48 protein-coding genes (2 of these 48 cut by a window edge) are annotated in these 57,671 nt (G+C 73.7%); 34 read left to right on the forward strand and 14 right to left on the reverse strand.

The genetic code is table 11. From position 1 onward, the window contains the following. The 4 genes from E0504_RS24125 to E0504_RS24140 form a co-directional block, all read left to right on the forward strand. Positions 1 to 211 carry the 3' portion of a hypothetical protein gene (locus E0504_RS24125; protein ID WP_131625916.1) on the forward strand. Its footprint begins 2,540 nt before the window's first position, so 211 of the gene's 2,751 nt are visible here — the last part of the coding sequence; its start codon lies beyond the left edge, outside the window; it ends in the stop codon at positions 209 to 211. Further along, positions 208 to 1,485 carry a hypothetical protein gene (locus E0504_RS24130; RefSeq protein WP_131625917.1) on the forward strand — a complete coding sequence of 426 codons (1,278 nt, stop codon included), beginning with the start codon at positions 208 to 210 and terminating at the stop codon, positions 1,483 to 1,485. Before E0504_RS24125 ends, E0504_RS24130 begins: the two co-directional genes overlap by 4 nt. 226 nt (positions 1,486 to 1,711) lie before the next feature. Further along, the gene (locus tag E0504_RS24135; RefSeq protein ID WP_112106407.1) at positions 1,712 to 2,848 is read left to right on the forward strand and encodes a hypothetical protein; all 1,137 of its coding nucleotides are present in this window, start codon (positions 1,712 to 1,714) and stop codon (positions 2,846 to 2,848) included. Between the two features lie 31 nt (positions 2,849 to 2,879). After that, positions 2,880 to 3,542, forward strand: coding sequence for a LytR C-terminal domain-containing protein (locus E0504_RS24140; RefSeq protein ID WP_112106406.1), 663 nt, complete (start codon positions 2,880 to 2,882; stop codon positions 3,540 to 3,542). A gap of 101 nt (positions 3,543 to 3,643) precedes the next feature. On the opposite strand, the gene E0504_RS24145 is transcribed toward E0504_RS24140, so the two are convergent. After that, entirely contained in the window at positions 3,644 to 5,908 is a 2,265-nt protein-coding gene (locus tag E0504_RS24145; RefSeq protein ID WP_243657601.1) for an MMPL family transporter, read from the reverse strand. Between the two features lie 224 nt (positions 5,909 to 6,132). Next, entirely contained in the window at positions 6,133 to 7,200 is a 1,068-nt protein-coding gene (locus tag E0504_RS51375; protein WP_235013997.1) for a class I SAM-dependent methyltransferase, read from the reverse strand. A 220-nt stretch (positions 7,201 to 7,420) separates the two neighbouring features. Here E0504_RS51375 and E0504_RS24155 point away from each other — a divergent pair, with 220 nt between their 5' ends. From E0504_RS24155 to E0504_RS24170, 4 genes are all read left to right on the forward strand, one after another. Continuing rightward, on the forward strand, positions 7,421 to 7,822 hold the full coding sequence (locus tag E0504_RS24155) for a hypothetical protein (protein WP_020462702.1): 402 nt from the start codon (positions 7,421 to 7,423) through the stop codon (positions 7,820 to 7,822). 231 nt (positions 7,823 to 8,053) lie between these two features. After that, on the forward strand, positions 8,054 to 8,740 hold the full coding sequence (locus E0504_RS24160) for a TetR/AcrR family transcriptional regulator (protein WP_071061768.1): 687 nt from the start codon (positions 8,054 to 8,056) through the stop codon (positions 8,738 to 8,740). Positions 8,741 to 8,785: 45 nt separating this feature from the next. Next, positions 8,786 to 9,892, forward strand: coding sequence for an NAD-dependent epimerase/dehydratase family protein (locus tag E0504_RS24165; protein WP_112106405.1), 1,107 nt, complete (start codon positions 8,786 to 8,788; stop codon positions 9,890 to 9,892). Between the two features lie 60 nt (positions 9,893 to 9,952). Continuing rightward, the gene (locus E0504_RS24170; protein WP_112106404.1) at positions 9,953 to 10,825 is read left to right on the forward strand and encodes an SDR family NAD(P)-dependent oxidoreductase; all 873 of its coding nucleotides are present in this window, start codon (positions 9,953 to 9,955) and stop codon (positions 10,823 to 10,825) included. 74 nt (positions 10,826 to 10,899) lie between these two features. On the opposite strand, the gene E0504_RS24175 is transcribed toward E0504_RS24170, so the two are convergent. Then, positions 10,900 to 11,562 carry a cadmium resistance transporter gene (locus tag E0504_RS24175; protein WP_112106403.1) on the reverse strand — a complete coding sequence of 221 codons (663 nt, stop codon included), beginning with the start codon at positions 11,560 to 11,562 and terminating at the stop codon, positions 10,900 to 10,902. Positions 11,563 to 11,959: 397 nt separating this feature from the next. Here E0504_RS24175 and E0504_RS24180 point away from each other — a divergent pair, with 397 nt between their 5' ends. The 5 genes from E0504_RS24180 (at position 11,960) to tyrS (ending at position 19,210) form a co-directional block, all read left to right on the forward strand. Further along, positions 11,960 to 14,563 carry a bifunctional SulP family inorganic anion transporter/carbonic anhydrase gene (locus tag E0504_RS24180; RefSeq protein WP_131625918.1) on the forward strand — a complete coding sequence of 868 codons (2,604 nt, stop codon included), beginning with the start codon at positions 11,960 to 11,962 and terminating at the stop codon, positions 14,561 to 14,563. A 206-nt stretch (positions 14,564 to 14,769) separates the two neighbouring features. Then, positions 14,770 to 15,366: a DinB family protein gene (locus E0504_RS24185; RefSeq protein ID WP_112108805.1), complete on the forward strand. Its 597-nt coding sequence runs from the start codon at positions 14,770 to 14,772 to the stop codon at positions 15,364 to 15,366. 268 nt (positions 15,367 to 15,634) lie between these two features. Further along, positions 15,635 to 16,258, forward strand: a complete 624-nt coding sequence (locus E0504_RS24190) for a helix-turn-helix domain-containing protein (protein ID WP_071061587.1) — start codon at positions 15,635 to 15,637, stop codon at positions 16,256 to 16,258. Positions 16,259 to 16,428: 170 nt separating this feature from the next. Continuing rightward, the gene (locus tag E0504_RS24195; protein WP_112108804.1) at positions 16,429 to 17,685 is read left to right on the forward strand and encodes a nucleotide disphospho-sugar-binding domain-containing protein; all 1,257 of its coding nucleotides are present in this window, start codon (positions 16,429 to 16,431) and stop codon (positions 17,683 to 17,685) included. A 127-nt stretch (positions 17,686 to 17,812) separates the two neighbouring features. Beyond that, positions 17,813 to 19,210 carry a tyrosine--tRNA ligase gene (gene tyrS / locus E0504_RS24200; protein WP_112108803.1) on the forward strand — a complete coding sequence of 466 codons (1,398 nt, stop codon included), beginning with the start codon at positions 17,813 to 17,815 and terminating at the stop codon, positions 19,208 to 19,210. A gap of 42 nt (positions 19,211 to 19,252) precedes the next feature. Here tyrS and E0504_RS24205 read toward each other — a convergent pair whose 3' ends face one another. Then, positions 19,253 to 21,397, reverse strand: a complete 2,145-nt coding sequence (locus tag E0504_RS24205; RefSeq protein WP_131625919.1) for a serine/threonine-protein kinase — start codon at positions 21,395 to 21,397, stop codon at positions 19,253 to 19,255. Between the two features lie 258 nt (positions 21,398 to 21,655). On the opposite strand from E0504_RS24205, the gene E0504_RS24210 reads away from it, so the two are divergent. Beyond that, positions 21,656 to 23,257: an MFS transporter gene (locus E0504_RS24210; protein ID WP_373693932.1), complete on the forward strand. Its 1,602-nt coding sequence runs from the start codon at positions 21,656 to 21,658 to the stop codon at positions 23,255 to 23,257. A gap of 60 nt (positions 23,258 to 23,317) precedes the next feature. Here the strand turns inward: E0504_RS24210 and E0504_RS24215 are convergent, their stop codons facing one another. Then, positions 23,318 to 24,001, reverse strand: a complete 684-nt coding sequence (locus E0504_RS24215) for a hypothetical protein (protein ID WP_243657602.1) — start codon at positions 23,999 to 24,001, stop codon at positions 23,318 to 23,320. 936 nt (positions 24,002 to 24,937) lie between these two features. Here E0504_RS24215 and E0504_RS24220 point away from each other — a divergent pair. The 6 genes from E0504_RS24220 to mnhG are packed head-to-tail and all read left to right on the forward strand — an operon-like array spanning position 24,938 to position 31,295. After that, entirely contained in the window at positions 24,938 to 27,928 is a 2,991-nt protein-coding gene (locus tag E0504_RS24220; protein ID WP_112106609.1) for a Na+/H+ antiporter subunit A, read from the forward strand. Next, positions 27,925 to 28,491: a Na(+)/H(+) antiporter subunit C gene (locus E0504_RS24225; RefSeq protein ID WP_112106608.1), complete on the forward strand. Its 567-nt coding sequence runs from the start codon at positions 27,925 to 27,927 to the stop codon at positions 28,489 to 28,491. The genes E0504_RS24220 and E0504_RS24225 overlap by 4 nt, the downstream gene beginning before the upstream one ends. Continuing rightward, a complete protein-coding gene (locus E0504_RS24230) occupies positions 28,488 to 30,059 on the forward strand; it encodes a Na+/H+ antiporter subunit D (RefSeq protein ID WP_112106607.1) in 1,572 nt (523 codons plus the stop codon). Before E0504_RS24225 ends, E0504_RS24230 begins: the two co-directional genes overlap by 4 nt. Further along, a complete protein-coding gene (locus E0504_RS24235) occupies positions 30,056 to 30,667 on the forward strand; it encodes a Na+/H+ antiporter subunit E (protein ID WP_112106606.1) in 612 nt (203 codons plus the stop codon). The genes E0504_RS24230 and E0504_RS24235 overlap by 4 nt, the downstream gene beginning before the upstream one ends. Then, complete coding sequence (locus E0504_RS24240) at positions 30,667 to 30,933, forward strand: monovalent cation/H+ antiporter complex subunit F (protein ID WP_020462681.1); 267 nt, start codon at positions 30,667 to 30,669, stop codon at positions 30,931 to 30,933. Before E0504_RS24235 ends, E0504_RS24240 begins: the two co-directional genes overlap by 1 nt. Beyond that, positions 30,933 to 31,295 carry a monovalent cation/H(+) antiporter subunit G gene (gene mnhG / locus E0504_RS24245; RefSeq protein ID WP_018500178.1) on the forward strand — a complete coding sequence of 121 codons (363 nt, stop codon included), beginning with the start codon at positions 30,933 to 30,935 and terminating at the stop codon, positions 31,293 to 31,295. Before E0504_RS24240 ends, mnhG begins: the two co-directional genes overlap by 1 nt. 51 nt (positions 31,296 to 31,346) lie before the next feature. Here mnhG and E0504_RS24250 read toward each other — a convergent pair whose 3' ends face one another. The 5 genes from E0504_RS24250 to E0504_RS24270 form a co-directional block, all read right to left on the reverse strand. Then, positions 31,347 to 32,270, reverse strand: coding sequence for a proteasome assembly chaperone family protein (locus E0504_RS24250; RefSeq protein ID WP_020462680.1), 924 nt, complete (start codon positions 32,268 to 32,270; stop codon positions 31,347 to 31,349). A gap of 225 nt (positions 32,271 to 32,495) precedes the next feature. Then, entirely contained in the window at positions 32,496 to 33,242 is a 747-nt protein-coding gene (locus E0504_RS24255; protein ID WP_243657603.1) for a DUF1707 domain-containing protein, read from the reverse strand. A 76-nt stretch (positions 33,243 to 33,318) separates the two neighbouring features. Further along, positions 33,319 to 34,131, reverse strand: a complete 813-nt coding sequence (locus E0504_RS24260; protein ID WP_131625921.1) for a polysaccharide deacetylase family protein — start codon at positions 34,129 to 34,131, stop codon at positions 33,319 to 33,321. A 365-nt stretch (positions 34,132 to 34,496) separates the two neighbouring features. Next, positions 34,497 to 36,113, reverse strand: a complete 1,617-nt coding sequence (locus E0504_RS24265) for an LCP family protein (protein WP_131625922.1) — start codon at positions 36,111 to 36,113, stop codon at positions 34,497 to 34,499. A gap of 289 nt (positions 36,114 to 36,402) precedes the next feature. Further along, entirely contained in the window at positions 36,403 to 37,314 is a 912-nt protein-coding gene (locus E0504_RS24270) for a class I SAM-dependent methyltransferase (RefSeq protein WP_131625923.1), read from the reverse strand. 377 nt (positions 37,315 to 37,691) lie between these two features. On the opposite strand from E0504_RS24270, the gene E0504_RS24275 reads away from it, so the two are divergent. Continuing rightward, entirely contained in the window at positions 37,692 to 38,216 is a 525-nt protein-coding gene (locus tag E0504_RS24275) for an NAD-dependent epimerase/dehydratase family protein (RefSeq protein WP_235014870.1), read from the forward strand. A gap of 95 nt (positions 38,217 to 38,311) precedes the next feature. Next, positions 38,312 to 40,336, forward strand: a complete 2,025-nt coding sequence (wecB, locus tag E0504_RS24280) for a non-hydrolyzing UDP-N-acetylglucosamine 2-epimerase (protein WP_243657604.1) — start codon at positions 38,312 to 38,314, stop codon at positions 40,334 to 40,336. An 86-nt stretch (positions 40,337 to 40,422) separates the two neighbouring features. Here wecB and E0504_RS24285 read toward each other — a convergent pair whose 3' ends face one another. Beyond that, the gene (locus tag E0504_RS24285; RefSeq protein ID WP_112108824.1) at positions 40,423 to 41,337 is read right to left on the reverse strand and encodes an inositol monophosphatase family protein; all 915 of its coding nucleotides are present in this window, start codon (positions 41,335 to 41,337) and stop codon (positions 40,423 to 40,425) included. Positions 41,338 to 41,433: 96 nt separating this feature from the next. On the opposite strand from E0504_RS24285, the gene valS reads away from it, so the two are divergent. The 3 genes from valS (at position 41,434) to E0504_RS24300 (ending at position 45,748) form a co-directional block, all read left to right on the forward strand. Then, positions 41,434 to 44,064, forward strand: coding sequence for a valine--tRNA ligase (gene valS, locus E0504_RS24290; protein ID WP_112108825.1), 2,631 nt, complete (start codon positions 41,434 to 41,436; stop codon positions 44,062 to 44,064). Between the two features lie 28 nt (positions 44,065 to 44,092). Next, positions 44,093 to 45,142, forward strand: a complete 1,050-nt coding sequence (locus E0504_RS24295; RefSeq protein WP_131625924.1) for a sigma-70 family RNA polymerase sigma factor — start codon at positions 44,093 to 44,095, stop codon at positions 45,140 to 45,142. A gap of 87 nt (positions 45,143 to 45,229) precedes the next feature. Beyond that, positions 45,230 to 45,748, forward strand: coding sequence for a gamma carbonic anhydrase family protein (locus tag E0504_RS24300; RefSeq protein ID WP_235014496.1), 519 nt, complete (start codon positions 45,230 to 45,232; stop codon positions 45,746 to 45,748). A gap of 111 nt (positions 45,749 to 45,859) precedes the next feature. Here the strand turns inward: E0504_RS24300 and E0504_RS24305 are convergent, their stop codons facing one another. Next, entirely contained in the window at positions 45,860 to 46,168 is a 309-nt protein-coding gene (locus E0504_RS24305; protein ID WP_112108141.1) for a DUF4235 domain-containing protein, read from the reverse strand. Between the two features lie 204 nt (positions 46,169 to 46,372). Here E0504_RS24305 and dut point away from each other — a divergent pair, with 204 nt between their 5' ends. From dut to E0504_RS24325, 4 genes are all read left to right on the forward strand, one after another. Then, positions 46,373 to 47,068, forward strand: coding sequence for a dUTP diphosphatase (dut, locus tag E0504_RS24310; protein ID WP_071061625.1), 696 nt, complete (start codon positions 46,373 to 46,375; stop codon positions 47,066 to 47,068). Next, entirely contained in the window at positions 47,049 to 47,738 is a 690-nt protein-coding gene (locus E0504_RS24315; protein ID WP_071061629.1) for a DUF3710 domain-containing protein, read from the forward strand. The genes dut and E0504_RS24315 overlap by 20 nt, the downstream gene beginning before the upstream one ends. A 281-nt stretch (positions 47,739 to 48,019) precedes the next feature. Continuing rightward, a complete protein-coding gene (locus tag E0504_RS24320) occupies positions 48,020 to 48,406 on the forward strand; it encodes an OB-fold nucleic acid binding domain-containing protein (protein ID WP_071061631.1) in 387 nt (128 codons plus the stop codon). A gap of 105 nt (positions 48,407 to 48,511) precedes the next feature. Then, positions 48,512 to 49,327, forward strand: coding sequence for a DUF3159 domain-containing protein (locus tag E0504_RS24325; RefSeq protein WP_112108148.1), 816 nt, complete (start codon positions 48,512 to 48,514; stop codon positions 49,325 to 49,327). A gap of 34 nt (positions 49,328 to 49,361) precedes the next feature. Here E0504_RS24325 and E0504_RS24330 read toward each other — a convergent pair whose 3' ends face one another. Beyond that, entirely contained in the window at positions 49,362 to 50,141 is a 780-nt protein-coding gene (locus E0504_RS24330; RefSeq protein ID WP_235014493.1) for a TrkA family potassium uptake protein, read from the reverse strand. Positions 50,142 to 50,199: 58 nt separating this feature from the next. Further along, complete coding sequence (locus tag E0504_RS24335) at positions 50,200 to 50,862, reverse strand: TrkA family potassium uptake protein (RefSeq protein ID WP_071061635.1); 663 nt, start codon at positions 50,860 to 50,862, stop codon at positions 50,200 to 50,202. Positions 50,863 to 51,017: 155 nt separating this feature from the next. Between E0504_RS24335 and E0504_RS24340 the strand changes: the two genes are divergently transcribed. From E0504_RS24340 to E0504_RS24360, 5 genes are all read left to right on the forward strand, one after another. Beyond that, positions 51,018 to 53,213: an APC family permease gene (locus tag E0504_RS24340; RefSeq protein ID WP_112108138.1), complete on the forward strand. Its 2,196-nt coding sequence runs from the start codon at positions 51,018 to 51,020 to the stop codon at positions 53,211 to 53,213. Then, positions 53,210 to 54,895 carry a class I SAM-dependent RNA methyltransferase gene (locus E0504_RS24345; protein ID WP_373693933.1) on the forward strand — a complete coding sequence of 562 codons (1,686 nt, stop codon included), beginning with the start codon at positions 53,210 to 53,212 and terminating at the stop codon, positions 54,893 to 54,895. The genes E0504_RS24340 and E0504_RS24345 overlap by 4 nt, the downstream gene beginning before the upstream one ends. Continuing rightward, a complete protein-coding gene (locus E0504_RS24350) occupies positions 54,892 to 56,097 on the forward strand; it encodes an ROK family transcriptional regulator (protein ID WP_207974589.1) in 1,206 nt (401 codons plus the stop codon). Before E0504_RS24345 ends, E0504_RS24350 begins: the two co-directional genes overlap by 4 nt. A 289-nt stretch (positions 56,098 to 56,386) precedes the next feature. Next, on the forward strand, positions 56,387 to 57,544 hold the full coding sequence (locus tag E0504_RS24355) for a sugar ABC transporter substrate-binding protein (protein ID WP_083390861.1): 1,158 nt from the start codon (positions 56,387 to 56,389) through the stop codon (positions 57,542 to 57,544). A 95-nt stretch (positions 57,545 to 57,639) separates the two neighbouring features. Next, positions 57,640 to 57,671, forward strand: the 5' portion of a protein-coding gene (locus tag E0504_RS24360) for an ATP-binding cassette domain-containing protein (RefSeq protein ID WP_071061785.1). Its footprint extends 751 nt past the window's final position; the window shows 32 of its 783 coding nt (coding positions 1–32); the start codon lies at positions 57,640 to 57,642; the stop codon falls past the right edge of the window.

A 57,671-nucleotide genomic window follows, 5' to 3' on the forward strand; every position in this document is an offset into this window, starting at 1 on the left:
CTCCGCCGGGCACTCCCTGAAGGTCGCGGGCCTGCTGGACCAGCGGATCGAGCTCACCTCCGGCGACGAAGCCGAATCCACCGGCTCCGACGAGGCTGACTCCTCCATCGGCGGTAGGTACGGCCTGCTCGGTGGCTGGCGCGAATACAGGTACGCCCTCGCCCTTCTGGCGGCTTGCCTGATCACCGGCCTGGCGGCGCTGTGGCGGTGACTGCGACCAAGCCCGCCCTCGACACCCGGTCCCGGGACGCCGGGAAACCGGCCCCCGACACGGAGCCCGAATCCGCCCGGTTCCCGCTGCCGTGGGTCGTGGCCGGAGCGGCCGTGCCGATGCTGCTCACCCTGTGGGACGTCCAGGCGCAGCACCACGACTTCGACGCCGGCTTCGGGCGCGGGCTCGCGGCGGTCGCCTTCGCCGGGCTGCTCGGCGCGCTGCTGGTGCTGACCGTGCACGAACTCAACCCCGACGAGCGGGCACTGGCCACCGGGGTGGCACTGGCCGCCGTCCTGACCGTGAGCTTCCTGAACCAGTCCCGGTTCCTGTGGGAGTCCCCGTCCCTGCTGTTCGGCGGGCTCGCCGTGGCGGCGATGGCGGTGGCCGGCCGCTGGGCCCGGCTGCACGGTGACGACCCCCGCGCGCTGGTCCCGCCGCCGAGGACGGCGCCTGTCCTGGCTACCGCGGTCGCCCTGCTGGCAGGTCTCATCGCCGGGTTCGGGCCCGTCGATGAGACGCTCGGTGCCCAACTGACCGAGCTCCTGCGCTACCTCCTGCTCGGGCTGGGAGCCGTGGTGCTGCTGGCCGGTGATCCGGCCGGGAACGACGGCGAGGTCACGTTGGACGAGCAGTTCCGGCGGTCGGTCCTGGCCGCGACCACCCCGATCGGCCTGCTGTTCGTGACCTGGGAGCCGGGCTCGGCCGCGATCCTGGCCGCCGGAGTCGTGGCGATGCTGGCGGCCCGGCGCTTCTGGTTCTCGGCGGGGCTCACCGCGGTGGTGGCCATGGCCGTGGGAACGGTGTGGTGCTGGCTTGCCGCCGGGAAGGCGGACAGGGCGTGGCGCGACAGCCACCTGGAGAAGCGGGCGGAACCCGTCTGGGACAGCAGGATCTGGGACAGTGCGTCACTCGGCAAGCACCGGAGCTGGGTCGACCAGGAGCTCCCGGTCGCGACGCTCGTTGGCCAGTACGGGCACTTCTTCGCCGTCCTGGGCTGCCTCCTCGTCGCCGCCTTCGGCTGGCTGCTGGTGCGGCTGGTGCTGGCGGCCCGTCCCTCCTCGGTCCAGGTGCTGGCGGCCGGACTGGTGGCCATGCTCGTCGCCGGGCTGGCCCTGCCCCTCGTGGCTCTGCTGACCAACCATCGGTTCGGCCTCACCGCGCCGTTGCTGTCGAGTGGCGTGACCTCGTTGATCCTCGCCCTCGCCTCGGTCGGCGTCGCGCTCGGCGCGGCAGCGGGCCCGCGGGTGAGCGGCGTCGGCGGGCGGAGGTAGTCCGCTGTCCAGCTCACCTGTCGATTCCGCGGGCTCCGCCGGCTTCGGTGCCGAAAGAGCGTTCGCCGGCGCCGCTTTCGAGGCCACCGGCTCCGACGACCCCGGCCAGCCCGACGACCTCGGCCGGGACGACGATCTGGGTGGGGACGACACCAGAGGCGCCCCGGGCCCCGGCCCACGCGGGCCCGGTCCGGCCGGTGCGGACCCGTGGTCGGCGGCCGAGGCGGTGTTCCGGCTCGCGGTCTGCGCCTTCGACGACCGGCCCGACCTGCCGGCCGAGACCCACACGCTGGACGCGCTGGTCTCGGCGATGAAGCGCCGCCAGTGGCTGTCCGCCGAGGAGAGCCTCGCGCTGCACGCCGTCCTGGTCACGATCTTCCCGAACCTGGCCGGCCGGGCGGTCTTCCAGCGCGGCGTCGCCGCGACGGTGGACCGGCCGGTACGCAAGCGGCCGCTGTGCGTGCCCGCGCTGCTCGAATGCCTGCCCACCGCCCGGACCAGGCCCGACCCGATCCTGGACGAGCTGACCGAGGCGCTCACCACCCCGGCCGGGGTGGCCACCGACCGGGCCGAGCTCCGCCGCGCGCTCGACAGCCTGGTCAGCCGAGCCTCCCGGCCGACGATGGACCTCCCGGCAAGCCTCCAGCAGTACGAGATCCATCTGATCAACTCGGTCTACGCCGCCCAGGGCCGGATCGCGGAGCTGGCCGAGACGGCGGCCGACCCGCCCGCCGGGGTGCTGTGGGCGCTGCTGGACGCCGTCCGTGACGGAGCATGGCGCGACGAATCCAGCCTGGCGAGCCTGCGCGGTTCGCTGTTCTCCCAGCTGAGGATGCCGATCCCGGGGTTCGCCGTCGGCCCGCCGATCGTCGCCCCGGATGTCGACCCGACAGTCCTGGAACGGATCGCCGTGGCGGCCGGCGAGGTTCTGGCGCGGCTGCGCGCGGAGCTCGCGGACGTCTGGGACGGCGACCGGGCGCGGGCGGCCGATCTCGTCGTCGACGCACTGTCCGCGCTGTCGACGGGTGTGCTCGGCGGCGGGCCGGGCGACATACGGGTGCAGCCCGCGGTCACCAGGCTGCGCACGCTGGTCACCCGCGCGATGGCGGCCGCCGGCCCGGTCGGCGGCGGGGCCTCGGCTGGCGGGGAAATGGACGGCGGGGGAGCGGAATCCCGGGCGGACCGGTCGGCCGCCGCCCAGGAGACCATTGACGGGCTGGCCTGGCGAGTTCGGACCCAGGTGGGCACGGCCGGGCTCACCGACCTGGTGGCGGAGGCCTTCGCCGAAATTCTCGAACGGCTCGACACCTCGGTCGACATCGACAATCTCAGCGCCGCGCTGCAGCTGCGCTGGGCCCAGTAGCCGGCACCGCCACCTGCAAAGGCAGGCAACCATGCGGAAATTCTCCTTCGGACGGCGCAACGGCCGTGGATTCGGCCTCGACAGCCACGACGTCGCGGTGTCGTCGGCGATCGTCGCCGTCACCCTGATCGCCGCGATTCTCATCGTCGCACTGGTGGACCACCAGGACCCCGGCAGCGGCCCAGCCGGCGGCGGCCCGGTCGCCGTTCCCAGCGCGCCGGACATCCCGACGCCCCCCCGAACCTCCGCACCTTCCACTCGGACGGCGACCGCCACGCCCTCCGCCTCGGCGAGCCCCACCTCGACCGATCCCGCCTCGCAGCCCCCCGCTGAGCCCGCGCGGACGGAGTCCGCCTCGCCAACCTCGTCGCCCAGCACTGCTCCGAACCTGCCGCTCCGCCCCGAGGTGACTATTCTCAACAATTCCCCGACGGACGATTTGGCGGCGAAATCGGCCCCTCTGGTTCAGGCGGCGAATTTCGTTGTGCGCAGGACGGGGAACTACAGGGCGGCGGTGGCATTCGGTCACACGGTTATTCTTTACGAGGAAGGTGGTGAAGGTTTTGCTCGGGAGCTGGAGGCGGCATTACGGAGTCATGATGAAAAGAATATCGAGGTCAGGTTCAACAGGGGTGACAATATTCCGCCGGACGGTACCTTGATTCTCGTTCTAACGAGGTATTTCAAGGCTTGACCGAGAACACCGCGCGGCTGATCTGTTGCCCGGCCCCGCACGCGGACCTGAGCACCACCGATCGGGCCCGGCGGTGCTCCGGTTCTGTGCCGGCTTCGGGATCAGCCCACGGACGCGGGCTTGTCGGAACCGCTTGTCTGGTCCGCCACGTCAGGCAGCACGTCGCCCGGCAGTCCCGCGTCGGCGGTCGGAACGGCCGATGGTTCGGCGGTCGGGGCGGTCGGGGCGGTCGGGATGGTGGCCGGTTCGGTGCCGTGGACGTCCACGTGGGGCATGATGCGGTCGAGCCAGCCGGGGAGCCACCAGTTCGCGCGGCCGAGCAGGCCCATGGTGGCGGGCACCAGGATCATGCGGATGATGGTCGCGTCGACCAGCACGGCGACGGCCATCCCGACGCCGACCATCTTCACCGTGACGTCCGGGTCGAGGGCGAAGCCGGCGAAGACCGCGATCATGATCAGGGCGGCGGAGCTGATGACCCGGCCGGTGGCGGCGAGGCCGCGCACGACGCTGCCGTGCGGGTCACCGGTGGCCAGGTAGTCCTCCCGGATGCGGGAGAGCAGAAAGACCTCGTAGTCCATGCTCAGCCCGAACAGCACGGTGAACATGAGCACGGGCAGCCAGCTCGACATCGGCACGCTGTGCGGCAGGCCGAGCAGCTCGGCGCCCCAGCCCCACTGGAACACGGCGGTCACCACGCCGTAGGCGGCGGCGATCGAGAGCATGTTCATGACCGCGGCCTTCAGCGCGACCACCGGTGAGCGGAACACGACCGTCAGCAGCAGCAGGGACACGCCGACGACGAAGCCGACCACCCACCACAGCCGGTCGGACAGCAGACCGGACAGGTCGGTGAAGACCGCGGTCATGCCGGTGATCTCGATGCCCGGTGGCAGGACGTCGGCGCGCAGGTGGCGGACCAGGTCGGCGGCACGCTTGTCGCTCGGTGCGACGGCGGGCGTCACGAAGACCACCGCGGCGTTCCCGCTCGGCGCGGTCACCGGCGGGGCGACGGCCGCGACGTCGGGCGTCGCCCTGATGCGGGTCACGAGCGCGGGGAGGTCGGCGGCGGGGACTCTGCGCAGGTCCACCGCGAGCATCAGCGGGCCGTTCGCGCCGGGGCCGTACTCGGCGGCGACCAGGTCGTAGGCGCGCCGCTGGTAGGTGGACTCCGGCTGACTGCCGGCGTCCTGCGGCCAGGTGCGCATCCCGAGGACGGGTGCCGCGAGCAGCAGCAGGAGCAGGAGAGCACCCAGCGCCCACGGGAGAGGCCGGCGTCCGATCCGGCCGGCCCAGGCGGCGGTGAGCGTCTGCCGGGCCGGGGAGCCGGCCGCCGCGACGCTGGCCTTCCCGACGCCGGCCGTGAGCGCGGCGCGGCCCCGGCGGCCCAGCAGTCGCGTCCCGGCCAGCCCGCACAGAGCGGGGACGAGGGTGAGCGCGGTGACGACCACGGTGACGACCACGGCCGCGGTGGTGAAGCCGGTGGTCACATAGGTGTTCAGCCCGACCAGCCGCAGCCCCATCAGGGAGAGCACGACGGTCACCCCGGCGAACAGCACCGACACCCCGGCGGTGCCGTTGGCGCGGGCGGCGGCCTCCCGGACGGTCAGGCCGGCCCGCAGGCCCTCGACGTGCCGGGTGATCAGCAGGAGGGCGTAGTCGATGCCGACCCCGATGCCGATCATCGAGGCGAGCGTCGGCGCGATGGTGCTGACGTTGGTGCCGGCCGCGATGAGGGTGATGCCGGCGCTGCCGATGCCCAGGCCGATGAGCGCCACCGCCAGCGGCACCCCGGCCGCGACGATCGAACCGAAGGCGACCAGCAGGATGACCAGGGCGAAGCCGACGCCGACCGCCTCGGCCCGGCCGTTGACCTCCTGGATGTTCTCGGCGACCTGACCGCCGAACTCGGCGGTGACGCCCGCGTCCGCGGCCGGCCTGGTCGCCTCGATGAGGTCGTCGACCGCGTCGGTGCCACCCAGGTCGGTGACCGGCCGGTCGTACTGCACGTTGATGAGCGCCGTGTCGCCGTCCGCGGAGGGCCGCGGCGGGCTGACGAGGATGACGTCCGGCACCTCTGCGAGCCGGGCGGAGACGGCCGTGATGACCTCCGGGGCGAGCCGGCTGCCGTCGGCGGTGTGCAGCACGACCCGTGCCTGGGCCTCGGCGAGCACCGGGAACTCGGCGCGGAGCAGGTCGGTGCCCCGCTGCGACGCGGTGCCCGGGGCGTCGTAGTCGTCGTGGGGCTCGCCGCCCCAGGCCATGGCGAGCGCGGTCGCCACCACGAGCGCGGCAACCCACGCGCCGATCACCCGCCAGGGCCGGCCGGCGGCCAGCCATCCCACCCGGTGCAGGAACCCGGACATCTTTCCTCCTTGGTGCGTGGCCGGTGCGGCCGGCTGGCGGGCGCCACGGTGCGCCGCGCGCTTTCACGTCTGCGACGACAGCGGACTGGCCGACTGTGACATCCCCATGTGGCTGGGTGTGTCGTATCCGCGACGCAAGCGTCGCTACGTCACGAAGCCGACGTCCGCGCGCGCCCGTGACACCTGCCTGCACCGCCGGTGTCAGCGGCGGTGCGTGGCTGGTGTCAGCGGCGGGAGGCCAGTGCGAGGAAGCGGTGCGGCGGGTCGTCGTAGCCGTCGAGCCGCCAGCCGGAGCCGGCGAGCATGGGGCCGAGCCGGTCCGCCGCCAGCGGCTCGTCGGGGCGCAGCACGCGCCCGTGCCGGGCGGCGAGCGCCGCCCGGCCAGACGGATGGAAGATCGCCAGTCGGCCGCCGGGGCGGCTGACCCGGGCCAGCTCGGCAAGCCCGGCCGGCAGGTCGGGGAGGTGGGTGACCAGCCCGGCGGCGAACACCGCGTCAACCGCGCCGGTCCGCACGGGCAGGCGGCGGGCGTCGCCGAGGAGGAGATCGGCATGCCCCGCCCGGCCGTGTTCCCGAGCCACGGCGAGCATCTCGGGGGTGACATCCAGCCCGAGCACCGTGCCGGCCGGGCCGACGGCCGCGCGCAGCACGGGCAGCGCCCGGCCGGTGCCGCAGCCGACGTCGAGGACGGTCGCCCCCGTCGGCAGGCCCAGCTCGGCCACCGCCGCGGTGTAGGCGGGAGTGTCGTCGCCGAAGCGGGTGTCCCAGGTGGCGGCGCGTACGGCGAAGAACGCCCGGCTCTCGGTGACGTGCCAGCCGTCGTCGGCCGTGAGCCGCTCCGCGACCCGGCGGATCACCGGCCACGCCGGATCGTGCAGGTCGACGACGACGTCCGCGGGCCGATCGGGATCGTCGTCGCGGCCAGTGCGGGTGCGCAGCTCGACGACCAGGTCCCAGGCTGTCGACGTGCGGTCGGCGGGCCGGCCGGAGCTGTGCGCGAGCAGTACCGTCTCGCCGGGCCGCGCGGCCGTCGTCGTCTCGGGGGCTGTCGTCTTGGGGGCTGTCGTCTCGAGGGCCGCCGGCCGGACGCACGGCCGGCCGGCCCCGCGCACCGCCGCGGCCAGCCGGTCGGCGACCGCGGCGACCCTCCGGCCGTCGGCACCCTCGACCAGCACGCGTGCCGCGCCGGCCGGCAGCAGTACACGGATCCGGTCGAGGACCTCGTCCCAGCGGCGGACCTGTTCGGCGGTCATCGCCTCCGGCAGCGGTGGCGCGGAACTGTCGTCGGGCATCCACACATCATGGGCGAGCCGGCAGGCACGGCGGTGGCTGCCGGCGGCCGAAGGCCATGACCACACAGGGGTCGTGAGCCCGCAGGATGCGTCGGTGGGTGTTGGGATTCTGCTGATCAGTGCACGATCCTGTTCCCAAGAGCGAGAGTGGGGTTCTACAGTTGGCGGGTGCCACGGCTGCGGTGACGGGGCTGTGTGGCGACAGGGCTGAGGAGGAAGCATGCCGGTGAGCAAGCCGAGTGAATTACCCGTGGGTGGCGGCGGACGCTGGCCCCTGACGGGGTTCCGCTCCGCCCAGTGGGGGGACATGGAAGTCGGGTACACGGCCACCGGGCCGCTCGACTGCACCAAGGGCTACATCGGTCTGCCCGGCGGTGTCTGTCAGTGCCCCCACTACGGTTACATGTTCAGCGGCAGGCTTCGCTGCGTGTACCCGGGTACCGACTGGCCGGACGAGGTCGCGGTGGCCGGCGAGGCGTATTTCTTCCCAGCCGGTCATGTCCTCATCTATGAGGAGCCGAGCGAGGTGCTCGAGCTCAATCCCGCCGCCGCGCTCCAGCAGCTGATCGACCATTTCGAGGCCATGGCGGCCAGCGGTGGGTTCACCAAGGACGACGGCTGATCCAGCCGACTCCGAGGGCGCCCGGACGCCCGCGTACCAGGACGTCCGGGCACGCCGCCGGCCTGACCCCGGTGGTCGGAACGAGACACGAGAGAACGAGAAGCCGTTTCTGTGAAAGACGACGAGTCGGGTGCCGCCGAGCTGCGGAACGTAGCCGCCGCGGCCAGGTCGGTGTCGGCCGGCGCGGGAGCTGAACAAGCCGTCGAGGTGAACCCGGGTAACGTTTCGGTCGTGTCCTGGGCTGAGCGTGCCGCCGACCGGTCGCCGTCCGTGCAACGGTCGAGATCGCGCAGCATGCGCCAGATGAAGGTCATCGTCGCCGCGGCCAAGCGGCTGATCGCGCAGAAGGGCACATCCTTCACGACGCAGGAGCTCGTGAAGGAGGCCGGTGTCGCGATGCAGACCTTCTACCGCCACTTCGAGGGCAAGGACCAGCTCCTCATGGCGGTCATCGAGGAGATGGTGACCGATCAGGCCGTGCGCTACGAGCAGGACGCCCGCGACCTGCCGGACCCGGTCGCCCGCCTGCGCCGCCACATCCTCTCGGTGCTCGGCTCGCTCGACGCCAGCGGGGACGAGAGCACCGGGCCCCGTTTCATCACCGCGGAGCACTGGCGCCTGCACCAGCTCTACCCGGAGGAGATGGCGCAGGCCACGCAGCCCTTCGCCGACCTCGTGGCACGAGAGATCCGTGCGGCGCGCGACGCCGGCCTGCTGGCCCCGCAGGACGTCGAGCGCGACGCGGCACTGGTCGCCCGGCTCGTCATGTCCGTCTACCATCACTACGCCTTCGCGGCTGCTCCCGAGCCCGCAGAGGTGATCGCCGATCATCTCTGGGCGTTCTGCCTGGCGGGGCTCGGCGGCGACCTGGGCGGCGGGCGCCCGGCACGGCCGGTCAGACGTCCGCCTTCTTCGTGAACCCGGCCAGCGGGAGCGCCCCGGCCGGGTGGGAGGGGCGTAGCCATGAAGGTGCTGGTAGTCGGCGGAACCGGGCCGACCGGGCCGCACATCGTGCGAGGCCTGCTCGGTAGGGGGCACGACGTCACGATCTTCCACCGGGGAGCCCACGAGCCGCCGGAGCTCGCCGACGTCGAGCACATCCACGGCGATCCGCATTTCCGGGAGTCGATCGACGAGGCGCTCGGCTTACGGGAGTTCGACGTCGTCCTGGCCATGTACGGGCGGATGCGGCACCTGTCGCCGGCGCTCGCCGGGCGGTGCGGCCAGTTCGTCGGCATCGGCGGCGTGCCGATCTACCAGGGGTTCTTCCCGGGTGACGGGAGGCACCGGCTGCCGATCCCGGTGACCGAGGAGCACCCTGTCGTCCAGGAGCGGTCCGACGACCCGGCCGTCCGGTTCTCCCGGCGGCTCGTCGACGCGGAGGAGGCGGCGTTCGCGCACCACCCGGGCGCCACGCTCTTCCGTTTCCCGATGCTCTACGGGCCGAACAACGCCCGGCCGGCCGAGTGGTCGATCGTGCGGCGCGTGCGCGACGGGCGTCCGTACATCATCCTTCCGGACGGCGGATCCCAGATCCACACCCGCTGCGCGGCGCGCAACGCGGCGGCGTTCGTGCTCGCCGCGGTCGACCGCCCGCAGGCCGCCGCCGGTCAGATCTACAACGCCGGTGATCCCACCGACTGGTCGCTGCGGCAGTGGGTCGAGCTGATCGTCCGCCTGATGGGCGCGGATCTCGAGGTGGTGGCGCTGCCGAGGGAGATCGCCGTCGAGGCCACGACGACGCTGCTGCCGCTGGCGGGCACGACGACGGAGCACTGCGTCCTGAGCACCGAGAAGGCGCGCCGCGAGCTCGGCTGCGAGGCGGTGATCGACACGGTCCAGGCGGTCGAGGAGCTCCTGGCGTGGTACGCCGAGCGACCCGGCTTCGACGTCAGCACCAGCCCGTCGTTCACCGACCGGTTCGACTACGCGACCGAGGACGCCCTGGTCGCCGAGTACCGGTCCGCCCTCGACCGGGTGCGCTCGGCCGTCGACCAGCACGCCGCGCCGCCGGTGCACAGCATGCCGCACCCGACCGAGCCCGGGAAGGTGGATCATCGTGGCCGCTGACCTGCCCGAAGTCTTCCGGGACGGGGACCGGCGGTGTGATCCGGCGGTACGTTACCGGTCATGCCCGACTTGTTGGAGGACCGCGTCGTCGTGGTCACCGGCGGCGCCAGCGGGATCGGCCGCGCGAGTGTCCTGCGCTTCCTCGCCGCCGGCGCGCGTGTGGTCTTCGGCGATGTGAACGACGCGACCGCCCAGCGGCTGCTCGACGAGGTCGCCGACCCCGCCCGGCTCCATTTCGAGCGGGCGGACGTGGCCGACGAGGCGGAGGTCGCCGCGCTCGTCGCCGCGGCCGTCGAGCGGTTCGGGCGCCTCGACGTCATGTTCAACAACGCCGGGGTCGGCGGGGCGTTCGGCCCGCTCACCGACATCGACGTCGCCGACTGGGACCGCACCTTCGGCGTGATCAGCCGTGGGATGTTCCTCGGGACGAAGCACGCCGCCCGGGCGATGATCGCCCAGGGTGGCGGCGGGTCGATCATCAACAACTCCTCGGTCGCCGGAGTCGGCGGCGGCGGCGGCCCGACCGCGTACTCCGCGGCGAAGGCCGCGGTCATCAACTTCACCTGCAACGCGGCCGTGGAACTGGCGGCCCACCGCATCCGGGTCAACGCGATCTGCCCCGGCCTCGTCGACACGCCGCTGGTGATGGGACGTGACGAGGCGGCGATCCGGGCCCGGATGGCGACCTTCCAGCCCTGGCCCGACCTGGGCCGGCCCGAGGACATCGCCGGCATCGTGCTCTTCCTCGCCGGTCCGGACAGCGTCTTCCTGACCGGGGAGGCGATCCGGGTCGACGGCGGGATGGTCGCCTGGGGCCCGCGGATGACCGACACGTCCGACCCCCGGGGCGTGACCCGCCGGTTCACGGGCTTCACCGAGGGCTCGACCGGCCGTCCACTGACCAAGCGCCCCCTGGACGGCGCCGGCACCTGAGGCCGGGCGGCGTGCTCCCGCCCGGGGGTGCGCTCCTGCCGCAGCGCGGGCTTCCGTCGCGGGGTGGGCTTCGGTCAGAGACCGAAGGCCCCGCCCTCGACGAGGATCGTCAGGCCGATGGCAACCAGGGCCAGCGGCAGCAGCACGTGCCCCCAGCGGCTCAGCGCGCGGGCGACCGGCGGCCTCGTGGCAAGGAACCAGCCGGCCGCGCACCAGACGGCCACCAGCACGAGGAAGACCACCGCGTGGACGGCCGTCCCGCCCGCGCCGACCGCGGTGAAGACCGGGACGTACACGCCGAGGTTGTCGCCGCCGTTCGCGAAGGTGACCGCGGCGACCTCGAGCGCGGCCGGCCCCCTGCGCGAAGCGTCCCTGTCCTGCTCCTCACTCCCGGCTTCGTCGTCGGGGTCGGGGCCGGGCCCGGCGGGATCTCCGGTAGTCGCGGCCGCGCGGTCGCCGCGTTCCGCCAGGGACCGCCGGGCCGCGCGTAGGCCCAGGGCGAGCGGGAGCAGGCCGAGGTAGGCGATCGCGGACTCGGGCAGGAGCGCCGCTCCGGACGCGGCGGCGACGGCGACGGCGACGATTCCGACGAACCCGACGTACTGGCCGGCGACGATCCGCGGCACGGCGCGCCGGTCACCGGCGCCGCGGGCGAAGAACAGCGCCAGCACCAGGACGTCGTCGATGTTGGTGACGGCGAACAGGCCGATCGCCTGCCCGACGGCGCCCGGGTTCACACGGTCGCGACGGGCGCGGCAAACGGCACCGGCCGACCGTACCGGGCGTGTTCCCGGCCGCTGACCGGCGGTTCGCCACGGCTGTGACGCGGTTCGCGACGGCCGCGAGAAGCGAGTGGTCCGACCGGGTGGGCCGCAGGTCGCGGGCGGCTCGGGGCCTTTACACCCCGATCGGCCGGGATGGCTACTCTACGATGCGGTTGTGACGCGCCGCGCGTCCATAGTCGCGGCTCCATCCTGGGACTATTGCTCAGTGACTACTGTGCGCCCACCACGGAGTAGCGGAGCGGGGTGGGGGTTCCGGGTTCTGGTCACGTAACGTGTTCGAACCTGTACCACTCAACATCGAGAATAGATGGCCTGACGCTGACGTTGCGCCCTCGCCGAGGAGACGATCGTGCACGCCGAGCACCACGAGCCAAGAAAACAGCCGTCGTCGGTGACGCCTGCCCCGACCGCGCTGCCTTACCCGTCCGAGCCCGACACGGACCGCGCGAAGATCCCAGACCACGCGGACAGTCCGGGCCACGCCGAGAACCCGGACCACCCGGAGAAGCCGGACCGCCTTCCGGGCCGCCGCCCGTGGCGCCGCGCCCGGCGCGCGCCAGCCAGCCCCGCCGCTGACCGCCCCGCCGCTGACAGCTCCGACGACCCCGCCTCCGACGACCCCGCCCGGCACGACCCCGACGGCACCGGCCGTCCCGGGTCCGGCGGCTCGGCCGGCCGCACCCTCCGGGGAGCCTGGCGCCACGACCTGGAGGCGTCCGTCGTCGTCTTCCTGGTGGCGCTTCCGCTCTCGCTGGGCATCGCGGTCGCCTCGGGCGCCCCGGTGGTCGCCGGCATCATCGCGGCGGTCGTCGGTGGAGTCGTCGCCGGCGCCGTCGGCGGAGTCCCGCTGCAGGTCTCCGGCCCCGCGGCCGGCCTCACCGCGGTGGTGGCCGAGATCGTCGCCACGCACGGCTGGCGGACCGCCTGTTTCGTCACCGCCGCCGCGGGCGTGGTGCAGATCCTTTTCGGCCTGAGCCGGGTCGCCCGCGCGGCCCTGGCCATCTCACCCGCGGTGGTGCACGGCATGCTCGCCGGCATCGGCCTGACCATCGTCATCGGGCAGATCCACGTCGTGCTCGGCGGTACCGCCGGCTCGGCCGCCTGGGACAACCTGATCGTCCTGCCCGGCGAGATCGTGTCGCCGGCCGTCCCGGCGGCAGCGCTGCTCGGCATCGCGACCATCGCGCTGACCGTGGTGTGGACGCGGCTGCCCCGGCCGTTGTCGTCCATACCGGCACCGCTGGCCGCGGTGTCGATGGTGACCGCGGCGTCGCTCCCGTTCGACGTCCCGCGGGTCGCCCTGCCCGACGACCTGCTGGGCGCGATCGCCCTGCCCGAGCTGCCCGCCGGCGGTGACTGGGGCGCGATCACGCTGGCCGTGCTGACAGTCGCCCTGGTCGCGAGCATCGAGTCGCTGCTGTCGGCGGTCGCCGTCGAGGCGATGCACTCCGGCCCGCGTGGCGACCTCGACCGCGAGCTGCTCGGCCAGGGCGCCGCGAACACGGTCTCCGGCCTGCTCGGCGGGCTGCCGGTCACCGGCGTCATCGTCCGCAGCTCGACGAACGTCCGCGCCGGTGCCCGCACCCGCGCCTCGGCGATCCTGCACGGCCTGTGGATGGCCGGCTTCGCGCTGCTGCTGGCGCCGCTGGTCGGGCGCATCCCGCTCGCCGTGCTCGCCGGCCTGCTGGTCGTGATCGGCATCCGCCTCGTCGACCTCGCGCACATCCGCGCGATCGCCCGCCACGGCGAGCTCGCGATCTACCTGACGACGGTCGTCGGCGTGGTGCTGTTCAACCTGCTTGAGGGCGTCCTGATCGGGATCGCCACCGCACTGCTGCTCGCCCTGCGCCGGACGCTGGTGGCGCCGGTCCACGTGCACCCGCCCACCGGCCCCGGCTCGCCGTGGCGGGTCGTCGTCGAGGGCGCGCTGACCTTCCTCTCCCTGCCCAGGCTGTCCCGCCGGCTCGCCGAGGTGCCCGCCGGGGCGTCCGTCCGGCTCGACCTGGCGGTCGACTACCTCGACCACGGCGCGCACAAGATGCTGGACGACTGGATCGCCGAGCGGCATCGCGCCGGTGCCACGGTGACCGTCGACGAGGTGGGGGCCGCACCGCTGGCCATCCCCACCGTCGCGGCCCGGCCCCGCGAGGGACGACTCTCCAAGAGCCTCTTCGGGGGGCGTTCCACCGGCCGGCACGCCCGGTCGGCGCGGCCGCCGCGCTGGCTCGCCCCCTGGTCGGACTGGCAGCACGGCCAGCTCCACGACCGCCAGCACCTGCTCAACGGCGTGGACGAGTTCCACCGCCGGACGGCCCCGATGATCGAGCCGTTCCTCACCGAGCTGACCGCGGGGCAGCGGCCGTCGACCCTGTTCATCACCTGCAGCGACTCGCGGCTCGTGCCGAACGTGATCACGAGCAGCGGCCCGGGGGATCTGTTCACCGTGCGCACGCCGGGCGCGTTCGTCCCCGGTCCGCAGGCGGTCGGTGACTCGACCCTGGCCGCGATCGAGTACGCCGTCGAGGTGCTCCGCGTCCGGACCATCGCCGTCTGCGGACATTCCGGATGCGGTGCGGTCGCCGCCCTGCTCGACCGGGGCACACCCGGCCACAGCGGCTCCAGTGTGGGCCCGCTGCGCAACCTGGAGGCCTGGCTGCGCCACGGCGAACCGGCCCTGGCCCGCGCGGCCCGCGACGCCGGTGGCCTTCCACCGGAGCCCGACGAGTTGAGCCGGGTCAGCGTCGCGCAGCAGCTCGTCGCGTTGCGCGGGCTGTCCGTGGTGCGCCGCGCCGAGGCCGAAGGCCGGCTGCAGCTGGTCGGCATGTGGTTCGACATCGCCACGGCGCGCGCGATCGTCCTGAACGAGTCGACCGACCGGTTCGAGATCCCGACCGTCAGCGTCGTCCCAGTGTTGGAGAGCGGACAGCGCCTGGCCGACGCCACCCGGGGCTGACCCGTCGGTCGGCCCCACCCCGAGTACGGCGCAGGTGGCGGCGGGCAGCACCCGACCCGCCGCCACCCCGCCTGCCGTCTCGCCCAGCTCCGGCCTCGACTTGCCGGGTCGGGTTCCCGCCAAGGACAGAAGCTGTCCGCGAGGGTTCCTATCGTCGGCTCCACAGTCATCCGGCGAGCAGTCACCGGCGAGCAGAGGTGGGAACCATGAACAGCACCGTGGACGTCGAGAGCGGCCCCGAGGCCGGCACCGTCACCGAGGCCGGCACCGTCACCGACCCGAACACAGTCAGCGAGGCGGACAGCGCCGTCGAGGGCGGGACCGTCAGCGAGAAGGAGGACCTGCTCGCGACGCTGGCGAAGCACCGGCACTTCCTGCGCTACACCGTCCGTGACCTGACCGACGAACAGGCTGCCCGGCGCACCACCGTCAGCGCGCTGTGCCTCGGCGGGCTGATCAAGCATGTCACCGCGACCGAGCGGTCCTGGGTCGACTTCATTCTCGGCGGAGACCAGCAGGCGGACGCCGAGAGCTGGATGAAGCAGCACCAGATGCTGATGGGCGACACCCTGACCGGCCTGCTCGCCGACTACGAGGCCACGGCCGAGCGGACCACGGAGGTTGTCGGGTCGCTGCCCGATCTCGGTGTGACCCGGCCGCTGCCCGAGGCCCCGTGGTTCGAGCCCGGGGCGCGCTGGTCGATGCGGCGCGTCCTGCTCCACATCATCGCCGAGACGTCGCAGCACGCCGGCCACGCGGACATCATCCGCGAGAGCCTCGACGGCAGCCGCACCATGGGCTGAGCGGAGCCGAGCGGGCCGCCGCCCCCGGGCGGCGCCCGGTCACTCGGCGAGTTCCGGTAGGGGTGCCGACGCCGAGCGTCCCGGCGCCGGGGTTCGTTTCGGGAGTTGTCACGGTCGCACTGGAGTACTTCCATCTGACGTTGACGTCAGATATGTGGGGCCTCGCGACGGCCGGGTGGCGGGTGGCGAGGCGTCGCGCGGGCGACACGGGTGGAGGTCCCGTCGTCCTCAATTTGGCGGTAACGTCACTACCGTGAAAACGGGGTCAGTGACGCGCACCTACCAGCAGCGACGGCGGGCCGAGTCGGCGGACGCGAACACCGAGCGCATCCTCGCCGCGGGCGCCGAGCTGTTCGGGGAGCGGCCGTTCGACCAGATCACCCTCGCCGCGGTCGCCGAGCGGGCCGAGGTCGGCGTCCAGACCGTCATCCGGCGGGTCGGTACGAAGGACGGGCTCGTCCGCGCCGTCAACGCCTGGCTGGTCCCGCAGATCGAGGGGGCCCGGGGCGAGCCGGACGTCTCCGACCCGGCGGTGGTCGCCGAGCGCCTGGCCCGCCAGTACGAGCGGTGGGGGCAGGTGACCGACCGCGCCATCCGCCAGCAGGACGTCTCCCCGGCACTGGCGGAGGCCGCGGCCGCCGGCCGGCAGGCCCACCGGGCCTGGACGGCCGCCGCGTTCGCTGCCGAGCTCGACCGCCGCCCCCCGGCCGCCCGGCACGACCTGCTCGGCCGGCTCACGGCCGTGTGCGGCGTCGAGCTCTGGCTCGTGCTCCGCAACGACGAGGGGCTCTCCGTCGAGGCCACCCGCGCGGCGGTCGCCGACCTCATCGCGGCCTGCCTGGGCGGCCCGGGCTCCAGCCTGGCCGGTCCGGACTCGTCCACCACTCCCTAGCCCGCCGGTCCCCAGCTCGCCCCGGCCTCTCGCCGCCGCGATCCGCATCCACCCCATCCCCCCGCGTCGTCTCCCGAGATGCCACGTCCCGCGCGAGATCCCACGTCCCGCGTTCTCCGCCGGTGGCTCCAGCTCCAGGCGGCGGTCCGCCCTGCCCAAGGAGTGCCCACATGGCCCGCTACCTCGTCTACTGCACGACTGCTCCCGGTCACCTGTTTCCGCTGGTCCCAGGCCTGCGCGCCCTGCGCGACCGGGGGCACGAGATCCACCTGCGCATCGGCGCGCGGCTGGTGGACGGCCCGTGGGCCGACGGCCTGAACGTCGCGCCGACCGACCCGCGCATCGACGAGATCGAGGTGAAGGCGGACGCGAGCGGCACCGGCCCGGCCCAGCTCCGACGGGCGCTGGCCGGGCTGATGTCACGCGGCCCCCTGGAGCGGGCCGACCTCGAACGGGCCGTCGCCCAGGTGGACCCGGACGTGATCCTCGTCGACACCAACGCCTACGGCGCCGCGATCGCCGCGCGGGCGTCCGGGCGGCCGTGGGGGATCGTGCTGCCGTCCCTTGTCGCCCTGCCGGGCAAGGGAATCCCCCCGTACGGCCTGGGCCTCGTGCCGGGACGGGGGCCGCTCGGCCGGCTGCGCGACCGGGTGGTGTGGCCGCTGGTCATCCGCCAGTTCGGCGCGGCGATGCTGCCCCCGCTCAACGCCATGCGGGCGGACGCCGCTCTGCCGCCGCTGACCAGCCCGATCGACTACTTCCTGGAGGCCGACCGGCTTCTGGTGCTGACCGGCGACCCGCTGGAGTACCCGCGCTCGGACGCGCCGGAGCATGTCCGCTTCGTCGGCGCCCAGATCTACGACCCGCCCGGCGAGGCACCGGCCTGGCTCGCCGAGGACGGCGACCCCTGGGTGCTCGTCACCACCTCGACCGACTACCAGGGCGACGAACGCCTCGCCGTGGCCGCCGTCGAGGCCCTGCGCGACGAGCCGGTCCGCGTGGTGATCACCCTGGCGGACGCCTACGGGCACGTCGAGCTGCCGGCCGCGGCGAACGTCCGGGTTGAGCGGTTCGTGCCGCACGGCCCGGTGCTCGAGCGCGCCGCCGCCGTCATCTGCCACAGCGGTATGGGCATCGTGCACAAGGCCATCGCCGCCGGTGTGCCCGTCGTCGCCGTGCCGTTCGGGCGGGATCAGCCCGAGGTCGCGCGCCGGGTCGTGGAGGCCGGCGCAGGCGTCATGCTGCCGGCCAGGCGGCTGACCGCGCAGCGGCTGCGGGACGCGCTGCGCACCGCGATGAGCAGGCGCGCCGGGGCGCTGAACGCCGCACGCCGGATCAGGGCGAGCGGCGGCGGCGAGAGTTTCGCCACCGAGGCCGAGGGCCTCGCGGCCGCGCCGCGGCCCGCCGCCGCACGGCCCGCCGCCTGACGGGGAGGGTGGTCCGCGCCGAGACCGTCCGGCCTGGCCGCGGACCCGCCGGGCGCTGCCGGGCCATCGAGTCGGGCGGAGAGTCGGGCGGAGATCAGGGCGCTCGGCGCTGACTACCATTGTCGCCATGACCCGACTCGGAGCCTCCGTCGACCATGTCACCGCGCTGCTCGGCGGGGCCGACCTGGCGTCCGACGCCTCCGTGCGTGAGCTGCTGGAGCAGACCACCGAACGCCGCGGCCTCGACCTCTCCGACCTCGCCCCCGCCGAGCAGGCGGCCCTGATCGCCGAGCGCTCGCAGGACCTGCAGCCCTCATCGGAGGCGCTGGCGGCCCGCATCGGCGACGCGGCGGCCCGGTCACGTCCCTTCGTGGCGAAGTTCGGCATCGACCCGACCGGCGCCGAGGTCCACCTCGGCCACGCGGTGCCGATGCTGCTCCTGAGCCGGTTCGCGCGGATGGGGCACCGCGTCGTGTTCATCGTCGGTGACATCACCGCCAAGATCGGCGACCCGTCCGGCCGGTCGGACGAGCGCCCGGCGCTCACCGACGAGGACATCGCCCGCAACCTGACCACCTACCGGGCCCAGGTCACCCCGTTCTTCGACTTCGAACGGGCCGAGTTCCGCCGCAACGGCGACTGGCTGCGCGAGGTGAGGCTGCCGCGGCTGCTGGAGATCGTCTCGCGCATCCCGGTGTCGATGTCGCTGCAGCGGGAGGACTTCCGGCGTCGCCTCGACGCCGGCCACGGGCTCTCCCTGGCCGAGCTGCTGTACTCGGTGGTGATGGCGCTGGACTCGGTCGAGGTCGACAGCGACCTGGAGATCGGTGGCATCGACCAGTTCCTGAACATGCAGATGTGCCGCAAGGTCATGGAGATCTGCGGCCAGACCCCGGAGATCGTCGTGGCCACCTCGCTGATCGAGGGGACCGACGGCACCGGCGCCAAGATGAGCAAGAGCCGCGGCAACTACGTCCCGCTGACGGCCGCGCCCGGTGAGATCTTCGGGAAGATCATGTCCGTGCCGGACCGGCTCGTCGAGCCGTACTTCCGCGCGCTCAGCGAGTGGCGCGACTCCGAGCTCGCCGTCCTGGCCGCCCGGCGCGAGGCCGGCACGGCGCACCCGATGGACCTCAAGAAGATCCTCGCCGGCGAGGTGACGGCGGCGATCCACGGGGTGGACGCCGCGATGACGGCCCGGGCCGAGTTCGTCGCGCGGTTCTCCCGCCGCACCTTCGCCGAGGTCGAAGACCTGCCGGTGCTCTCCGATCTCGGCGCGACCGTCGCCGACGCGGTGCGGGGGCTCGGGTTCGCGAAGAGCAACGGCGACGTCCGCCGGGTCGCGGAGCAGAACGGGCTGCGGCTGGTGGTCGAGTCCGAGGAGGGCCAGACCCAGGTGCCGCTCACGCCGGACGACGTCCGGGAGCCGCTGTCCGCCGTCCTCAAGGACAGGCTCGACGGCCGGTCCGGTGCCGTGTATCTCAAGGTCGGCCGCAAGCTGGCGCGGATCGAGCCTGCCGGCTGACGGCAGCCGCGCCGCGCGGGCACCGGTCGCACGGCGTCGGTGTCAGAGGTCCTGAGCCTCCGTGCGGGCGGTCTCCGCCGGCGGTGAGCCGGGGTGCGTCGCCGGGGTCTCGGGCGGTGCCGGTTCCGGTGGCGGAGTGGTCCGCGGGGGCGTCTCCGGCGGGGGTGCGGTGGTCCTGGGCAGGTCCTCCGGCGTCGCTGGTGGGGGCGGGTCGGTGGCCATGGGTGATTCCGGCGTCGGGTGCGGCTGCGCTGGTGGGGGGTTCGTCGCGCCCGAGCCCTGCGACGGGAACGGCCAGGACGGACCCGGACCCGGTGCCTGCGGCACGGCCGGTGGGCGCTGTGTCCCGGGTGTGGCCGGTTGGCCGCCGCTCCCGCCGGACCGCGGGGCGGCCGGCGCCTGAACCGGGCCGCCGGCCGGTCCCCGGCCCGTTCCCGGATCCTGGCCCGTGCCCGGCAGGCCCTGCTCCAGGCCGCCCGCGGCGCCGCCGACGGTGCCTCCGGTCGCTTCGCCGGGCGTCCCCGCGGACGTGCCGCCCGCCGCGCCGTCCGCCAGGCCGTCCCACGTGCCACTCGGCGTGCCGGCGGATGTCCCGGCGCCGCGGCCGTCGGTGGTGCGCCGGCTGCCCGCCGACTGCCGCTCGGCCGACCGCTGTTCCGCCACGCCCCCGGCGGTCGGCGTGGGCGGCGGGCTCGACGGCGCCCGCGGGGCCTGCGCGCCGTCGCCCCAGCTCGGGAGCAGCTCCCACGGAGTGAGGACGCTGCGCGCCGGCGTCATCGCGACGACCGTGGCGGTGGTCAGCACGGACGCCGCGACCACCAGCCCCCGCACCGGGCGGCGGGCCGGCTCCGTGGGACGGTCCACCACGGCCGGATGCCGCAGCCGCTGGCTGATCTCGGCGATCACCGGCACGGGCAGCCAGCCGGGCGGGCGGGGGCTGGCCCCGAGCTGGGCGTGGCAGCGGCCCAGGATCTCGGCCGGCGTCGGCCGCCGCTGCGGCGCCTTGGCCAGGCACGACTCGATCAGCGCGCGCAGGTCGCCGTCCACGCCGGTCAGCTCCGGCTCCCCCCGGACCACGCGGTAGATCACATCGGCGGTGTTGCCCTCGCCGAAGGCGTTGCGCCCGGTCGCGGCGAAGGCGAGCACCGACCCGAGGGCGAACACGTCGGAGGCCGCGTCCACCCGTTCGCCGCGAGCCTGCTCGGGCGACATGTACGGCGGCGATCCGATGACCTTCCCGGTGGTGGTGCTGCCCGCGTGGTCGGCTGCCCGCGCGATCCCGAAGTCGATCACGCGGGGCCCGTCGATCGCCAGCAGCACGTTCGCCGGCTTCAGGTCACGGTGCACGACCCCCGCGCCGTGGATGGCGACGAGCGCCTCCGTCACCCCGGCGGCCAGCCGGAGCAGGCTGGACGGCGGCAGCGGGCCGTTGCGCAGCACGCTGTCGCGCAGCGTCGGGCCGTGGATGTAGGCGGTGGCGAGCCACGGGCGGTCCGCGGCGACGTCCGCGGCGATCAGCGGCGCGGTGAACAGGCTGTTCACCCGGCCCATCGCGGCGACCTCCCGCTCGAAACGACGCCGGAACTCGCTGTCGGACGCCATGTCGGCGCGGATGACCTTCACCGCGACCGGCCGCTGCCCCGGGGAGTGGCCCAGATACACCGTGCCCATGCCGCCGGAGCCCAGCCGGCCGTGCAGCCGGAACGGCCCGATCTCCCGAGGGTCGTCGGCGCTGAGCGGGGCGAGGAAGTCGTCGGCCGGCCCGCCGCTGGAACGCTGGGAGGGGACCCTGCCGGGGGACGCGTGGGGTGGGCGTGATCCGGGCGGCGCGCCGCTGGTGCGCGGCGGCCACGGCCCGACCGGCGGCGGCTGCGACGGGACGTCCGCCCCGGGCGGGGCTATCCGGGTCTCGCGCTCCGCCTCCAGGATCGCCGCGAGCTCGTGCCACCGCGCCACCCAGGAGCCGACGTCCCCACCGCAGGCGGACACGAAGGCACACAGGACGTCCAGCGCCGGCAGCGACCCGCCGCTGGCGGCGCCGGCCAGGATCTCCGCCGGCATTCCGCTGCGTCGCGCCAGGGTCCGGTACGAGGGATTTCCCGCCCCGCGCCGCACCGCGCGAAGATCGCGCCCGAACGCGCCGACCGGGCCGGTTGACGGGGTCGTCGTACTCTTCCGTGCTCGCACAGTGCGTCGGTCCTCCTCCGGGGCGCGGGCGCGGGTGACCGGACGGCCGGTGGCGCTGGCGGGATCCTGCCAGTGTGCATACTCCACGTCGCCAACTGGACACGTAGCGAAGCTGGCGAGTTTCCGACAGGGGTGCGGCGCGCATCACGACCCGCTCGGCGCGCGCGGACCCGCTCGGCGCGGGGCGGATCCGCCCGGCGGGACGCGCGGACACGCACGGCGGGATCGAGGTGAGCGCGAGGCCCGTGCCCGGGGAGGATGACCGGCGTGCCCGCTGACCCCGACGCCCACGCCCACGCGGTGCCGGCGGGACGGGCCGGCCGGCGGGAGTGGACCGGGCTGGCCGTCCTCGCGCTGCCCACGCTGCTGCTGTCGCTGGACCTGAGCGTTCTCTACCTCGCGCTGCCCGGCCTCACCGAGGACCTGCGGCCCAGCGCCACGCAGCTGCTGTGGATCACCGACAGCTACGGCTTCCTGATCGCCGGCTTCCTGGTGACCATGGGAACCCTCGGCGACCGCGTGGGCCGGCGCCGCCTCCTGCTCGCCGGCGCGGTCGCGTTCGCGCTGACGTCCGTGCTGGCGGCCTGGGCGACGAGCCCGACGATGCTGATCGCCGCGCGGGCCCTGCTCGGGATCGCCGGTGCCACGCTCATGCCGTCCACCCTCGCGCTGATCAGCAACATGTTCACCGACGAACGGCAGCGGTCCACCGCGGTCGCCGTCTGGATGAGCTGCTTCCTCGCCGGGATGGCGGCCGGCCCGGTGCTCGGCGGCCTGCTGCTGGAGTACTTCTGGTGGGGTTCGGTGTTCCTGCTCGGCGTACCGGTCATGGCGCTGCTGGTCGTGACGGCGCCCGTGCTGCTGCCCGAGTACCGGCACCCGGGGGAGGGCCGCCTCGACCTGGTCAGCGCGACGATGTCGCTGCTCGCCGTCCTCGCGGTCGTCAACGGGCTCAAGGAGACGGCGGCGGGCGGTCCGGGCCCGGGTGCCGGCGGGTCGGTCGCGGTCGGGCTGCTGGTCGGCTGGCTGTTCATCCGCCGCCAGCGCGGCCGGGCCGACCCGTTCGTGGACGTCGGCCTGTTCGCGAACCGGTCGTTCACGGCCGCGCTCGGGCTCATCCTGTTCGGCGCGTTCGTCATGGGCGGGATCAACCTGTTCGTGACGCAGTACCTGCAGCTGGTCGCGGGACTCACCCCGCTGCGGGCCGGCCTGTGGCTGGCGCCGGCGACGCTGGCCGTCATCGGCACGAGCCTGGCCGCCCCGGTGGCGGCGCGGTGGATCGGCGCGGGGCGGGTGGTCGCCGCCGGGCTGGGGGTGAGCGCCGTCGGCCTCGCGATCCTCACCCGGGCCGGCGATGGCGGGCTGATCCTGCTGGGGTTCGGGTTCGTCCTGGTCTTCCTGGGTGTCGGACCGCTGGGCGTGCTCGGCACCGATCTGGTGGTCGGATCAGCGCCGCCCGCGCGGGCCGGGTCGGCGGCATCGCTGTCGGAGACGGGCAGCGAGCTGGGCGTGGCCCTCGGGGTGGCGCTGCTCGGCAGCCTGGGCACGGCAGTTTATCGGCACCGCCTCACCGCGGCGATCGACGTCGGGAGCCCGGCCGGGGGCGCGGGCCAGCCGGCGCCGGCTGGCCAGACTGGTCCGTCGGCCGTGGTGGCCGATGCCGCCCGTGACGGCCTCGCCGGCGCAGCGCGGGTGGCGGGCTCACTCCCGGATGGCGGGACCGCCGTGCTGGAACCGGCCCGCGACGCGTTCACCGCCGGCCTGCACGCCGTCGCCGCGGCGGGATGCGCGCTCGCGGTCCTGTTCGCGGTGCTTTCGGTCGTGCTGTTCCGAGACGGCGCCGGTGGCGGTGCCCGGTAGCGGTGCCGATCGTGCCTTTTCCGGGCCGTCGGAGAAGCTGAACCCTTTTTGCGCCGTAACCTAATCGGAGGCCGGCCCCGGGCGGTTTCCGGTGACAACGCCGCCGCCGCGGTCGGCATGGTCGTGCGCGGCCGCCGTGACCGGATCGGCATTTCCCGGCGGCGCTGCGGAAACCGTGGAGGGTTCTGTTCCCGTCACCGCCGCACCGGCCATGGCAGGAGAGATGAATGACCTGGTGGTGGGCGGTGTGGGTGTCCCGTTCGCGACGCTCGCCGGGGTGCGCGCGGCCGGGTGCCGGCTGGCCCGCACGCCCCGACGCGTGCGCCCCCAGGGCTTGAGTGTCGAAAGGAACGTGGCGGTGATGAACATCGCGTTCATCAGGCAGGCACCCGTGATGATCGCGGCCGTGGGCGCGGTGTAGTCGACGTTTCCGTCCGCTGTGGCATGGCCCGCGCGCACGATCATGGTGCGCATGAAGGCGGCCGCGAAGAGGACGGCGACCACCGTGATCGCCAGTTTGGTCACGACCCACCAGTGGTGCAGCAGACCCCAGCGGGTGCGCAGCGAGATCGCGATCCCCGTCGCGAGGGTCAGCAGCGCCAGCGGAATGTTGAGAGCCCGGTCGAACACGTGCATGAGCTCATAGGCCGGATGCCGGATGTCGCTGTCGAGGGACGCGGTGATGGCGAGCGCGAGCTGGCCCAGTGCGACGCCGTTCCACCCGACGCTCACCAGGACGTGCACGGTTAACAGAATCTGACGGGCGACCCGCCGCTGCCTGCGGGGTCTCGCCGGGGGCCTGGCGGTTGCGATCGCGGTGGCAGTCATGCCGGCGACTCCGGATGTCGGATGGATCAAGCCAGAAAGTGCTATCGCGGAGCGGTGGCGCCGTCGTATGTCACCCGGCTACCCCGAACGAACGGAAATCACAATACATGGCACGAGAGGGCTAGATACCAACCTTTCGAGGTCAGGTCCGGATCGTGCCAGCGGGGCCGGCATTCCGAATTGGGAATGGCTCGCGGAGACGAATCCGCTGGTCGGAGGCTCGGCAGCGGTTCGGGGCGGCCGTCGGCGCGTGGCGGGCCGCCTCGGATGTCCCGGCCGGCGGCCCCAGCTTCGCTACGCACTGTCACTTGGGGCTTGGGTGCGTTGAACCATGTACGGTCTGACAGAGTGGGTGAATGCGGTCGGGGTGCTTTCGGTACACCAGCCTGGGCCCGCCATTCGTGACGCTGCGTGAGAATTGTGGCGCGGCTCTCCCGTTCGCGCCGGCCGCCTGGTGGCCAGGGCACGGTCGCCGCGGCGGGGCACCGGCGGTGGGAGCGGCGGTCGCGCAGAGACCGCTGTGATCGTCCCTGGAGCCGCCGTCGGCCTGCCCATCCGGCGGGTGCGGCCGCCCCCGCGGCGGCCCGGGACGGCCGTCGGCGCGCGGCGCGCCCACCGGCGCGGGACCCGTGCTCAGGCACACGCCCGGCTCGTGCGGTGCCGCCGGCTCGTGCCGTGTTGCCGGGCGGCGCGAGGCGACAGTCGGGCGGGCGGTCGCGGTCGGGTGGCGAGCGACACGCGGCAGGGCAGCAGGCAGCAGGCGCGACGTGACAACTCGACACGAGCAGGGGGTGCGGACCGGATGGCCAGACCGACGGGACTCTCAGGGAGCGGGCGCGAGCGGAGTGCCGCGTGTTCGCCGCCGTAGTCGCCCACCTTGTTCTCGCCGCGGCCCTGCCCGCGCTGACCGGCCGGCTGGGCCGCACGGCCTTCCTGCTCGCGGCCGCCGCGCCGGCAGCCACGTTCGGCTGGCTGGTGGTCCGGATACCGGCCGTACTCGACGCGGCCACGGCCGCGCCGTCCGCGCTGGCCACACCAGCCGCGGCTGGTGTGGCTGCCACGACGGCCACGACGGCCGCCGTCGGAGGGCACGGCGCCCCCGCCGGTGACCTGCTGGTCGAGACTCTCACCTGGGCGCCGACCGTCGAGCTGGAGATCGTGTTCCGGCTCGCCCCGCTGGCACTGCTGATGGCGCTGCTCGTCACCGGCGTCGGCGCGGCGGTGCTGGTCTACTCGTTCGCCTACCACGCGCCGCACGCGGCCGACGGCGGCGTGCCCGTGCCGGGCTCGGCGGGGCCGGGCCGGGCGAGCGCCGCGCTGCTCGCGTTCGCGGGCGCGATGCTGGGGCTGGTCCTGGCCGACGACCTGTTCACGCTCTACCTCTTCTGGGAGCTCACCACCGTCTTCTCCTTCCTGCTGATCGGGCAGGACGGCGTGAGCGCCCCCGGCCGGCGGTCCGCCGTCCAGGCGTTGCTGATCACCAGCGTCGGGGGCCTGGCGATGCTGTTCGGCTTCGTCCTGCTGGGGCAGGCGGCGGGCACCTACCGGATCTCGCGGATCGTGGCGGCGCCGCCGTCCGGCGCGGTGGTCACCGCGGCGCTGGTGCTCGTCCTGCTGGGCGCGCTGACGAAGTCGGCCCAGATCCCGTTCCACTCCTGGCTGCCGGCCGCGATGGTCGCGCCCACCCCGGTCAGCGCGTACCTGCACGCCGCGGCGATGGTGAAGGCCGGGGTGTTCCTCGTGGCGACGCTGACCCCGGCCTTCGCCGGCGTGGTGGGCTGGCAGGTACCGGCGGTGGCCCTCGGCGCGGCGACGATGCTGCTCGGCGGCCTGCGCGCGCTGGTGCAGACCGACCTCAAACGGCTGCTCGCCTTCGGTACCGTCAGCCAGCTCGGGTTCCTCACCGCGCTGGTCGGGTTCGGGTCGCGCACCGCGGCGCTGGCCGGTGCCACGCTGATCCTCGCGCACGGGCTGTTCAAGGCCGCGCTGTTCATGGTCGTCGGCATCGTCGACCACCAGGCCGGGACCCGTGACCTGCGGGACCTGTCCGGCCTGTGGCGGAGCGTCCCGGTGGTGTGCGGGGGAGCGGTCCTCGCCGCCGCCTCGATGGTCGGGCTGCCGCCCTTCCTGGGCTATCTGGGTAAGGAGGCCGCCTTCGAGGCGCTCGTCCACGGCGGGGCCGGCGAGCTGGCGCTGCTCGCCGTGTTCGTGGTGGGCTCCTGCCTGACCACCGGGTACGCGCTGCGGTTCCTGTGGGGCGCGTTCGGCTCGTGGCCGGGCGCGCCGCCGAGCGCGGTCGCCCGTCCGGCGGCGGTGTTCGTGGCGCCGGTGGTGGTGCTGGCGCTCGCCGGGCTCGGCCTGGGGATCGCGCACCGGGGCGTCGACCGCCTCGTCGCCGCCTACGCCGACGCCTTCCCCGCCGGGGCCGCCCGCTACCACCTCGCGCTCTGGCACGGGCCGGGCTGGCCGATCGCGCTGTCCGCCGTCGCGGTCGCCGGGGGCGTACTGGTCTTCGCCGTGGCGGCGCGGGCGACAGCGCCGATGACACCGGCGACGGCGATGCCAGGGCGGCCGCGGTGGCTGTCGCCGCGCCTGCCCGATCTCCTGGACGCGCAGCGCGGCTACGAGCGCGCCGTGCGGGCGCTGGACTGGTCGGCGGTCGCGGTCACCGGCCGGCTGCAGACCGGCTCGCTGCCGGCGTACCTCGGCGTCATCCTGCTCACGGTTCTCGCGGTGCCGGGCACCGCGCTGGTCACCGGGGCCTCCTGGCCCGACGACCTGCCCTGGTGGGACTACCGCATCCAGCTCCCGCTCGCGGTGGGCATCCTGCTCGCCTCGCTGGCGGTCGTCCGCGCCCGCAGCAGGCTCACCGCGACGCTGCTGCTCGGCGCGGTCGGATACGGGATCGGCGCGCTGTTCGTCGTCGACGGCGCGCCCGACCTCGCGCTGGCCCAGTTCCTCGTCGAGACCCTGTCGCTGATCGTTTTCGTCTTCGTGCTGCGGCGGATGCCGGTCCGGTTCTCGACGGCCGACCGTTCGTCGCCGCTGCGGTTGCCGCGGATCGCCGTCGCCGTCGCCGTCGGGGTTTTCGTGGCCGGGTTCGCGATCGTGACCAGCGGCTCGCGCGCCGGGATGGCGCAGCCGAGCCGGGAGTTCATCGCACGCTCGCCCGGCGAGACCGGGGCGACGAACGTGGTGAACGCCATCCTGGTCGACTTCCGGGCGTTCGACACCCTCGGCGAGATCGCGGTGCTCGCGGTGGCCGCGCTCGGTGTGGCCTCGCTGCTGCTGCTCGTCCGCACCCCGCAGGGGCGCACGATCGACCAGCTGCTCGGCCCGGCGGACCGACGGGCCGAGGAGCCGGTGCGGGCACGGTCGGTCCTGCTGGAGGTCACGACCCGGGCGGTGTTCCCGGTGGTGCTCGTGTTCTCGCTGTACCTGCTCTTCGCCGGCCACACCAGGACGGGGGGCGGCTTCTCCGGCGGGCTCGTCGCCGGCCTGGCGTTCGTCCTGCGTTATGTGGCGGGACGGCGCCGCCGGGTGGGCGCGGCCGTCCCGGTGGTGCCGACCGCGGTGATCGGCACCGGGCTGGTGACCGCGGCGGCCGCGGGGCTCGCGCCCGCGCTGCTCGGCGATCCCGTCCTGGAGAGCTATGTGTTCAAGGGTGATCTGCCGGTCCTGGGTCACGTCGAGCTGGTGACGAGCCTGTTCTTCGACGTCGGGGTCTACCTGCTGATCATCGGCGTGGTGCTCGAGCTGCTGCGCACGCTCGGCACCGCCGTCGACAAGGAGGCCGACGCCGAGATCGAGGCGGGCCGCGAGCGCGTGGACGAGATCGCATGAGCCCGGTGAACCTGACCTCGGCCCTGGTGGTCGGCGGCCTCTACACGGCCGGGACCTACCTCCTCCTGCAACGCTCGCTCATGCGCGTGCTCATCGGGCTCGTCCTGCTCGGGCACGGCACGAACCTGCTCCTGCTGCTCGTCGGCGGGGAGAGCGGCCAGCCGCCCATGGTCGGCTCGGCCCGGCCCGAGGACATGTCGGACCCGCTCCCGCAGGGCATGGCGCTGACCTCGATCGTCATCACCTTCGCGCTGACGACCTTCCTGCTCGCGCTCGCGTACCGGGCGTGGACCCTGCTCGGGGACGACGAGGTGCGCGACGACATCGAGGACGCCCGCATCAGCCGCCTGGAGTCCGGCGGATCAGCACATCCCGGGCAGGCGGGACCGCCCGGGACAGCGGGACAGCCCGACGGGGACGACGGAGCGGGACAACTCGGCGGGGGACCGGCCGACGGGGCCGAACAGTCCGACCGGGAGGACCGGGAGCCGCCGCGCGAACCGGGTGAGCTCGCCGTGCCCGGCCTGCTCGAGCGGTGCGACGCCTACGGACGGCGCCCATGAGCGTCCTGGCGGTTCTCCCGGTCGTGGTGCCCCTGCTCGCCGCCGGCGCCGTGCTCGTCCTGCGCGGCCGGGTGCGGGCGCAGCGGATCCTCGCGCTCCTGGTGGTCGCGGGCGTCGTCGCCGACGCGGTGGCGATCGTCGTGATCGCCGACACCGACGGTCCGCTGGTCGCGAACCTGGGCGGATGGCCGGCGCCGATCGGCATCACGCTGGTCGCGGACCGGCTCTCCGGCCTGCTGCTGCTCACCTCGGCCGTCGTCACCTTCGCGGTGCTCGCCTACGCGATCGGCCAGGGCGTCACGGAGGACACCCGGCGCGGCAACAGCTCGATCTTCCAGTCGGTGTACCTGGTCCTGGTCGCCGGTGTGGCGCTCGCGTACCTCACCGGCGACCTGTTCAACCTGTTCGTCGCGTTCGAGGTCATGCTGGTCTCGTCCTACGTGCTGATCACGCTCGACACCACCCCGGGGCGCATCCGTGCCGGCATGACCTACGTGATCGTCAGCATGACGTCGTCCCTGCTGTTCCTCACGATGCTGGCGCTGGTCTACGCGGCGACCGGGACGATGAACCTCGCCGACCTGTCGGGGCGGGTCGGCGAGCTGCCGGAGGGCCTGGCCGGGGCGCTCGGCCTGCTGGCCCTGGTCGTCTTCGGTATCAAGGCGGCGGCCGTCCCGCTGCACTTCTGGCTGCCGGACAGCTACCCGACGGCACCGGCGCCGGTCACGGCCGTCCTCGCCGCCCTGCTGACCAAGGTCGGCGTGTACGCGCTGCTGCGGACGCACACCCTGGTGTTCGCGCACGACGGGGTGTGGGTGCTGCTGCTGGTCGCCGCGGTGGTCACGCTGCTCGTCGGCGCCCTCGGCGCGCTCGCCCAGGACAACCTGAACCGGATGCTGTCGTACCTGCTGGTGAGCCACATCGGCTACATGCTGTTCGGCCTGTCGCTGTTCACCGTGATCGGCCTCACCGGTGTGATCATCTATATGGTGCACCACATCGTGGCGCAGGCCGCGCTGTTCCTGGCCAGCGGACTGATCACCCGGTACGCCGGGACGTCGGTGCCGCGGCGCATGGGCGGGCTGGCGGCCGCCGTGCCGGCGACGGCGGTGCTCTTCGCGCTGCCGGGGCTCAGCCTCGCGGGCATCCCCCCGTTCTCCGGCTTCGTCGCGAAGCTGACCCTGCTCGAGGCCGGGTCCGGGGTCGGCACCTGGCCGGTTTACGCCGCGGTCGCCGCCGGCCTGGTCACCAGCCTGCTGACGCTCTACGCGATGGCCCGGGTGTGGACGCTGGCCTTCTGGGGATCGCGCCGGGCGAGCGTGCCCGACCCGGAGCCCGCGGACGACCTGGTGGTCGGGACGGAGCGGGTGAACCGCCCGATGATCCTGGCGACCGGTGGGATCGTCGCCGTCGGGCTGGCCGCCGCGGTGTTCGCCGGCCCGCTGGCCGCGCTGAGCCAGCGGGCCGCGGACGATCTGCTCGAGCCGTCGGGCTACGTGGAGTCCGTGCTTCCGGGCGCCGTCCCGGTGGGGCTCCCGCGGGCCGTTCCGGCAGGGGCCGGCCGATGAGCCGCCGGAGCGCCGGGCCCGAGCCGGCCGCCCGCGTGTTCCGTCGGCCCGGCCGGTTGCTGTGGCTGTGGGCGGTGTGGATGCTGCTGTGGGGCAGGCCCACCCCGCTGGCCGCGCTCAGCGGGCTGCTCGTGGCGGCCGTGGTGCTCGCCGCCTTCCCGCTCCGCCCGGTCGCCCCGGGGGCACGGTTCCGGCCGCTGCCGGCGCTCGCCCTGCTCGGCCACCTCGTCGCCGACCTCGTCCCGTCCGCGGTGGCGGTGGCCTGGCAGATGGTCCGGTACGGCCCGCGGACGCGCTCGGCGATCGTCGCCGTGCCCCTGGGCGCGACGTCGGAGGTGGTGTCGACGCTGACCGCGAACGCCGTCTCGCTCGCGCCCGGCGCGTTCGTGCTGGAGATCGACCACGAGGCCGGTGAGCTGTACGTCTACGCGCTCGCCGCCGGCGACGAGCAGGCGGCCGACCGTACCCGCGCGACCGTGCTCGGCCTGCAGCGCCGGGTGCTGGCCGCCTTCGGCGCCGCAGCGGACGTCCCCGCGCCCGGCCGTCGCCGTCGCGGCGCGCGCGCCGGCACAGATGACGCCGAGGTACCCGACCGGGAGGCACGGTGATGACCACCGTCTACACGATCACGTTCGTCCTGCTCGCCGTGGCCGGGCTGCTCACCCTGGCCAGGGCGCTGGCCGGGCCCACCAACCTGGACCGCATCGTCGCCCTCGACGTTCTGGTGATCCTCATCGTCGCGGGTGTCACGGTCGAGATCGGGATGCGCAACGAGGGCTGGAACATCGCGCTCGTCGCGGTCGTCGCGCTGCTCGGCTTCCTCGGGTCGCTGACCGCGGCCCGACTGGTCGAGCGGCGTGGGACAACCCGCTGATGGCCCGCCAGGTGATCTCCGCGGTGCTGCTGCTGACCGGCGCGCTGTTCTGCCTGCTCGGCGCCTGGGGCCTGCTGCGGTTCCCGGACGTCCCCTCCAGGCTGCAGGCGGCCACCAAGCCCCAGACGGTCGGCCTGGTGTCGATCCTGCTGGGCAGCGCCGTCCAGCTCGCGCCCCGCCACGCCGCCGGGCTGCTGCTCGTCGCGCTGCTGCAGCTCGTCACGGCGCCCGTGATCGCCCAGCGGGTCGGCCGGGCGGCCTACCGCACCGGCCGGTTCCGCCACGACCTGCTGGTCGTGGACGAGCTGGCCCGGCGCCGGGGCGGAGTCGCCAGCCCGGGCCAGGCCGCCGAACACCGGTGACACCCGCCAAGCCCGCCCGGGCCGGGCGGCCCGGCCCCGCCAGCCGGCGGCTCAGGTCGGCTGCGGCCCGCCCGGTTCGCTCTGTTCGGCGAGGAAGCGCTCCAGCGCCGCGCCGAGCTCCTCGCCGGTCGGCAGCGGTTCGGAGTCGTCGACCACCGGCAGGTGCTCGCCCTCGCGGCCGCGGTGGAACGCGTCGTACTGCTCCTCGATCGCTTTGACCACGTCGGCGGCCTCGCCGCCGCGCGCGATCTGGCTGTCGACCTCGCCCCGCACCTCCAACGCGGCGGAACGCAGCCCGTCCAGCGGCAGGAGCAGCCCCGTGGACTTCGAGACGGAGCTGAGCAGCGCCTCGGTCGCGGCCGGATAGGTGGCCTGCGCGAGGTAGTGCGGGACGTGCGCGGCGAAGCCCATCGCATCCGCCCCGGACCGGCCGATCTCGTACTCGAGCAGGTGCCCGGCGCTGCCGGGTACCGACAGCCGCCGGACCCACGGCTCGTACCCGACGAGCAGTTCCTTGCGTGTCGCGTGCGCGGTGACCCCGCACGGACGGGTGTGCGGCACGGCCATGGGGATCGCGTTCAGCCCGACCGACATGCGGACGCCCAGCTCCGCCATGACCGCCTGGACGGCCTTGGTGAAGCGCTTCCAGTGCAGGTCCGGCTCGGGGCCGCAGAGCAGCAGGAAGGGCGTGCCGGCCTCGTCGTGGAGCAGCTCGATGGCCAGGACGGGATCGTCGTAGCTTTCCCAGTGGTCCTCGTAGAAGACCATGGGCGGGCGCCGGGAGCGGTAGTCCATGAGCTGGTCGACGTCGAAGGTGACGATCCGCTCGTGCTGCAGCGCCGTCGTCAGGTGCTCGCTGGCGAGCCCGACAGCGCCACCCGCGTCGACGACCCCGGTCATCGCCTCGATCAGTACCGGGCGGCCGAGGTCGTCCAGGTCGCTCCTGATCTCGTAGAGCTCTCTGGGGTCAAGCATCGGTCGTGCCCTCCCTCACCGATCTGGTCCGCGGCGGTCCGCGGTGACACCCTGGCACTAGGAAGTCGCCGTGGCGGTCCCGCATTCCGACTCCGCCGGGGCAGCTCCGATGCGCATGATCGAGAATACCAACGCCCACCCTCGCCCCGGCGGAAATAGTGCCGTACGAGCGGCGTGGCGCCATCGTGCCCGCTATGTCGTGATCGCGTCTCTCGGGATCGCGGGTCACCGCCCGGTCAGCGACCCGCTGCTCACCCGGACGTCGCCGATCAGGCCGGCCAGCCGCAACCGCAGCCGGGGGGTTCCCGGGCGTTCCGAGACCATGGCCAGCTCCAGGTGCCGGTCGCCGAGCACGACCAGGCCGCTCATGTCGACCTCCATCCCGTCCGGGACGCTGATGGTGAGATCGCCGATCAGCGAGATATAGAGAATGTCGAGCACGCCGTCGGTCACGGCATCCTCGTCCATCAGCGCACCACGCAGATCCAGCGTCCAGTCGCCGAGCAGGTTGACTATCACCGTCCGCCGGGGCATCCGCCAACGGCCGAGCCGCCGTCCGTCGCCGAGAATGTTGACGATCGTCGACGACGAGCGCTGGATGCCGACCCGCGGCGGGACGATGCCGGCCCCGGCCTGCGCCAGCTCCTCCGCGGTCTGGGCGGCCCAGGCGCTCCCGACCCGCTCGCTGAACTCGTCCAGGGTCAGCCGCCCGTCGCCGCAGGCCGCGCGCAGGTGGTCGGCGGTCGCCTGCCGGTCGGCGTCGGTGATCGGCGCGGATGGGTCGTGGCGCGGGCCGGCGCTCTTCGCCTTGCCGACGCCGAAAGCGGGCCCGGGAGCGGAAGCGGGCCCGGGAGCGGGGCCGGTGCTGCCGGCGGGGCCGGCCTCTGCCGGACTGCCGGCCTGGCTCGGACGGACCGGCGCGGCGTCGTCGCCGGTCGCGGGAGCCGGGCCGGGATCGGGTGAGTCGGGCATGTCCCGACCGTAGCGGCCCACCCACCCGGCGCGAAGCCCGCCTCGGCCCCGGCGACGGACCGGCCGGGAACCGGTCTCACAGGGAGGTGAAGGTAAAGCTCCGGCCCCTGGCCCGCAGCGCCGGCAGGACCTGGCGAAGCGCCTCGACGGTCTGCGATCGATCGCCGCCGCCGTCGTGACACAGCAGGATGTCGCCCGCCCGGGCGCCGGTCAGCGTCCGCACGATCGAGGCCACCCCGGGCCGGGTCCAGTCGCGCGGGTCGACGCTCCAGCCGACCGGTGTCAGGTGCTGCGCGGCCGCGGCGGCGAGGACGGCCGGCGACCAGTCCCCGCCGGGCGACCGGAAGTACCGGGGAGCGACCCCACCGGCCGCGGTGATGATCGCCTGGGCCGCGGAGATCTCCCGGGCGACGGTCGCGGCGGAGCCGGCGCCGAACGGCGTCGGATGGTCGAGCGAGTGGTTGCCGACCGTGTGCCCCTCGGCGAGGACGCGCCGGACCAGCTCCGGGTGGGCTTTCGCCTGGACCCCGATGACGAAGAAGGTCGCGCGGACACCGTTGCCACGCAGCACCTCCAGGATCCGCGGCGTCCAGACCGGGTGCGGTCCGTCGTCGATGGTCAGCGCGATCGCGTTCGCCGGCGCCGCGGGCCGCGCGCCGCGGACCCGGCTCACCGCGCCCGACCGCCTGCCCGCCGCGGGGGCGGCCAGGGCCGGGTCGAGCGCGCCGAGTGCCGTGAGGCCGGCCGCTCCCGCGATCGACCACCCCAGCAGCCGTCGCCGGGACGGCCCGCCCGCCCGGCCGCCGCCGGCCTCACCGCCCGCTTCGCCCCCGGCCTCGAAACCGCCCCCGGCCCCGAAACCGTCCCCGGACGAGGGCCGCACGCTCATGGCGAGACCTCACCGCTGCGACTGGAGCGGACGCGGCACGTACGGCTGACCTTCATCCCGTTGTCCCTTCACTGTTCCGAACACCGGGTCTCACAGCGCCCGGCGCCGGTAGACCATACGTCGTATGTGCCGGTACAAAGCGGGCATAAATTGCGGCTGGAAATGTCAACGGCGGGGATGAAAAAAGAGGTTGCGGACGGTGGCCGGTCTGGCCCGGAGCCGAGTGGTACCAGTGCCGGAAAAGGGCCTGACGGGAGTAAAGCGTCCAGTTGTTGCCGGAAAGGTGCGGCCGGGTCGGATGGGAGTGCTCACCCGCTGGCGGCCACCGGCACCGAGCCTGCCCTACAACGACCCGGTAGGTCCCATTAGTAGATGCAGGCGGCGGCGGCGGTCACCGGCGGCTCGGTCGTCGCGGACGATCCCACCGACGGCCCCACCGGCAGTGTGGCGGACGGCCCCGGCGTGCCCGGGGTGGTGCCGGCCGTGGCATCCTGCCCGGTCCCGGCGATCGGCCGGGCCAGGATGTCGACGCCGGCGCCGACACTGACACCGGTCGGCGCCGTGGCCGTGGGCATCGCCGTGGGCGGGGGTGTGGGGGTGGCTGTTGGCTGTTCGGCCGGGGAGGCGGGCGTCGATGCCACGTCGGGTACCTGAGGCGTCACCGTGGGGGTGGCGCTCTCGGTGGGTGGGGGGGCGACTGCCGCGGTGGGGGCGGCCGGTGCGCCGATCGAGGGTTCCGGGGTGAAGGCGCCGCCGAGCGGGATGGGGTCTCCGGAGCCGGTGGGCTCGGGCAGGGACTCGCCGCCGGTGATGTTCCGGAAGAACTGCCGCATCTGGTCGGGGTCGTACAGGAAGTAGAAGGCCGGTTCGGCGATCTGGCCCGTGATCGGGACGGTGGAGAACGTGACGGCGCCGGTCGTCATCCCGCGCATCCGCTCGGCCAGCGCGCGCAGCTCGGTGAAGCCGGTCTCGTCGTCCAGCACCACCGACCGCGTCACCGCGCCCAGAAACGCGGCGAGCTTGGTCGGGCGCAAGAGGACGTCGCTGCTGCTGACCTTTCGGAACATCGCCGCGAGAAACGCCTGCTGGCGGCGGATCCGGGAGAGGTCACCGTCAGCGAAACCATGTCGTTGCCGAACAAAGGCAAGCGCATTGCCGCCGATCAGATGATTGTTTCCCGGCTGCCCGAGGAAACCGGAGCTGGGGTCGTTCAGGTTCATCGACCGCACCCGCCGGCCGTTCTCCAGTGTGTGCGGCTCGACGTAGCTCGATGCCTGCAGACACACGTCGATGCCACCGATCGCGGACGTCATCTGCTGGAAGCCGTTGAAGTCGAGTTCGGCGTAGTGGTTGATGCGCAGTCCCGCCACCTGCTCGAGGGTGGCGACGAGGAGCGCGGGGCCACCGCTGCCGAACGCTGCGTTGATCCTGTCTCGGCGGGCCCGGTGGTGGGTGCCGCCGTCGTCGGTCCAGGCCGGGATGGGCACCCTCAGGTCACGGGGGACCGACACGATGTTCGTCCGCCCGTCCGAGGCCAGGTGGGCGATCATCATAGTGTCGGATCGCGCGCCGCTGACCGCCGCGGCGTCCGAGCCGGTGCGCACGTCGGAGCCGACGAGGAGCCAGGTCTCGGTGCCGACCGGCGCGGGTGGTGGGCGGGTCACCGTGATGTCGGCAGGCGGCGCGATGGTCTCGCGATCGATCCTGCGGTCGTAGAAGGTGATGACGAACCAGCCGGTGGTGGTTACCACCACCACGGCGACCGACAGCAGGGCGGTCAGGACGAGCAGAACCCGGCGTACCGGGCCGCGCCGCGCGGCGCCGGCCGCCGCGTCGCTCCCGTCACCCGGCGGGTCGGCCTCGCTGCCGTCTTCGGCCTCGCCGTCGATGTCGCGTTCGCGGGTGTCGTGCTCACCGTCCATGGTCTCTGCCGGCGTCACTTCGGGGGCGTCGCACGACTGCCGTGCGCGCGTGTCCCGCATGCCGCCGCCCCCCGCCGCGCCTCATACCGGCGCGTGCCTGCCGGCAAAAACAAAGGTAAGTCAACGAAAGATAAGTCAACCAATAGTGATGTTGCGGGCCCGCAAGTCGGATGTGACAACCGACGCGGGACGAATCGGGGCACACCGCATCATCTGTCAGATGAGGGTGCTGCTGCCGCGCGGACGCCGCCGGACGGCCCGAACGTGCCCCGCCCGCCCGCCCGGACGGTCGGGCGCGGCCGGTCAGACAACGGCAGGTCGGGCGCGGCCGGTCAGCCGCGGCCGGCCATTAGGCGCGGACGGCCACCAGGTGCAACGAGCCGGGGTCCTCCCGGTACACCGGCGAGCTCGGGGACGTCCCAGAGGCAGACGTCCCGGAGGCGATCTTGAAGCCGGCGCCGACGAGCCGGCGCTCGGCCGTGTGCGCGTCGTAGTGCCACCGGTTCACCGGACTGGTCGGGTGCCGCGCGTTCCCGCGCCGGGGCAGGCCGAGGTGCCCCGCGCCCCGCTCCTCCCCGGGCGAGCGCAGGCGCTGCCACGCCACCAGCTCGTCGGCGTCGATCTCGCCGCGGACGTACCGGTCGACCGCGTACCGCAGGTCAGGTAGCACGACGTGCAGCGTCCCGCCCGGGCGCAGGACGCGGGCGTACTCCTCCAGCGCCCGCCGCATCGCCGGCGGCGGCAGCTCCTGCAGGACGTGCGCGCAGAGGAGGTGATCGACCGAGTCGTCGTCCAGTGGCAGCGCGGCCCGCGGGTCGTGCCGCGCGACGACGGCCACCTCCCGGGCCTCCCACTGTTCGCGGATCGTCCAGCCCCGTCCGCCCCGCGGCCCCGCCGGTAGGTCGCGCGGGCGCGGGCGTGGACGCGGACGTGGGCTGGGACGGGGGCGGGGGGCGAGCCGGGCGACGACCGCGGCCAGCCGCGGCCGGCGCGCCGATCGCCAGCCGGCCGCGCACCCCCTGCGCAGCAGGCGCAGCGTGCGGGACGCCCGCAGCAGCCGGGTGAGGTCGGACGTCCGCCGCAGCGCGGGGTAGGCGGCGACGAGGCCGGGGGAGAACGCGGGGTCGAGGTTGACGTAGTCCGGCAGGACCAGGTGGGACGAGGTGACGTTCACCCACAGCTCGCCCCGGCTGTTGCGGTGGTACCGCAGGCGCCGTGCCCGGCCTGGTGGCGCCGGGAGCCGTGCCGTCCGGTGCGTCATCCCCGTCTCGTGCCCCATTCGTCCGTTGCCCGTGGGCGATCCGTCCCGGCGTCCGCGCCTCCGACCAGCCGTCGGTGACCCGTCCGAGGCCTGGGCGCGCCTTTTAGTCGTCGCTTAGGCACAGAGAGTAGATCGATCCGGGCTGATGTCCGGCATCTCTGCTCGGCGCGTCCCCGGGTGTTCCCGCTGTGGTGCGGTCTCCGTCCACGTCGTCGCCGCCCGGCGCGTCATCGCTTCAGGTAGCGATCATTTCAATACAGAGAGTCATACTTGCTTCGGTGTCAGCGGCCAGGCGCCGGACACCCGGGCACCACGAGGCCGGGCACCACGAGCGGACGGCCCACCCCGACCGGACCCCGGTCTCGAAGGAGCGCTAGATGCGTGTACTGGTCCTCGGTGGCGACGGCTTGCTCGGCGGTGAGCTGGTCCGCCGGCTCGTCCGCGACCATGACGTCACCGTCGCCGTCAGGGCCACCGCACCGTCCTGCCCGCCACCCGCCGACCGGGTGCTCACCGGCGTGGACGTCCGCCGCCGCGACACCATGGTCGACGCGTTCGCCGCGGTGCGGCCGGACGCCGTCGTGAACTCCGTCGGCCTGGTCGGGCGGCGCGCGGAGGGACGTGAGGAGGGCGTGCCCGACCCGGTGGACGTCCACGGGATGACCAAGCTGCTCGGCGAGGTGCGCAACCGGGCGCTGTCCGCGCGCCGGCTGCGGTCGGTAACCGGCTCCGGTCGCCCGGGTGGCCGGCGATGGTCGACGAGCTGGCGACCGCGATCGAACGGCGTGACATCGAAGGCTCCCCCCGGCTCCCCCCGGCGCCGCCCGGCGCCTCGTCCCGGCGCGATCGGAAGCCCCCGCGCCGCCCTCACCTCCCCGAACGGAGTGCACGCCGATGCCTGACAGGAACCTCGACGAACACGGCTCCGGTAACCGGCCGCCGCATCAGCCCTGGTCGGCCGAGCCGGTCGATCCGCTCCGGTAGAAGGGACAGCGGCGTGTCGAGAACGAGAGGCGACAGAGACGACCACACCGGCGCCCGGCAACACGGGGACGACGCCGAGCTCACGCGGACGGGCTTCTTCCGGAGCTGGTTCTCCGGCGGGGGATCCCACCGCCAGCGCGGTCCGGAGTCCCAGCGTGGCGCGGACGCCCAGCGCGGCGCGGACGCCCAGCGCGGCGCGGACGCCCAGCGCGGCGCGGGGGACCGACGCGGCGGGGACGTCCGGCGTGATTCCGACGTCCGGCGTGACCCGGATGCCCGGCGTGATGCGGACGTCCGGCGTGATCCTGGTGTCGCCGGGGAGCCCGACATGGGGGTGTCCCACCGGATACCGGCGGCCAGGCCCAGGCCACAGACCGGCCACACCGCGACCTCTCCCAACACGACCGGGCTGGACGGCGGCGGTGCCGGCGGTCAGACCGTGCCCGGTCAGGGCGCCAGGGGCCAGAGCATTCCCGGCCAGGGCGCCGGCGGGCCGGGCGTCGGGGCCCAGGGCGTCGGTGGTCAGGGCGCCGAGGAACAGAGCGTCGCGGACCAGGGTGCCGCGGGAGAGAGCACCGTCGGGCGGGGGCCGGCGGAACGAGGAGGAATGACCGCAATGACCGGGACGGCGGGAACGACCGCACGAACAGGTCCCTCTGTGCCGACCGCGCCGTCCACGCCGATCGCGCCTACCGGGCCGACCGTTCCCACAGTCCCGAACCGGCGCCTCCCCCCGGACCGCCAGGGCGCGGCCGGCCGGATGACCATGCCCGACCGGGTGCCGCGCACGGAGATCATGGGAGTCCCCGCGCCGGTGCCGCGCGGCCGACCCGGGCCGGCCGAGCACCGGGCCCGGGTCATGGTCCTGGTCGGCACCCGTCCGGAGATCGTGAAGCTGAGCCGAATCATCGCGGCGCTCGAGCGGGCCGTGGACGTCTGCCTGGTCCACTCGGGCCAGCACTATGACTACGAGCTGAACCAGGTGTTCTTCGACGAGCTCGGTATCCGCAAACCGGACCACTTCCTCGACGCCGTCGGCGCGAGCGCCGCCGAGACCATCGGCCGGGTGATCGCCCGCTCCGACGCGGTGTTCGTCGACGAGTCCCCGGACGCGCTGCTGCTCTACGGGGACACGAACACCACGCTCGCGGTCATCGCGGCCCGGCGGCGGCACATCCCGGTGTTCCACCTGGAGGCCGGGAACCGCTGTTTCGACGACCGGGTCCCGGAGGAGATCAACCGCCGGCTGGTCGACCACCTCAGCGACATCAACCTCCCGCTCACCGAGCACGCGCGGCGCCACCTGCTGGCCGAGGGTCTGCCGGCGCAGCGGATCTTCGTCACGGGCTCGCCGATGAAGGAGGTCCTCGACCACTACGCGCCGCTCGTCGACGCCTCACCGGTGCTCACGAACCTCGGTGTCACCGCGGGCCACTTCCTGGTGGTCAGCGCGCACCGGGAGGAGAACGTCGACGCGCCGGAGCTGCTCATCGGCCTGCTGGAGACACTCAACGCGCTGGCCGCCCGCTACCGGGTGCCGATCATCGTCTCCACTCACCCGCGTACCCGGGATCGTCTCGACGCCCTTGAGGCGTCCGGCCGCGCCCCGGCGACCGACGGCCTCGTCCGTTTCTGCCGGCCCTTCGGGTTCGCGGACTACATCGCGTTGCAGCGGGCGGCGCAGTGCGTGATCTCGGACAGCGGCTCGCTGACCGAGGAGGCCTCGCTGCTCGGGTTCCCCGCGGTGATGATCCGGGAGGCGCACGAGCGCCCCGAGGGCGTCGACCACGGAGTGGCGGTCTCCTGCCTGCCCCGGCCGGACCGGGTCCTCGCCGCGGTCGACCTGGTCGTCGACGCGGCGCAGGGGGACCGGGCACCGCGGATCGTCCCCGATTACGACGTGGACGACGTCTCCCGCCGCGTCGTACGGATCATCGTCAGCCACATCGACTACGTCCGCCGCACCGTCTGGTTCGAGCGCCCACCAGCCGGGACCAGCGAACCAACGCCCGGAGGCACCTCCCTGACCCTCCCATAGCCCAGCCCCAGCCCCTGGCCCGGCTGGGCCGGGGCCGCATCGCGGAGCCCGGAAGCGGGGCCGGACCGCCGGGCTGGTGGTGGCCGCTAGTCGGTGTCGGCGCGGGGGTGTTCGGCCAGCAGGGCGGTGAGGTTGGCGAACAGGGAGGGGGGAGCGGCTATGACGAGGTCCTCGCTGGCTTCCCGGCCGTCCAGGCCGCCGACCCGCAGGCCCGCCTCGGCGGCGATCAGTGCGCCCGCCGCGTGGTCCCAGGGGTGTAGTCCGCGTTCGTAGTAGGCGTCGACGATGCCCGCCGCGGCGGCGCAGAGGTCGAGGGAGGCCGCGCCCATCCGGCGGATGTCGCGGACCCTGGGCACGACCCGGGTCAGCACCGCGGCCTGGGTCGTCCGGCGGCGCTCGGTGTATCCGAAGCCGGTGGCGACGAGTGCGCCGCCCAGCTCGGTCACCGCCGAACCGGTCAGCTTCGTCGGCTCCCCGGCCGTCGGCCCGAGCGACGCGCCCGCGCCGGTGCCAGCGCCCAGGTCGCCCCCGCGATCCGTGCCCACCGGTGTCTCCCAGCGGAAGGCGCCGCCGCCGCGGACAGCGGTGTATGTGACTCCCATCGCGGGCGCGTGCACCACGCCCGCCACGATCTCGCCGTCCAGCTCGGCCGCGATCGACACCGCCCAGTTGGGCAGGCGGTAGAGGAAGTTGACTGTCCCGTCGAGGGGGTCGACGATCCAGCGGACGCCGCTGGTGCCCGCTGTGTCGGAGCCCTCCTCGCCGAGCAGGCCGTCGTCCGGGCGGGCTTCGCGCAGGCGGCGGGCGACGAGGGCCTCCGACGCCCGGTCCAGCGCGGTGACGACGTCGGTCGGCGAGGATTTCGTCGCCTCGGCGGCGACCGTGCCGGCGCGGCCGGTGACGAGCAGGGCCCCGGCCTCGCGGGCGACGTCCAGGCCGAGGTCGAGCAGGGCGGCCGGGGCCGGGCGGAGGGTGCTGGGGGGCGCGTCCACGGTGCTCATCCTGCCAAGGCTGGCCGGCGGCGGGAGCGGCGAGGGGCCCGCGGCCCGCACTCCCGCCGCGAGGGCGACGATCGCGTGCCCCGTAGGATTGTGCGCGTGGTGGCAACGGACAGTACGGAACGGCCGACCCGCGCGGTGCCCGCCAAGCCGAGCTTGGACGGGATCGAGACCCGCTGGTCCGAGCAGTGGCACGAGCGCGGGACCTATGAGTTCGACCGGTCGGCGCCGCGGGAGCGGGTCTACTCGGTCGACACCCCGCCACCGACCGTGAGTGGCTCGCTGCACGTAGGCCACGTGTTCTCGTACACCCACACAGACCTGATCGCCCGCTTCCAGCGGATGCGCGGGCGCGAGGTCTTCTACCCCATGGGGTTCGACGACAACGGGCTGCCGACCGAGCGGCGGGTGCAGAACTACTACGGCGTGCGGTGCGACCCGTCGCTGCCCTACGACCCGGATTTCACCCCGCCGGAGAAGCCGGGCAAGGACCAGCTCCCGATCTCCCGGCGCAACTTCGTCGAGCTCTGCGAGACGCTGACGATCGAGGACGAGAAGGGCTTCGAGGAGCTCTGGCGCCGTCTCGGGCTCTCCGTCGACTGGTCGCACACCTACGCGACCATCGACACCCGGTCCCGCGCGGTGGCGCAGCGGGCCTTCCTGCGTAACCTCGCCCGCGGCCAGGCATACCTGGCCGAGGCCCCGACTCTGTGGGACGTCACGTTCCGCACCGCGGTCGCCCAGGCCGAGCTGGAGGACAGGGAGCGCCCCGGCGCGTACCACACGCTCGCGTTCGGGCGGCCCGGCGGCGACCCGGTGGTGATCGAGACGACCCGTCCGGAGCTGCTGCCGGCCTGCGTGGCACTCGTGGCGCATCCCGACGACGCGCGCTACCAGCCGCTGTTCGGGCAGACGGTGCGCACGCCGCTGTTCGACGTCGAGGTGCCGGTGGTGGCGCACCGGCTGGCTGATCCGGAGAAGGGCTCCGGCATCGCCATGATCTGCACCTTCGGTGACCTCACCGACGTCATCTGGTGGCGTGAGCTGCGGCTGCCCGCCCGCGCGGTGATCGGCCGGGACGGCCGCCTGATCGCCGAGGCCCCCGAGGTGATCTCGTCGCCGGCCGGCCGGGAGCACTACGCCCAGCTCGGCGGGAAGACGATCGCCGCCGCGCGGACGGCGATCGTGGCGGCCCTGCAGGAGTCCGGCGCGCTGCTCGGTGAGCCGCGGGCGATCAATCACCCGGTCAAGTTCTACGAGAAGGGCGACCGGCCGCTCGAGATCGTCACCACCCGCCAGTGGTACATCCGCAACGGCGGCCGGGACGAGCAGTTGCGTGAGCAGCTGCGCCAGCGTGGCAGCGAGCTGCGCTGGCACCCCGAGTACATGCGGGTGCGCTACGAGAACTGGGTGGACGGCCTCAACGGCGACTGGCTGATCAGCCGGCAGCGTTTCTTCGGTGTGCCCTTCCCGGTCTGGTACCCGCTCGACGCGGACGGCCAGCCCCGCCACGACGCCCCGATCGTCGCGGCCGAGGCCACCCTGCCCGTGGACCCGTCCAGTGACGTCCCCCCGGGCTACACGGCCGAGCAGCGGGGCGTGCCCGGCGGCTTCATGGCCGACCCCGACGTCATGGACACCTGGGCCACCTCCTCGCTGACGCCGCTGATCGCCAGTGGCTGGGAGAGCGACCCGGCGCTGTTCGCGCAGGTGTTCCCGATGAACCTGCGCCCCCAGGCGCACGAGATCATCCGGACCTGGCTGTTCTCGACCGTGCTGCGCAGCCACGACGAGTTCGGCACGCTGCCCTGGACGGACGCGGCGATCTCGGGTTGGATCCTCGACCCGGACCGCAAGAAGATGTCGAAGTCCAAGGGCAACGTGGTCACGCCCATGGGCCTGCTCGAGCAGCACGGCTCGGACGCCGTCCGCTACTGGGCGGCCTCGGGCCGTCCGGGCACCGACACGGCCTTCGACGTCGGCCAGATGAAGACCGGCCGCCGGCTCGCCATCAAGATCCTCAACGCGAGCCGGTTCGTGCTGGGCCTCGCCGAGGCGGGCGAGGGCGAGGTCTTCGAGAGCGGCGCGGCCCTCGCGGCCGACGCCGCACCCGGCCCGGCCGCGATCACCGAACCGCTGGACAGAGCACTGCTCGCCGAGCTCGCCCGGGTCGTCGACACGGCCACCGGCGCGTTCGAGGGCTACGACTACACCCGGGCGCTCGAGGTCACCGAGACCTTCTTCTGGCGGTTCTGCGACGACTACGTCGAGCTGGTCAAGGGCCGGGCGTACGGCGGGCACGGGGAGGCCGGCGCCGCCTCCGCCCGGGCGACGCTGTCGATCGCGCTGTCGACGCTGCTCACCCTGTTCGCGCCGTTCCTGCCGTTCGTCACCGAGGAGGTCTGGTCCTGGTGGCGGGCGGGCTCGGTGCACCGGGCCCGCTGGCCGGAGGCCGCCGAGGTCCGCGAGGCCGCCGGGGACGGCCAGCCCGAGCTGCTGGACGCGGTCGGCGCCGCGCTCTCCGCGGTGCGCCGGGCCAAGTCCGAGGCGAAGGTGTCGATGAAGGCCGAGGTCGCCACCGCCCGGGTCAGCGGTGACGCCGACGTCGTCGCGCTGGTCGGGCAGGCTGCCGTGGACCTGCGCAGCGCCGGCGGGATCTGGGAGCTGAGCCTGGTCGGCACCGGCGGCGAGCTGGCTGTCGACGTGGTGCTCGTCCCGCCGGCCGGCTGATCGTCACCGTCCGCGACGGGGGTGCGGTGTGACCGACAGGCCCGACGTGGGCGGCCCCGGTGCGCTGGCCGAGGCGTTCGAGGCGGAGCGCGGGTACCTGCGCGCCGTGGCCTACCGCATCCTCGGCTCGGTCACCGACACCGAGGACATCGTCCAGGACGCCTGGCTGCGCCTCGCCCGGACCGACCCGGCCGCCATCGAGGACCTGCGCGGATGGTTGACCGTGGTCGTCGGCCGGCTCTGCCTCGACCATCTCCGCTCGGCCCGGGTCCGGCGGGAGACCTACGTCGGGCCGTGGCTGCCCGAGCCGCTGGTCGACCCGTCCGGTCCGGGCGGGTCGGGTGGGTCGGCGGTGGCCGGCGTCGCGGCCCACACCGGCAGGGGTCGGCCGGGCCCGGCCGGCGGGGGCGGCGCGACCGGCCCGGCCGGCGAGGTCACGGCCGTGGCCGCCGAGCGGGCCGACCCGGCGGACCGGGTCACCCTCGCCGAGTCGGTCAGCATGGCCATGCTGGTCGTCCTGGAGTCACTGAGCCCGGCCGAGCGGACCGCGCTGATCCTGCACGACGTCTTCGGCTTCGGCTTCGAGGAGGTCGCAGAGGTGACCGGCCGCAGCCCGGCCGCCAGCCGGCAGCTCGCCAGCCGCGCCCGGCGGCACGTGCGGGAGCGGGCCGTCCGCTTCGATCCCGACCCGGCCCAGCGGCGCGGTGTCGCCGATGCGTTCCTGGCGGCCGCCGCCGGCGGTGACCTGGCCGCGCTGCTGCGCGTCCTCGACCCGGACGTCGTGCTGCGCTCGGACGGCGGCGGTGTGGTGCGCGCCGCGCTGCGCCCGATCGACGGGGCGGACAAGGTGGCGCGGTTCCTGCACGGCCTGATCGAGAAGGGCCGCCGGCAGTACGGGACCGCGGTGCGCTTCGTCCCGGTCGAGGTCAACGGGGGAGCGGGTATCGCCACGTACGCCGGTCCGCGGCTGGTGAACGTCGTTGCGCTCACGGTGTGGCGCGGGCTGGTCACGGAGATCGACGTCGTGGTCAACCCGGCGAAGCTGCGCCATCTCACGCAACCGCCACACGGCGGCTGAGTACGTCGCCACCCGCCCGGACGGGCGCCGCGACCAGCGGAAACCATGAGTGCCACGGGTGGCGGCACGATACGGCAGGATGGAAACGTGGCCATCTACGCGTTGGGGGACCTCGAACCCTCGATCGATCCGTCCGCGTACGTTCATCCCGACGCGACGGTGATCGGGAACGTCACGATCGGCCCGGAGTCGACGGTCTGGCCCGGCGTCGTGCTCCGCGGCGACCATGGGCGCATCGTGATCGGCGCGCGGACGTCCATCCAGGACGGCACGGTGATCCACACGACCGCGCAGTTCCCCACGATCGTCGGGGACGACTGCGTGATCGGGCACATCGTGCACCTCGAGGGCTGCGTGGTCGAGGACGGCTCCCTGGTCGGCTCCGGGTCGATCGTCCTGCACCAGGCCCGGGTGGCACGCGGCGCCCTGGTCGCCGCCGGCGCCGTGGTCGGCAACCGGATGGTGGTTCCCGAGCGGGCGATGGCGTTGGGCATCCCGGCGAAGATCCGCGAGGGCGCCGCCTCGCAGGAGCTCATCACCATGGCGGCCGCCCACTACGTCGAGAATGGACGCCGCTTCCGCAAGGACCTGCGCCGCCTGGACTGACCGAGGCCCGCGGCCGAGGCCGCTGCCCGGCGTTCGGTGATCCGTGGCGGTTGAGCGAGTCGTGGATGTCACTCAACCGCCACAGTTGTACGCAGCGGTGCCGCCGTCGGCCTAGTTCTCCGAGGTCGAGATCTCCGGGCGCAGCATGCCGGGGGGCGGGGAGCCCGTCGCCCGGGCCCAGCCGCGCGCGGCGACCCGCTCGGCGGCCAGCCGGCCGAGACCGATGGCCAGGCCGGAGAGCGCGGCCCAGGCGATCGCCTCCGCCCAGGAGGTCTCCGGGTCCGCCGGGTTCACCGGCGGGTCGGACTTGCGTATCTTCCGGTAGGCCGCGGTGACGCCCCTGCTCGCCGCGGTGCCGGCGAGCGCGGTCGCCGCGCCGCCCACGATCTTCCATCCCATCTTCGAAGCCGGTCCGGCCACCCCACACCTCTCGTCCGTGCGCCCCGACTCGCCGGGGCGCAGCTGGTATCGCTCTTCCGCCCTACCCCGCGGCGCGCGGTTTCCTCCTCGCGACCGCCGGAGGTCGGGTCGTCCTCGTGTCGCCGGCATGTGCCGGCCGTCTCGTCACGGGGAGTCGTTAGTGTCGCGGACAGCCCGCCCGGGTGAGGACGACCCAGGAGAATCATGACCGCGACCACCCCCACGCCACCCGGCGCCCCGCTTCCTGTCGGCGCCCTGCGCGCCTACGTTCCACCAGCCGACGCCGTGCCCGGTGATGGCGTGGCCGGCGACATCGTCCCCGGCGCGCAGCGCCCCGAGCCGCCGACCCGCCAGCCGACCGGTGATTCGGTGCCGCCGACCGGCCAGCCGGCCGTCGGTGCGGGCACGCTGGAGGTGCTGGTCCGCCGTCTGGACCCGGATCTCCCGCTGCCCGCCTACGCCCAGCCCTCGGACGCCGGCGCCGACCTGGTGACCGCGCAGGACGTCACGCTGGCGCCCGGTGAACGGGCCATCGTCGGAACCGGCCTCTCCGTCGCGCTGCCCGAGGGTTATGCGGCTTTCGTGCATCCCCGCAGCGGACTGGCCGCGCGACACGGTCTGTCCGTGGTCAACGCCCCCGGAACCGTCGATGCCGGTTACCGTGGAGAAGTCAAGGTGATACTTATAAACACCGATCGAAGTGAAGTCATCGCTCTCCGTCGTGGGGATCGGGTGGCTCAGCTCGTGGTCCAGCGGGTGGAGCACGCGGTCTTCCGCGAGGTCGACCTGCTCCCGGATTCCGTCCGGGGCGCGGGCGGCTTCGGGTCGACGGGCGGTTTCGGGCGGTCCTCCGACGGTGGACCGCGAAGGGAGGGCCACGGTGTTCGGTCGGGGTCGTAGGTCGTCGGCCGTCATGGCGGCCGACCCGAGGGCGGAGGAGCCGGACGACGTCGATCTGGTCGGCCCCTTCGACCTCGAGGAGGCGCCCGACGACGACGTGCACAGGCTCGACCTCGGGGCGCTGCGGGTGCCGGCGCTGCGCGGCGTCCAGGTGCAGTTCCAGGTGGAGGAGTCGACCGGCAAGCCGCTCACCGTCGTCGTGACGGACGGGCGCAGCGCCATGGAGCTCGCGGTGTTCGCCGCGCCGAAGACCAGCCCGCTGTGGGACGACGTCCGCACGGAGATCCTGGAGACCGTGCGGGACACCGGCGGCAGCGAGGTCGAGGGCCCGTACGGGCTGGAGCTGCGGCTGCGGCTGCCCACGAGCCAGCCGGGGGAGACCGTGCCCGGGCGGATGATCGGCGTCGACGGGCCCCGCTGGTTCCTGCGGGCCGTCGTGACCGGCGCGGCGGGGCAGGACCCGTCGGCCGGGCCGCTGCTCGACGAGACGCTCGGTGGGATCATCGTGGTCCGCGGCGACTCGGCGATGCCCGTTCGGGATCCGCTGCCGCTGCGGCTGCCGAAGGAGATCTCCGAGCATCCGGACGGCCCCGGCGCGGAAGCCGAGCAGCGCTCGGATTCCAGGCCCGCGATCCCGGTTCCCGGCGTTCGGATCAGCGAGACCCGCTGACCCTTTCCCGGCCCGTCGGGCCGCCGCGCCGAGGCCGGTGACCGGAGGCGGAACGGCGCCGAAACAGTACGGGAACGAGTCCGTGGCGCGCGGCGGGCCCTCGCCGGCTGTCCCATCATGGGCGCGATCGGTGGTGGCGGGTGGTCCGTCCACCTCATAATCCCGGTTCAGGGCGCCGATGCGTGGGCTCGTGGTGGGATTCCCACCCGCCGGTCCGGTGACGTCCCAGGTTTCGGATTCCGTCGCCCGGCTTCGGGAGCGGTTCGATGATCGGAGGAGCCGTGGGCGAGGGGCGCGGCTGGTTGGGACGACGGTTCCACCGGCTGACAGCGGACAACCAGGAACTTGAGGACGAGGAGCTGCGGCAGGCGTCGGTCGCCGTCGGCGCGGACCCGATGCACGCCTGTCGGGACCGCGAGGAGGCGTGCGTCGCCGGATCCATACGTTCGGTAACCGTCCGGGCGCGTTCGGGGGCACCGAGTCTGGAGGTCGACCTCTATGATGGAAGCGGCACCGTGACTCTCGTGTTCCTCGGCCGCAAGCACATCGCGGGCATAGAGGCCGGTCGATCGGTCAAGGCATCCGGTCGGGTCGTCGTGCGCGACGAGCGGACCACGATGTTCAATCCCCGCTACGAGCTGCTGCCAGCCTCCTCGACCAGCGCCTGAGTGGCGCCCGGCGACAGGACTACACCGCCCATGCCACCAGCGTCTCCGCAGGATCCGTCAGTGCCGAACCCGGCGACGGGTCCGGGCGACCCCGGCGGAGCGGCCGTGACCCCGGTCGACGGCGTCGCGGTACCGGGGGCGGGCCCTGGCCTCCCGGCCGGGCACGACGACGCTGGTGGCCGGGCCGGTGGGATCGCCAGCCGGGCCGGTGGGTTCGGTGGCCGGTCCGGTGGGTCCGGCGGCCGCGGCACCGGTGGTGAGCCACCGGTCACGCTGGCAGAGGCGGTGGGCGGCCCGCGCGGAATCATCGACAGCGCCATTCCGACGGTGGCGTTCGTCACCGTCAACGCCGAGGCCGGCCTGACGGCGGGGATCGTCGTCGCGATCGCGGCGGCGGCCGGGCTCGTGGTCCTGCGGGTGGTGCGACACGAGCCCGTCCAGCAGGCGTTCTCCGGGCTCTTCGCGGTCGGGTTCGCCGCCTTCATAGCCTCCCGGACGGGCAGCGCCGAGGGCTTCTTCCTGCCCTCGATAGCGAAGAACGCCGTCTGCGCCGTCGTCGGCCTCGGCTCGGTCCTCGTCGGGCGTCCCGTCGGCGGCTACGTGATGGCCGGCTTCGACCAGCGGTACTCCAACTGGCGGGAGACACCGTCCGTCCGGCGGGCGGCGGTCTGGGCCACCTTCGTCTGGATCGCGGTGTTCGCGGCGCGGTTCGCGATCCAGGGCGTGCTCTACCTCGCGGGGGAGTCCGGCTGGCTCGCGGCGGCGAACATCGTGCTGGGTCTGCCGTTGTTCGGCGCGGCCGTGCTGGCCACCTTCGCGATCGTCCGGCGCCTCGCCCCGCTGGCGGAGGACGAGCCGTCCGGGGAGGACGGTCAGACCGGCGAACCCGGCCAGCTCGCCGCGGGCATCCCGAACGACTGACAGACCGCGCCCCCGGCGCGACGACCGGGATCGGCTAGAGCACCCCGGAGACGCGCTGGTTCCGGCTGGCGTCGGCGGGGACGGCGCCGAGCAGCGCCGCGAGGCTCTCCTCGGCCTCGCTCGTGGTCGCGACGGCCAGCACCTCGTCGCCCGGCTCGAGCGTGCTGTCCGGTGACGGGACCACCGCGTTGCCGTCCCGCAGGATCACGACGACGGCGGAGTCCGGTGGGAGGTCGACGTCGCCCAGCCGCCGGCCCACGACGGGCGCGTCCGCGGTCAGGGTGAGCTCGACGAGGGAGGCGTCGCCCTGGCGGAACTTCATCAGGCGCACCAGGTCACCGACGCTCACCGCCTCCTCGACCAGCGCGGTCAGCATGCGCGGCGCGGACACCGCCACGTCGACGCCCCAGGACTCGGTGAACAGCCACTCGTTCTTGGGATGGTTGACCCGCGCGACCACCCTGGGCACGCCGAACTCGGTCTTCGCCAACAGCGAGACCACGAGGTTGACCTTGTCGTCGCCGGTGGCGGCGACCATCACCGCGCAGCAGTCCAGGCCGGCGCCGTCGAGGGAGGACAGCTCGCAGGCGTCGGCGAGCAGCCAGTCCGCCGCGGGCAGCGCGTCCCGGCGGATCTTGTTCGGGTCGCGCTCGATGATGAGCACCTCGGAGCCGTTCTCCAGCAGTTCCGCGGCGATCGAGCGGCCGACCTTGCCGGCGCCCGCGATCGCCACCCGCCGGTTCGCCGTCCCGCTCCGCTCGGCGGCCCCGTCCTGTTCGGTGCCCCCGGTACGCGCGTCCGGATCCGCGGTCATCGCAGGTCCTCGTCTCTCGTCGTCAGTCGTGCCGGCGTCGCCAGTGGTGCCCGCGTCGTCAGTCGTGGTCGGGGCCGGTGCGGATGATCGCGTCCGCCTCGGTGGCCCGCGCCTTGGCGACCGCGATGTGCAGGACGTCGCCGTCCTGCACCATGGTCCGCCCGTCGGGGAGCAGGCCGTCGCCGAACCGGGTCACGCACGCCACCCTGACCTCGGCCCGGGACTCCAGCTCGGCGAGCCGCCGTCCCACCCAGCCGCGCGCCGGCGTGACCGCCGTGAGCAGCACCGAGCCGGACGTGTCCGTCCACTCGGGGGTGACGGCGTCCGGGACGAGACGACCGAGGATCTGGTCGCGCGTCCAGCGCACCGTGGCGACGGTGGGGATGCCGAGGCGTTCGTAGACCTCGGCCCGCCGGGGGTCGTAGATGCGGGCCACCACCCGCTCCACGCCGAACATCTCCCGGGCGACCCGGGCGGAGATGATGTTCGAGTTGTCCCCGCTGGAGACCGCGGCGAACGCGGCCGCCCCGGCGATGCCGGCCTCGACGAGGGTGTCCCGGTCGAAGCCCATGCCGGTCACCGCCCGTCCGCCGAAGCCGGCCGACAGGCGATTGAACGCGGCCGGGTTCTGGTCGATGACGGCCACCGAGTGGCCGAGCCGCTCGACGGCACCAGCCAGGGATGAGCCGACCCGGCCGCAGCCGAGGATCACGACGTGCACGGGAGGTGAGCGTAGTCCGATCGGGGTTGCCCGGTCGATGTCTGTCGGCCACCCGTCCTGGCAGCTCATCGGGCACGTGTGCCGCTATGGCCGGGTTGGAGTGCGCCACGTCACACACACTGGGGAGGTGGGATCGGGGTCGGTAGCATCGCCGCGTGGCGCTCACAGACCGACTGAAGCGCGGATTCGTCGGTCGCCCCATCGGCTCGGACCGACTCGGTGAGACATTGCTGCCCAAGCGGGTCGCGCTCCCCGTGTTCGCCAGCGACGCGCTCTCATCGGTCTCCTACGCGTCGGAGGAGATCCTTCTCGTCCTCGCGCTCGGCGGACTCACGCTGCTGCACTACACGCCGTGGATCGCGGGCGCGGTCGTGATCCTCATGCTGACCGTGGTGGCGTCGTACCGGCAGAACGTGCACGCCTACCCCAGCGGCGGCGGCGACTATGAGGTGGCCTCGGTCAACCTCGGCCCCCGCGCCGGCCTGATGGTCGGCAGTGCCCTGCTGGTGGACTACGTGCTCACCGTCGCCGTGTCGGTGTCCGCGGGTGTCGCGAACCTGACATCGGCGGCGACGGGGCTCGCCGAGCACAAGGTGCTCATCGCCAGCCTCCTGGTCGTGCTGCTCACGCTGGTCAACCTGCGCGGTGTGCGTGAGTCCGGGTCGGCGTTCGCCGCGCCGTCCTACGCGTTCATCCTCGGCATCCTCGTGATGATCGTGACGGGGCTGGTGCAGACCGTCTTCGGGGACGCACCGCGGGCCGAGAGCGCCGGTTATGAGGTCCACGCGGAGCAGAACTTCGCCGGCCTGGCCCTGCTCTTCCTGGTTCTGCGCGCCTTCGCGTCGGGCTGCACGGCGCTGACGGGTGTCGAGGCGATCAGCAACGGCGTGCCCGCCTTCCGCCGGCCGAAGAGCCGCAACGCCGCCACCACGCTGCTGATGATGGGCGTCATCGCCGTCACCATGTTCGTCGGCGTGACGGCGCTGGCCCTCATCTCGGACGTCCACATCGCCGAGAACCCGGCGGACCTCATCGGGGCGCACGGCGAGCAGCGGACCGTCGTCGCCCAGATCGCGGCCGCGGTGTTCGGGGACGGCTCGGTGGGCTTCATCTACGTGGCCGCGGTGACCACGCTCATCCTCATTCTGGCGGCCAACACCGCCTTCAACGGCTTCCCGGTGCTCGGCTCGATCCTCGCGCGCGACGGCTACCTGCCCCGCCAGCTGCACACCCGCGGCGACCGGCTCGCCTACTCCAACGGGATCGTGCTGCTGGCCGGGTTCGCGATCCTGCTCATCGTCGTGTTCGACGCGCAGGTCACGGCGCTGATCCAGCTCTACATCCTCGGTGTGTTCATCTCGTTCACCCTCAGCCAGACCGGGATGGTCCGGCACTGGGCGCGCCTGCTGCGCGAATCCGACCCGGCCGCTCCCGACGGCTCCGCCCCGCTGGTGGCGGGCGGCGGGCGGAGGGCCGAGCACGGTGGCGAGCGGAATGGTGACCCGCTGGCCGGCGGCGTGCCGCTGGACGCGAGCATGCGCCGCAGGATCCGCCGCTACCAGGCCATCAGCTTCCTCGGGGCGTGCCTGACCGGGGCCGTGCTCATCCTCGTGCTGCTCACCAAGTTCACCCGCGGGGCCTGGATCGTCTGCATCGCGATCCCGGTGATCTACCTGGGCATGCAGGCCATCCACCGGCACTACGACCGGGTCGCCACCGAGCTGACGCCCGAGCCCGGGCCGCCGACCCTGCCGTCCCGGGTGCACGGGGTGGTCCTGGTCAGCAAGATGCACGCGCCGACCCTGCGCGCGCTGGCCTACGCGAAGGCCACGAAGCCGCACACGCTGGTCGCCGTCACCGTGGCCGTCGACCCGGCCGAGACGGAACGGCTGCGCCAGGCCTGGGAGGAACGCGGTATCAAGATCGATCTCGTTGTACTGGCGTCGCCGTACCGGGAGGTGACCCGCCCGGTCCTCGACTACGTCGCCCGCATCCGGCGGGAGAGCCCGCGCGACGTGACCGCGGTGTTCGTCCCGGAGTACGTCGTCGGGCGCTGGTGGGAGCACCTGCTACACAACCAGAGCGCGCTGCGGCTCAAGGCCCGGCTGCTCTTCCAGCCCGGGGTGATGATGATCAGTGTCCCGTGGCAGCTCGCGTCCAGCTCGCACGCGCAGACCAGGCAGGAGTCGGTCGGCGCGGGCGCGGTCAGACGGGGCAGCGCGGCCCCGCCCGGGCACTTCCGGCCCGGGCACCGGGGGCCGGGGCCGGGGAGCGCTGGTGGCGGTGACGCCGCCGTGACCGCGAACCCGCCGGCCAGTTCAAACGCGGCGCCGCCCGGGGATGCCCCGTGAGCGGGCGCCCGGCGCGGCCGTCCAGCGGGACCAGGCGACACCCCACGGCACCGGACGGCACGGCGGAGCGGACCGGACGGCCGGTCCGGCACCGCGCCGGCGACGCCGCCCGGGACCGCGCCGGCGACGCCGCCCGGGACCGCGCCGGCGATACCAGCCGGGACCGGCCGGAGCGGGCCGATCGAGACCGGACCGACAGGGTGGGCGGGGTGACGCGTCCCGTCCCCGTCCCGCCCAGCGAACTGGTGGAGCTTGACGTCGGCCCGGTCGCGCACCGTGGGCTCTGTGTGGCCCGCGCCGGCGGTCGGGTCGTGTTCGTGCGTCACGCGCTGCCCGGCGAGCGGGTACGGGTCCGGATCACCGACGTCTCCCACGACCGTTACTGGCGCGCCGACGCCGTCGAGATCCTCGTCGCCTCCCCGGACCGGGTGGCGCCCCCCTGCCCGCACGCGCGTCCCGGCGGGTGCGGAGGGTGCGACTGGCAGCACGCCACGCCCGCCGCGCAGCGCCGGCTCAAGGCACGGGTGGTCGAGGACGCGCTGCGGCGGCTGGCCGGCCTCGAGCGCGCCGTGCTGGTCGAGGCGTTGCCGTCGGAGGGGCCCGACGGGCTGGGCTGGCGCACCAGGATGCGCTTCTCGCGGACGCCCGACGGCGGCGTCGGGCTGCGCGCGCACCGCTCCCACGAGGTGGTGCCCACTCCCGACTGCAAGATCGCTCATCCGCTGCTCGCCCGGGTGATCGCAGACCCGGTCTTCCTGACCGGCGACGGCTCGCCCGAGGTGACCGGCCAGGCGGTGGAGCTTGTGGCGATGCCCGGCGACGCCGTGGCGTACTCGACGCGGTCCGGCGGGTGGCGCGTCACCGAGACCGGCCTCGCCGCCGACGCCGAGGGCCCCGGTCCTGACCGCGGCGAGCCGGCGCCGGTCGAGGTGGTCGAGACGGTCGAAGGCCGCGAGTTCCGGCTGGAGCCGGGGGTCTTCTGGCAGGTCCACCCGGCCGCCGCGGCGACGCTGGTCGCCGCGGTGCGCGAGGCGGCCGCGGCCGCGGCGGGGGACACGGCCCTCGACCTGTACTGCGGGGCGGGGCTGTTCGCCGCGTTCCTCGCCGAGGCGGTCGGACCGACCGGGCGGGTCATCGCGCTGGAATCCGACGAGGCCGCCGTCCGCTCCGCCGCGCGGAGCCTGGCGGATCTGCCCTGGGTGTCGCTGCGTTCCCTGCGGGTGACCCCGGCGACGGTCCGCGGCCTCGTCGGCGCGGCGGACCAGCCGGCCGCGCCCGCCGACGGCCTCCCGGCCGGCGGCGCCACGCCCGGCCCGGCCCGGCGGGCGGTGGACGTCGCGGTGCTCGACCCGCCGCGGACCGGCGCGGGTCGTGAGGTCATGACCGAGCTCCTCGCGCACCGGCCGCGCCGGGTCGTCTACGTGGCCTGCGACCCCGCCGCGCTCGCGCGGGACGTGGCGGTCGCGGCGGGCGAGGGGTATCGGCTCACCGAGCTCCGCGCGTTCGACCTGTTCCCGATGACCTCGCACGTGGAGTGCGTGGCGACCTTGGAGCCCGCGCCCGCGGGCGCGACCGGTGCCGCGGGCGCGACCGGCTCCGAGGACGCGGCCGGCTCCGAGGACGCGGCCGGCTCCGTGGAGCCGGCCCGGCCAGGCACGGGCAGCACGGCGCTACCGCGATGACCGTTGACGGCCACGTGGCCGCGCCGCAAGGCTTTGTGTTCATGCCCCGAACGCCGCCCGGCTCCCAGTCGTCGCTGCGCGCCGCCAACCGGGACCGGGTCCTGGGCGTGCTGCGGCGGGAGGGCAGCCTCGCCCAGGCGGAGATCGCGCGGCTGACCGGGCTGTCCCCGGCGACCGTCTCCAACATCGTCGGTGAGCTCCGCGAGAGTGGGGACGTCGACGCGCGCCCCGCGGTGAGCGGCGGGCGGCGGGCGGTCCGGGTGTCGCTGTCGCGGCGGTCCGGAGTCGTGATCGGGCTCGACTTCGGCCACCGCCACCTGCGGGTCGCCATCGGCGACCTCGCGCACGAGGTGCTGGCCGAGGACGTCGTCGACATCGACGTCGATCACCAGGCCCAGGAGGGCATCGCGACGGCCGGCCGGCTGGTCGACGACCTGCTCGGGCGGCTCACCGTCGACCGGGCGGACGTGGTCGGCGTGGGCATGGGCCTGCCCGGCCCGATCGACGCGGTCACCGGCGCCGTCGGATCCTCGGCGATCCTGCCCGGATGGGTCGGCGTGCCCGCCGCCGCGCAGATGTCGGAGCGGCTCGGGCTGCCCGTCCGGGTCGACAACGACGCCAACCTCGGTGCCCTCGCCGAACTGCACTGGGGCGCCGGCCAGGGCGTCCGCGACCTCGCCTACCTCAAGGCCTCCACCGGCGTCGGCTCCGGCCTGGTCATCGACGGGCGCGTCCACCGCGGCGGAGCGGGAACCGCGGGCGAGATCGAGCATACCACGCTGGACGAGAACGGCTCGGTCTGCCGCTGCGGAAACCGCGGCTGCCTGGAGACGATCGTCGGAACGTCGGTGCTGCTCGAGTCGCTGCGCACGAGCCACGGGCCGGACCTCACCGTGCGCGGGATGATCGACCGCGCGGTCGCCGGTGACGCGGGATGCGCCCGCGTGGTCTCGGACGCCGGCCGGGCCATCGGGAACGCGGCCGCGAACCTGTGCAACCTGCTGAACCCCCAGATGATCGTCGTGGGCGGCGACCTCGCGGCGGCGGGGGAGACCCTGTTGGAACCGATGCGCCAGGTGGTGCACCGCTTCGCCGTTCCGGCGGCCGTCCCGACAATCGTGGCCGGCGTGCTCGGCGAGCGTGCGGAGGTCCTCGGCGCCCTCGCGCTGGTGCTGCGCGAGGGCGAGCCGATCCCGCGCTGACCGGGCGCCAATCCTGACCGGCGCCGCGCTGACCCCTCCGGCCTGACGGGCGCGTCCGCGCAGGCCCAGCTCCGGAGTACCAGCTCAGGGCGTGTTCCGGCCCCACCGCCGCGACCCTGAGTCGCCGATCTGTTCCTTCGGGTCGTGATGCCATCGGAACATGAATGAGAAACTTTGCGGACCTAATCCTTGTATTCAAGTCTTGACGGCAAAGTCATCCTCTCCGCAGACTGCCACCAGAGCGTGACCGGTTCGCTCCGGCACGCAGCAGCGAACTCGGGAGGGGCGCGTGGCAGACAACTCGCTCGACGACGGGGTACCTCGGCGCGGTCGGATGCGCGGCCATGCGGGGAGACGGCGAGGTCGCCTTTTCGCGGCCGCGTCGGTGGCGGTCATGGTCGTGCTGGCCGCCGTGGGATGCACGTCGGACTCGTCCGATGACGAGGCGCCCCAGGGAGGATCCGAGAGCGGAACCATCGCGCTCCTGTTACCCGAGACCCAGACGACCCGCTACGAATCGGCCGACCGCCCCTACTTCGAGGCGCGGATGGCGAAGATCTGCCCCGACTGCAAGGTGCTGTACTCGAACGCCGACCAGGACTCGGCCGCCCAGCAGAACCAGGCCGAGCAGGCCATGACCAACGGCGCCAAGGTCCTCGTCCTGGACCCGGTGGACGGCGAGGCCGCGGCGGTGATCGCCCGCAACGCGCGGGACCGTGGCGTGCGCGTGGTCTCCTACGACCGGCTCATCCAGAAGGCGCCCGTCGACGCCTACGTCTCCTTCGACAACGAGAAGGTCGGCCAGTTGCAGGGCCAGTCGCTCCTCGACGCGATCGGCGACCGGGCCGGCGCCGGCAAGGTCATCATGATCAACGGCTCGCAGGACGACCCGAACGCCCAGCAGTTCAAGGACGGCGCGCTGTCGGTCCTGGAGGGCAAGGTGACGATCGGCTTCGACACGTTCACCCCCGACTGGTCTCCCGACACCGCCGGTCGGGAGATGGACCAGGCGATCACCACCGTCGGCCGGGAGAACATCGTCGGGGTCTACGCCGCGAACGACGGCATGGCCGGCGCCGTGGTCGCCGCGCTGCGCCGGGCGAACGTGACGCCGCTGCCGCCCGTCACCGGCCAGGACGCCGAACTCGCCGGGGTACAGCGCGTACTCGCCGGAGATCAGCACATGACCGTCTACAAGGCCATCCGCCCCGAGGCGGAGCAGGCGGCCGACCTGGCGCTCGCGCTGCTGCGCGGTGAGCCCGTCGACACGATCGCGACCGGGCGCGTCGACAACGGCAACGGTCAGGTTCCCTCCGTCCTGCTGGAACCGGTCGCGGTCACCCGGGACACCGTCGCCGAGACGGTGGTGAAGGACGGCTTCCTCGCCAAGGCCGACCTGTGTGCCGGCACGTACGCGACGGCCTGCGCGTCCGCCGGCATCTCCTGACCTCGCGTCCCGTCCCTGGGATCCGCGGTGAGCTGCTTTGCCGGCGGCTCACCGCGGATCCCCTCGTGGCTGTTCCTGGAAGGCACGGGCCCGTCATGTCCGATCTGGTGTTGTCCCTACGTGGGAT

The organism is Parafrankia sp. BMG5.11, assembly GCF_004337455.1.

Coding starts and splice junctions, on each gene's coding strand:
- mnhG (WP_018500178.1), top strand. CDS start 30,933: ATGGCCCGCCAGGTGATCTCCGCGGTGCTGCTGCTGACCGGCGCGCTG.
- E0504_RS24350 (WP_207974589.1), top strand. CDS start 54,892: ATGACCGTTGACGGCCACGTGGCCGCGCCGCAAGGCTTTGTGTTCATG.
- E0504_RS24235 (WP_112106606.1), top strand. CDS start 30,056: ATGAGCCGCCGGAGCGCCGGGCCCGAGCCGGCCGCCCGCGTGTTCCGT.
- E0504_RS24250 (WP_020462680.1), bottom strand. CDS start 32,270: ATGCTTGACCCCAGAGAGCTCTACGAGATCAGGAGCGACCTGGACGAC.
- E0504_RS24185 (WP_112108805.1), top strand. CDS start 14,770: ATGAACAGCACCGTGGACGTCGAGAGCGGCCCCGAGGCCGGCACCGTC.
- E0504_RS24140 (WP_112106406.1), top strand. CDS start 2,880: ATGCGGAAATTCTCCTTCGGACGGCGCAACGGCCGTGGATTCGGCCTC.
- E0504_RS24145 (WP_243657601.1), bottom strand. CDS start 5,908: ATGTCCGGGTTCCTGCACCGGGTGGGATGGCTGGCCGCCGGCCGGCCC.
- tyrS (WP_112108803.1), top strand. CDS start 17,813: ATGACCCGACTCGGAGCCTCCGTCGACCATGTCACCGCGCTGCTCGGC.
- E0504_RS51375 (WP_235013997.1), bottom strand. CDS start 7,200: ATGCCCGACGACAGTTCCGCGCCACCGCTGCCGGAGGCGATGACCGCC.
- E0504_RS24260 (WP_131625921.1), bottom strand. CDS start 34,131: ATGAGCGTGCGGCCCTCGTCCGGGGACGGTTTCGGGGCCGGGGGCGGT.
- E0504_RS24170 (WP_112106404.1), top strand. CDS start 9,953: ATGCCCGACTTGTTGGAGGACCGCGTCGTCGTGGTCACCGGCGGCGCC.
- E0504_RS24165 (WP_112106405.1), top strand. CDS start 8,786: ATGAAGGTGCTGGTAGTCGGCGGAACCGGGCCGACCGGGCCGCACATC.
- E0504_RS24275 (WP_235014870.1), top strand. CDS start 37,692: ATGCGTGTACTGGTCCTCGGTGGCGACGGCTTGCTCGGCGGTGAGCTG.
- E0504_RS24285 (WP_112108824.1), bottom strand. CDS start 41,337: ATGAGCACCGTGGACGCGCCCCCCAGCACCCTCCGCCCGGCCCCGGCC.
- E0504_RS24255 (WP_243657603.1), bottom strand. CDS start 33,242: ATGCCCGACTCACCCGATCCCGGCCCGGCTCCCGCGACCGGCGACGAC.
- E0504_RS24210 (WP_373693932.1), top strand. CDS start 21,656: ATGACCGGCGTGCCCGCTGACCCCGACGCCCACGCCCACGCGGTGCCG.
- E0504_RS24195 (WP_112108804.1), top strand. CDS start 16,429: ATGGCCCGCTACCTCGTCTACTGCACGACTGCTCCCGGTCACCTGTTT.
- E0504_RS24265 (WP_131625922.1), bottom strand. CDS start 36,113: ATGCGGGACACGCGCGCACGGCAGTCGTGCGACGCCCCCGAAGTGACG.
- E0504_RS24225 (WP_112106608.1), top strand. CDS start 27,925: ATGAGCCCGGTGAACCTGACCTCGGCCCTGGTGGTCGGCGGCCTCTAC.
- dut (WP_071061625.1), top strand. CDS start 46,373: ATGACCGCGACCACCCCCACGCCACCCGGCGCCCCGCTTCCTGTCGGC.
- E0504_RS24270 (WP_131625923.1), bottom strand. CDS start 37,314: ATGACGCACCGGACGGCACGGCTCCCGGCGCCACCAGGCCGGGCACGG.
- E0504_RS24230 (WP_112106607.1), top strand. CDS start 28,488: ATGAGCGTCCTGGCGGTTCTCCCGGTCGTGGTGCCCCTGCTCGCCGCC.
- E0504_RS24330 (WP_235014493.1), bottom strand. CDS start 50,141: ATGACCGCGGATCCGGACGCGCGTACCGGGGGCACCGAACAGGACGGG.
- E0504_RS24155 (WP_020462702.1), top strand. CDS start 7,421: ATGCCGGTGAGCAAGCCGAGTGAATTACCCGTGGGTGGCGGCGGACGC.
- E0504_RS24240 (WP_020462681.1), top strand. CDS start 30,667: ATGACCACCGTCTACACGATCACGTTCGTCCTGCTCGCCGTGGCCGGG.